The 52,203-nt window shown below is 67.6% G+C and carries 46 protein-coding genes and 2 pseudogenes (1 of these 48 running past the window's edge); 21 read left to right on the top strand and 27 right to left on the bottom strand.

What is annotated here, in order from left to right; genetic code table 11:
- Nucleotides 1–134: pseudogene (locus JNB50_RS25285) on the top strand (IS110 family transposase); the annotation flags it as partial.
- 650 nt (nucleotides 135–784) lie between these two features.
- On the opposite strand, the gene JNB50_RS22460 reads toward JNB50_RS25285, so the two are convergent.
- The 4 genes from JNB50_RS22460 to JNB50_RS22445 form a co-directional block, all read right to left on the bottom strand.
- Nucleotides 785–1,525: a GAF and ANTAR domain-containing protein gene (locus JNB50_RS22460; RefSeq protein WP_208042353.1), complete on the bottom strand. Its 741-nt coding sequence runs from the start codon at nucleotides 1,523–1,525 to the stop codon at nucleotides 785–787.
- Between the two features lie 9 nt (nucleotides 1,526–1,534).
- A complete protein-coding gene (locus tag JNB50_RS25880) occupies nucleotides 1,535–2,245 on the bottom strand; it encodes a GAF and ANTAR domain-containing protein (protein ID WP_208042352.1) in 711 nt (236 codons plus the stop codon).
- A 131-nt stretch (nucleotides 2,246–2,376) separates the two neighbouring features.
- On the bottom strand, nucleotides 2,377–2,544 hold the full coding sequence (locus JNB50_RS22450; RefSeq protein WP_208042351.1) for a hypothetical protein: 168 nt from the start codon (nucleotides 2,542–2,544) through the stop codon (nucleotides 2,377–2,379).
- A gap of 62 nt (nucleotides 2,545–2,606) precedes the next feature.
- Nucleotides 2,607–3,626 carry a diacylglycerol kinase family protein gene (locus JNB50_RS22445; RefSeq protein WP_208042350.1) on the bottom strand — a complete coding sequence of 340 codons (1,020 nt, stop codon included), beginning with the start codon at nucleotides 3,624–3,626 and terminating at the stop codon, nucleotides 2,607–2,609.
- A 125-nt stretch (nucleotides 3,627–3,751) separates the two neighbouring features.
- Here JNB50_RS22445 and JNB50_RS22440 point away from each other — a divergent pair, with 125 nt between their 5' ends.
- On the top strand, nucleotides 3,752–4,849 hold the full coding sequence (locus JNB50_RS22440; protein WP_208042349.1) for an acyl-CoA desaturase: 1,098 nt from the start codon (nucleotides 3,752–3,754) through the stop codon (nucleotides 4,847–4,849).
- A gap of 650 nt (nucleotides 4,850–5,499) precedes the next feature.
- Here the strand turns inward: JNB50_RS22440 and JNB50_RS22435 are convergent.
- From JNB50_RS22435 to JNB50_RS22425, 3 genes are all read right to left on the bottom strand, one after another.
- Nucleotides 5,500–6,057 (bottom strand): hypothetical protein, encoded by a 558-nt coding sequence (locus JNB50_RS22435; protein ID WP_208042348.1) that lies wholly within the window; start codon nucleotides 6,055–6,057, stop codon nucleotides 5,500–5,502.
- A 1,027-nt stretch (nucleotides 6,058–7,084) separates the two neighbouring features.
- A complete protein-coding gene (locus tag JNB50_RS22430; protein WP_208042347.1) occupies nucleotides 7,085–7,360 on the bottom strand; it encodes a hypothetical protein in 276 nt (91 codons plus the stop codon).
- Between the two features lie 791 nt (nucleotides 7,361–8,151).
- Nucleotides 8,152–8,436: a hypothetical protein gene (locus JNB50_RS22425; RefSeq protein ID WP_208042346.1), complete on the bottom strand. Its 285-nt coding sequence runs from the start codon at nucleotides 8,434–8,436 to the stop codon at nucleotides 8,152–8,154.
- 557 nt (nucleotides 8,437–8,993) lie between these two features.
- On the opposite strand from JNB50_RS22425, the gene JNB50_RS22420 reads away from it, so the two are divergent.
- Together JNB50_RS22420 and JNB50_RS22415 are read left to right on the top strand one after the other, a co-directional pair.
- Nucleotides 8,994–9,200 carry a hypothetical protein gene (locus JNB50_RS22420; RefSeq protein WP_208042345.1) on the top strand — a complete coding sequence of 69 codons (207 nt, stop codon included), beginning with the start codon at nucleotides 8,994–8,996 and terminating at the stop codon, nucleotides 9,198–9,200.
- 226 nt (nucleotides 9,201–9,426) lie between these two features.
- Nucleotides 9,427–9,567 carry a hypothetical protein gene (locus JNB50_RS22415; RefSeq protein WP_208042344.1) on the top strand — a complete coding sequence of 47 codons (141 nt, stop codon included), beginning with the start codon at nucleotides 9,427–9,429 and terminating at the stop codon, nucleotides 9,565–9,567.
- 291 nt (nucleotides 9,568–9,858) lie between these two features.
- Here the strand turns inward: JNB50_RS22415 and JNB50_RS25275 are convergent, their stop codons facing one another.
- Nucleotides 9,859–10,026 (bottom strand): hypothetical protein, encoded by a 168-nt coding sequence (locus JNB50_RS25275; RefSeq protein WP_243768868.1) that lies wholly within the window; start codon nucleotides 10,024–10,026, stop codon nucleotides 9,859–9,861.
- Nucleotides 10,027–10,380: 354 nt separating this feature from the next.
- Here JNB50_RS25275 and JNB50_RS22405 point away from each other — a divergent pair, with 354 nt between their 5' ends.
- The gene (locus JNB50_RS22405; RefSeq protein ID WP_208042342.1) at nucleotides 10,381–10,584 is read left to right on the top strand and encodes a hypothetical protein; all 204 of its coding nucleotides are present in this window, start codon (nucleotides 10,381–10,383) and stop codon (nucleotides 10,582–10,584) included.
- Between the two features lie 107 nt (nucleotides 10,585–10,691).
- Nucleotides 10,692–11,018: an ATP-dependent DNA ligase gene (locus tag JNB50_RS22400; protein ID WP_208042341.1), complete on the top strand. Its 327-nt coding sequence runs from the start codon at nucleotides 10,692–10,694 to the stop codon at nucleotides 11,016–11,018.
- A gap of 1,243 nt (nucleotides 11,019–12,261) precedes the next feature.
- On the opposite strand, the gene JNB50_RS22395 is transcribed toward JNB50_RS22400, so the two are convergent.
- The 3 genes and pseudogenes from JNB50_RS22395 to JNB50_RS22385 form a co-directional block, all read right to left on the bottom strand.
- A complete protein-coding gene (locus JNB50_RS22395; protein ID WP_208042340.1) occupies nucleotides 12,262–12,552 on the bottom strand; it encodes a hypothetical protein in 291 nt (96 codons plus the stop codon).
- 818 nt (nucleotides 12,553–13,370) lie between these two features.
- Nucleotides 13,371–13,613 (bottom strand): annotated as a pseudogene (locus JNB50_RS22390) (pyridine nucleotide-disulfide oxidoreductase); the annotation flags it as partial.
- 72 nt (nucleotides 13,614–13,685) lie between these two features.
- Complete coding sequence (locus JNB50_RS22385; protein ID WP_208042339.1) at nucleotides 13,686–16,493, bottom strand: LuxR family transcriptional regulator; 2,808 nt, start codon at nucleotides 16,491–16,493, stop codon at nucleotides 13,686–13,688.
- A gap of 657 nt (nucleotides 16,494–17,150) precedes the next feature.
- Here JNB50_RS22385 and JNB50_RS22380 point away from each other — a divergent pair.
- The 3 genes from JNB50_RS22380 (at nucleotide 17,151) to JNB50_RS22370 (ending at nucleotide 20,893) form a co-directional block, all read left to right on the top strand.
- Complete coding sequence (locus JNB50_RS22380) at nucleotides 17,151–18,653, top strand: Ig-like domain-containing protein (RefSeq protein WP_208042338.1); 1,503 nt, start codon at nucleotides 17,151–17,153, stop codon at nucleotides 18,651–18,653.
- 412 nt (nucleotides 18,654–19,065) lie between these two features.
- Entirely contained in the window at nucleotides 19,066–19,950 is an 885-nt protein-coding gene (locus JNB50_RS22375) for a hypothetical protein (RefSeq protein WP_208042337.1), read from the top strand.
- Between the two features lie 169 nt (nucleotides 19,951–20,119).
- The gene (locus JNB50_RS22370) at nucleotides 20,120–20,893 is read left to right on the top strand and encodes a hypothetical protein (RefSeq protein WP_208042336.1); all 774 of its coding nucleotides are present in this window, start codon (nucleotides 20,120–20,122) and stop codon (nucleotides 20,891–20,893) included.
- A 201-nt stretch (nucleotides 20,894–21,094) separates the two neighbouring features.
- Here JNB50_RS22370 and JNB50_RS22365 read toward each other — a convergent pair whose 3' ends face one another.
- Nucleotides 21,095–21,754: a histidine phosphatase family protein gene (locus JNB50_RS22365; RefSeq protein ID WP_208042335.1), complete on the bottom strand. Its 660-nt coding sequence runs from the start codon at nucleotides 21,752–21,754 to the stop codon at nucleotides 21,095–21,097.
- On the opposite strand from JNB50_RS22365, the gene JNB50_RS25645 reads away from it, so the two are divergent.
- Nucleotides 21,753–21,881 carry a hypothetical protein gene (locus tag JNB50_RS25645; protein WP_279555416.1) on the top strand — a complete coding sequence of 43 codons (129 nt, stop codon included), beginning with the start codon at nucleotides 21,753–21,755 and terminating at the stop codon, nucleotides 21,879–21,881. The two genes, JNB50_RS22365 and JNB50_RS25645, sit on opposite strands and share 2 nt — an antisense overlap.
- Nucleotides 21,882–21,913: 32 nt before the next feature.
- Here JNB50_RS25645 and JNB50_RS22360 read toward each other — a convergent pair whose 3' ends face one another.
- The gene (locus tag JNB50_RS22360; protein ID WP_208042334.1) at nucleotides 21,914–22,447 is read right to left on the bottom strand and encodes an SRPBCC domain-containing protein; all 534 of its coding nucleotides are present in this window, start codon (nucleotides 22,445–22,447) and stop codon (nucleotides 21,914–21,916) included.
- Between the two features lie 123 nt (nucleotides 22,448–22,570).
- Between JNB50_RS22360 and JNB50_RS22355 the strand changes: the two genes are divergently transcribed.
- The gene (locus tag JNB50_RS22355) at nucleotides 22,571–22,966 is read left to right on the top strand and encodes a helix-turn-helix domain-containing protein (RefSeq protein WP_307794841.1); all 396 of its coding nucleotides are present in this window, start codon (nucleotides 22,571–22,573) and stop codon (nucleotides 22,964–22,966) included.
- Between the two features lie 8 nt (nucleotides 22,967–22,974).
- Here the strand turns inward: JNB50_RS22355 and JNB50_RS22350 are convergent, their stop codons facing one another.
- Nucleotides 22,975–23,652: an alpha/beta fold hydrolase gene (locus tag JNB50_RS22350; protein ID WP_208042333.1), complete on the bottom strand. Its 678-nt coding sequence runs from the start codon at nucleotides 23,650–23,652 to the stop codon at nucleotides 22,975–22,977.
- 50 nt (nucleotides 23,653–23,702) lie between these two features.
- On the opposite strand from JNB50_RS22350, the gene JNB50_RS22345 reads away from it, so the two are divergent.
- Nucleotides 23,703–24,398, top strand: a complete 696-nt coding sequence (locus JNB50_RS22345) for a YafY family protein (protein ID WP_208042332.1) — start codon at nucleotides 23,703–23,705, stop codon at nucleotides 24,396–24,398.
- A 117-nt stretch (nucleotides 24,399–24,515) separates the two neighbouring features.
- Here JNB50_RS22345 and JNB50_RS22340 read toward each other — a convergent pair whose 3' ends face one another.
- From JNB50_RS22340 to JNB50_RS22315, 6 genes are all read right to left on the bottom strand, one after another.
- Nucleotides 24,516–27,302 carry a BREX system ATP-binding domain-containing protein gene (locus JNB50_RS22340; protein WP_208042331.1) on the bottom strand — a complete coding sequence of 929 codons (2,787 nt, stop codon included), beginning with the start codon at nucleotides 27,300–27,302 and terminating at the stop codon, nucleotides 24,516–24,518.
- 94 nt (nucleotides 27,303–27,396) lie between these two features.
- The gene (locus JNB50_RS22335; RefSeq protein WP_208042330.1) at nucleotides 27,397–28,113 is read right to left on the bottom strand and encodes an alpha/beta hydrolase; all 717 of its coding nucleotides are present in this window, start codon (nucleotides 28,111–28,113) and stop codon (nucleotides 27,397–27,399) included.
- 41 nt (nucleotides 28,114–28,154) lie between these two features.
- Entirely contained in the window at nucleotides 28,155–29,000 is an 846-nt protein-coding gene (locus tag JNB50_RS22330) for an alpha/beta fold hydrolase (protein ID WP_208042329.1), read from the bottom strand.
- A gap of 263 nt (nucleotides 29,001–29,263) precedes the next feature.
- Nucleotides 29,264–29,719 carry a carboxymuconolactone decarboxylase family protein gene (locus JNB50_RS22325; protein ID WP_208042328.1) on the bottom strand — a complete coding sequence of 152 codons (456 nt, stop codon included), beginning with the start codon at nucleotides 29,717–29,719 and terminating at the stop codon, nucleotides 29,264–29,266.
- A gap of 14 nt (nucleotides 29,720–29,733) precedes the next feature.
- Complete coding sequence (locus JNB50_RS22320; protein WP_208042327.1) at nucleotides 29,734–29,964, bottom strand: hypothetical protein; 231 nt, start codon at nucleotides 29,962–29,964, stop codon at nucleotides 29,734–29,736.
- 17 nt (nucleotides 29,965–29,981) lie between these two features.
- The gene (locus JNB50_RS22315; protein WP_208042326.1) at nucleotides 29,982–30,941 is read right to left on the bottom strand and encodes a zinc-binding alcohol dehydrogenase family protein; all 960 of its coding nucleotides are present in this window, start codon (nucleotides 30,939–30,941) and stop codon (nucleotides 29,982–29,984) included.
- A gap of 82 nt (nucleotides 30,942–31,023) precedes the next feature.
- Here JNB50_RS22315 and JNB50_RS22310 point away from each other — a divergent pair, with 82 nt between their 5' ends.
- Nucleotides 31,024–31,638, top strand: a complete 615-nt coding sequence (locus tag JNB50_RS22310; RefSeq protein WP_208042325.1) for a TetR/AcrR family transcriptional regulator C-terminal domain-containing protein — start codon at nucleotides 31,024–31,026, stop codon at nucleotides 31,636–31,638.
- A 39-nt stretch (nucleotides 31,639–31,677) separates the two neighbouring features.
- Here the strand turns inward: JNB50_RS22310 and JNB50_RS22305 are convergent, their stop codons facing one another.
- On the bottom strand, nucleotides 31,678–32,502 hold the full coding sequence (locus tag JNB50_RS22305; protein WP_208042324.1) for a GDSL-type esterase/lipase family protein: 825 nt from the start codon (nucleotides 32,500–32,502) through the stop codon (nucleotides 31,678–31,680).
- A gap of 120 nt (nucleotides 32,503–32,622) precedes the next feature.
- On the opposite strand from JNB50_RS22305, the gene JNB50_RS22300 reads away from it, so the two are divergent.
- Nucleotides 32,623–35,970, top strand: coding sequence for a fibronectin type III domain-containing protein (locus tag JNB50_RS22300; protein ID WP_208042323.1), 3,348 nt, complete (start codon nucleotides 32,623–32,625; stop codon nucleotides 35,968–35,970).
- Between the two features lie 53 nt (nucleotides 35,971–36,023).
- Here JNB50_RS22300 and JNB50_RS22295 read toward each other — a convergent pair whose 3' ends face one another.
- The 3 genes from JNB50_RS22295 to JNB50_RS22285 are packed head-to-tail and all read right to left on the bottom strand — an operon-like array spanning nucleotide 36,024 to nucleotide 40,011.
- Nucleotides 36,024–36,932, bottom strand: coding sequence for a DUF4432 family protein (locus JNB50_RS22295; RefSeq protein ID WP_208042322.1), 909 nt, complete (start codon nucleotides 36,930–36,932; stop codon nucleotides 36,024–36,026).
- A complete protein-coding gene (locus tag JNB50_RS22290; protein ID WP_208042321.1) occupies nucleotides 36,929–37,930 on the bottom strand; it encodes a LacI family DNA-binding transcriptional regulator in 1,002 nt (333 codons plus the stop codon). Before JNB50_RS22290 ends, JNB50_RS22295 begins: the two co-directional genes overlap by 4 nt.
- Nucleotides 37,931–37,986: 56 nt before the next feature.
- Nucleotides 37,987–40,011, bottom strand: a complete 2,025-nt coding sequence (locus tag JNB50_RS22285) for a PfkB family carbohydrate kinase (protein WP_208042320.1) — start codon at nucleotides 40,009–40,011, stop codon at nucleotides 37,987–37,989.
- 118 nt (nucleotides 40,012–40,129) lie between these two features.
- On the opposite strand from JNB50_RS22285, the gene JNB50_RS22280 reads away from it, so the two are divergent.
- The 3 genes from JNB50_RS22280 to JNB50_RS22270 are packed head-to-tail and all read left to right on the top strand — an operon-like array spanning nucleotide 40,130 to nucleotide 44,939.
- Entirely contained in the window at nucleotides 40,130–40,975 is an 846-nt protein-coding gene (locus JNB50_RS22280; protein WP_208042319.1) for a class I fructose-bisphosphate aldolase, read from the top strand.
- Nucleotides 40,972–42,135, top strand: coding sequence for a Gfo/Idh/MocA family protein (locus JNB50_RS22275; RefSeq protein WP_208042318.1), 1,164 nt, complete (start codon nucleotides 40,972–40,974; stop codon nucleotides 42,133–42,135). Before JNB50_RS22280 ends, JNB50_RS22275 begins: the two co-directional genes overlap by 4 nt.
- Entirely contained in the window at nucleotides 42,132–44,939 is a 2,808-nt protein-coding gene (locus JNB50_RS22270) for an FAD-binding and (Fe-S)-binding domain-containing protein (protein ID WP_307794840.1), read from the top strand. The genes JNB50_RS22275 and JNB50_RS22270 overlap by 4 nt, the downstream gene beginning before the upstream one ends.
- On the opposite strand, the gene JNB50_RS22265 is transcribed toward JNB50_RS22270, so the two are convergent.
- On the bottom strand, nucleotides 44,926–46,998 hold the full coding sequence (locus tag JNB50_RS22265) for a beta-galactosidase (RefSeq protein ID WP_208042317.1): 2,073 nt from the start codon (nucleotides 46,996–46,998) through the stop codon (nucleotides 44,926–44,928). The genes JNB50_RS22270 and JNB50_RS22265 overlap by 14 nt on opposite strands.
- Before the next feature lie 133 nt (nucleotides 46,999–47,131).
- On the opposite strand from JNB50_RS22265, the gene JNB50_RS22260 reads away from it, so the two are divergent.
- The 3 genes from JNB50_RS22260 (at nucleotide 47,132) to JNB50_RS22250 (ending at nucleotide 50,333) form a co-directional block, all read left to right on the top strand.
- Nucleotides 47,132–48,424 carry an extracellular solute-binding protein gene (locus tag JNB50_RS22260; protein WP_208042316.1) on the top strand — a complete coding sequence of 431 codons (1,293 nt, stop codon included), beginning with the start codon at nucleotides 47,132–47,134 and terminating at the stop codon, nucleotides 48,422–48,424.
- Nucleotides 48,425–48,516: 92 nt separating this feature from the next.
- The gene (locus JNB50_RS22255; RefSeq protein ID WP_208042315.1) at nucleotides 48,517–49,431 is read left to right on the top strand and encodes a carbohydrate ABC transporter permease; all 915 of its coding nucleotides are present in this window, start codon (nucleotides 48,517–48,519) and stop codon (nucleotides 49,429–49,431) included.
- Nucleotides 49,428–50,333, top strand: coding sequence for a carbohydrate ABC transporter permease (locus JNB50_RS22250; protein WP_208042314.1), 906 nt, complete (start codon nucleotides 49,428–49,430; stop codon nucleotides 50,331–50,333). Before JNB50_RS22255 ends, JNB50_RS22250 begins: the two co-directional genes overlap by 4 nt.
- Before the next feature lie 61 nt (nucleotides 50,334–50,394).
- Here the strand turns inward: JNB50_RS22250 and JNB50_RS22245 are convergent, their stop codons facing one another.
- A complete protein-coding gene (locus tag JNB50_RS22245) occupies nucleotides 50,395–50,958 on the bottom strand; it encodes a TetR/AcrR family transcriptional regulator (protein WP_243768801.1) in 564 nt (187 codons plus the stop codon).
- A 94-nt stretch (nucleotides 50,959–51,052) separates the two neighbouring features.
- Here JNB50_RS22245 and JNB50_RS22240 point away from each other — a divergent pair, with 94 nt between their 5' ends.
- Nucleotides 51,053–52,012 (top strand): zinc-dependent alcohol dehydrogenase family protein, encoded by a 960-nt coding sequence (locus tag JNB50_RS22240; RefSeq protein WP_208042312.1) that lies wholly within the window; start codon nucleotides 51,053–51,055, stop codon nucleotides 52,010–52,012.
- Nucleotides 52,013–52,094: 82 nt separating this feature from the next.
- Here the strand turns inward: JNB50_RS22240 and JNB50_RS22235 are convergent, their stop codons facing one another.
- On the bottom strand, nucleotides 52,095–52,203 hold the end of the coding sequence (locus JNB50_RS22235) for a TetR/AcrR family transcriptional regulator C-terminal domain-containing protein (protein WP_208042311.1). The gene runs 536 nt beyond the window's last position; only the last 109 of its 645 coding nucleotides appear in the window; its start codon lies beyond the right edge, outside the window; its stop codon occupies nucleotides 52,095–52,097.

Genomic DNA, 52,203 nt, shown 5'->3' with positions numbered 1-52,203 from the left:
CCAAGGCCTACCTCGAGAAACGCCTCGCCGAAGGACGCAGCCGACGCGAGATCCGACGCTGCATCAAGCGCTACCTCGCCCGACACCTCTATCGGACCCTCAACACCCTCTACGCCGCACCCGAGACAAGTTGACAAACATAGAAGCGTCGAAAGCCCGGAACGCAGCCCGCGGTAGCGAACTACGATCAACCGGCCAGGCAGACGGACTACCCAACAATCACGACGCCGCTCGCGGCTCAGTCAGGTCCCTCCTTGCTCGGTCAGCCAGACCGGGCGTGCGCGGGTGATCCGTTGTTTGATCGCGCGGGCCATCCTGGAAAGCGGGTAACGATGGTCTTGACACACCGCCAGGCGGGGTCGGCGTCGACCAGCATCGAGGTGCTGCCGACGGACTACGCTTGCATGGGCCGAGGTCGAGGGGTGCTCGTTCGCGACGCGATGATGGACACTCGACGAACGCTGGGCAGGGTGGGTGAGAGCGTCGTGCGTTTCGGAGGTTGCAACGTTCAGCTGCGAGGACGCGATCCGGTGATCGCCAACGCCCGACCACCGGGATCATGGGGGGTATGCAGTGCGGTCAATCGCACATCTCGCGATGGTGACCGAGGATCGAGCCTACGGAGCCCGTGGGCCGTGACTGACCGGAGACGGATTAGGGAGACGCTTGAAGCGGCCTTGGGAGTTACCCGGTTACGGCCGACGTAGTAATCGTTAGGGGTCACCCCGCTAACGATCGATGGGCGGCAGGAACCTCGGATCAAGGTCGAGCCGGCGCCGCGGTCTCAGTGGTCACCCCGTTGCGGGTTCGCTGCGTCGTCGAATGGGTTGGCGACGATGTGGGCGGCGAGCACGGATAACCGCGTTCCGGTGTTTCGCGCGCGGGTGCGGATCATCTGGAACGCGATGTCCATGTCGACGTTTTGAGTGTGCGCCACGATCCCTTTGGCTTGTTCGATGATGACTCTGCTGTCCAGTGCGTGCTGGAGCTGGCTGCGCGCGATTTGTGATTCGCGTAACGACCGCTCGTGCAAAATCCCGATTGTGGCGATGTCTGCGAACGCTTGTGCCGTGGCAGCGTCGTCCTCCGAGAAACCGCCGGTGCGGTCGCGGAAAAGGTTGAGCGAGCCGATGGTGTCTTTCCGGAGTCGGAGAGGGATTGCGTGCATGGAGGCGTAACCGGACTCAGCGGCGGCGATGGCGAACGACGGCCAACGAGCGTATGTTCCGGCGATGTTATCCACGGTGACCAGCGACCCGGTGCGGTAGGCGTCGACGCAGGGTCCTTCGCCTTCGCCGAGCTGCAGCAAACCGATGAGATGGCTCCGTTCGCTGCTGGACGCGGCGACCTCGAGCTCGCCGGCCGCGTTGGGGAGCAGGATGCCGGAATCGGTGGCATCGAGCATTGAGGCGCAGAGTTCGACCACGGTGTGGAGGAGTTCGACGATGTCGTAGTCATCGACCAGGGTGTCGGCGAGCGTGACGAAGGCTTCGGCGAGCTGCCGCTCCTTGCTTCGGGCCGTCATGTGGCTACTTTAGTCACGTCCGGGGTCGTCATTCGGGGTGAAGACGATTCGTCGGGCGACTACGTCGGTTGCCACGTCGCGGACGGGGCGTCCCAGGGCGAACGCGTGGGCTCGCAGCAGGGTGAGCGCATCGTGGGCATTGAGGCGCGTTTGGGCGATGATCATGCCGGTCGCCTGGTGTACCTCGCGGCGTGAGTAGGTGCTGGGATGGTCATCGTCGTGGCCGTCGAGAGGCAGTTTGCGGACCACTTGACGCACGACGTGGGCTGTTGCGGCCTCCGCCAGTGCAGAAGCACACGCCACCTGCGCGGTGTTCAGTGGGGAGGGCTCGAGCGCGTAAAGGTCCAGGGCTCCCACGTCGAGGGGACCGATGACCAGGGGGAAGGCGTAGACGGCGCGGACCCCGTTTTCCCGGAAGGCGTTCCTGAGCCACGGCCAGCCCACGTCCGATGCCTGCTCGAGGTCTGCGTCCACGACGGTGGTGCGGGTTCTGAGGGCGTCCCAGCACGGCCCGGCGCCGAAGTCGATTTGCAGTTCGTCCAGCCGAGCGGCGTCCGGGTCGGACGCGGACACGGTCTCCGACCCGAATGGTGAGCCGAGGGTCGAGATGGCGGCGTGCGAGACGGGGAACGCGCCGAGGATCGGGAGGCAGAGGTTGGTTCCCGCGGCTCCGGCGGCGGAGAGCGCCGCGATGGCGTTGGCGAACCTCTGATCAGACACAGGCTCTGCCCAAGATGGGTGCGGATTCGATGGTGTCCTCCTGACCGGTGCTGCAGCGATCTGTGCCGGCGGCGAGCGGTCGGGGGCTAGGACGACTGTTCCTGCAGTCTACCTCCGCGGTGATAGCCCGATCAGACGGACTTCCTGCGGCGTGCGCTGCGGCGCACCAGGCCGAAGATAAGGGTTCCGATGAACAAGATGATGCCGATGATGGCCAACCAGAGCAGCCCTTTGATCGCGAATCCGACGACGGCCAGGACCGCCCAGGCGACGAGGAGGATCACGATCACTGTCAACATGCTTGTCACGCTACGCGCTTAATGGGCAGCCGCCTACACTGCCGACGCTATTGCGCCTGTGTTCACGGCGGGACGAGGCGTTGGGGCGTTGCATCGTCGGTCGGGAGACGAAGGGTGAGACCGCGGTGCCGCACGGTGAGCCGGACCGCGGTCACCGCGCCGACGGGGTCGCCGTCGAGCTCGAGTTCCTGAGCGGTGTCGATGCGGGCTTCGAAGCGGCCCGCTTGCACATAGGTCAGCGCCGTCGACTCGCTCCGCGTGCGTATCAGTAGCCGCCCGAGCCTGCTGCGGTTGAGCACGCCGTTTGTCGCCAGCCGGGACCCGATCCCGGCCCACCCGAGCGGCCCACGGGGGCGGAACACGACCACGTCGAGCAGCCCGTCATCGACTACGGCGTCGGGCAGGAGGAGGATATTGGCGGTGATGGTCCCGCAGTTGCCGACGATCACGGTGTGGGCCGACAGGGTGTGCGTGCGGCCGTTGTCCACCCGGTAGTGGATGTGGATCCGGCGGCCGCTCAGCACGGAACGTGCAATCGGGTCCGCGTATGCAGCCCATCCGATGCGCTCCTTCAAGGCGTTGTTGGTGTTCCCGGCCATGTGCGCGTCCAAGCCGATGCCCGCCATGACCACGAACGCCCGGGTTTTCCGGGTGCCGTCGGGCAACCGAAAGGCGGCGAAGGCGATGTCGACGGCGCGATCGGTCCCGGTGAATGCTGAGTCCACGGCGCGGGGGAGATCGTTCAGGGTGAGACGGAGATTCCGTGCGAGCAGGTTGCCGGTCCCGGACGGCAGAAGAGCGAGCGGGATTCCGGTCGGATGGATCACCTCGGCTACGGCGCGGACGGTGCCGTCGCCTCCGGCTGCGAGCACCACGTCCGGTGAGGCGGCCAGTGCGGCCTCGGCGGCCGCGGTGCCGGCATCCGCGGGGCCGGTTTCGAACCAGAGCGAGGGCGCCCAACCGTTCGTGTTCTCGGCCGACCTCACCGCCTCGCGAAGCGGGTCAATCGGCACGTTCGTGGGGTTGAACACCACAGCAGCCAGATTTCTCCGGTCGGCCGGGTGGAAACCGTTGCCGCTCATGCATCGAGATTACGGGGATCCTCGCGCTTGTGGTGCGGATTCACAGGTGGCCGCATGCCCGCCGCGGGTACGCTCGCGGTACGTCGTCCCAGACCTTGACGCCATGAACGTGATCGGATGTCACCATGTCTGAGGTCTCCGTTGGCCGACCGAAAGCTCCGCAGGCCGGTGGCGAGTACACCGCCCTCGCATCCCAAATCAGAGACTCGGGTCTCTTGAGACGCCGCTACGGCTATTACTGGACGAAGCTGATCCTGGTGCCGGTGCTGACCGTCGCACTGGTGGCTGTCTTCGTGTTGGTCGGCGACAGCTGGTGGCAGATGTTCACCGCCGCGATTTTCGCCTTCCTCTTCACCCAGATCGCCTTCCTGGGGCACGACAGCGCGCATCGCCAGATCTTCCGATCCGGTAGATGGAACGACTGGGTGAGTCTCGTGCTCGGAGACCTGTTCGTCGGCATGAGCTACGGCTGGTGGCAGCACAAGCACACCCGCCATCATGCCAACCCCAACCAGGAGGGCACCGACCCCGACATCGACCTGCCGGTGATCGCCTTCACCCCGCGGCAGGTGGCCGATCGGGCCGCGCCGCTGCGCTGGTTTTTCAGCCATCAGGGGTGGTTCTTTTTCCCCATCCTGCTGCTGGAGGGGCTGTCTTTGCACGCGTCCAGCGTGCGCCGCGTGCTGGCGCGCGAGCCGGTCAGGCGGCGGCCGGTCGAGATCGCCTTCCTGACAATTCGTATCGTCGGTTACCTAGCACTGGTGTTGTGGGTTCTTTCGCCAGACAAGGCGGCCGTCTTCCTGGCGGTGCAGCTGGGGCTGTTCGGCTTCTACATGGGGATGTCGTTCGCGCCGAATCACAAGGGGATGCCGTTGGTTCCTCACGATGTGCGGCTGGACTTTCTTCGCCGGCAGGTGCTGATGAGCCGCAATATCCGTGGGGGGCGGATGCTGGACTTTTTGATGGGTGGTCTGAATTATCAAATCGAGCATCACCTGTTCCCGTCGATGCCGCGCCCGCACTTGAGGCGTGCTGCGCCGATCATTCGCGACTTCTGCCGGGAGAACGACGTGGTGTATACGGAGACGAGCTTGTTTCGTTCCTACGCGATTGTGACGGAGCACATCAATCGGGTAGGGCTGGGCGACAAGGATCCTTTCAGCTGCCCGCTGCTGGAGCTGCGTCAGACACCCGCCGTGGCAGTTCCGCGACGTACGCGGTGAGAGAGGATCAAGGGGCATGGTTTGCGGAGCAGTGGTGACACCGCTCAGGGCACGGCCCTGAGTCGGGACGTGGCTTCTGGTCCTTCGCTCTGCGGCTGTAGACGCGGTGCGCTGATCAGCAGGATCCCTGCGGGGGCACCTTTAGGTAGGCGGCGGAACCAGACCCCGCTTTGAGCGGTGTCATCGTTCGCCATGGCCTGAAGCCGGCGCGCTGCCGGCCCGTGATCTTTAGCAGTGCAAGCGGAATCCCGCCCATCTGGCGTCGGTGATTGGATCATCCGGGCGGAGGGAGCTAGCCGTTCAACAGCCGGCTCCTCGCCGGTATCGCTTCGCTTTCGTGGCGCGATGGAGCGCCATTCGGTGCGGTCATCACCGCGGTGATGCCGACCTGGGGCCGGCCGCCTCGTTGTCAGGAGCGATCCTCCGTCTCCGAGCGAGCCTGGGTCTCGCGCGTGTAATCGACGCTGTGCCAATGCTCCGCTTTGGCGTCAGTCCACCGCTTGTCGCGGTCGGTCCTACGCTTACTCTCGGGGTTACCTTCAGTCTCCATACGGGACCCCACGGACGGATCGGCGGCGCGGTCCGAAACCTTTCCCGTCGGGCGTGATTCTTCTTGTGCGCACATCTTGGACCATCGTTCCCGCCGCGGCTTACGACGCCGAACTTGGCAATGAGGGTGTGGCGGGGCGGTCACGATCGGCGCGGGGTCGGCCACCATCGGCTGATCCGCCTTCGTTCTCCCAGCGCGATACAGGTTCTGGTATGGCAGAGTCTGCTCGCACGAACGTAACGGCAGCAGCGGCCAGCGCGACAAGTGCTGTCCGGTCGGCCTCCCGCTGCGTCCTCTCCAGGACTTCGGCTTCGAACCGGTCGTGGGCAGCAGCGGCACCCACGCTGATCTCGTGCAACCGCTCGGCGATCACCGAGGCGAGCCCGCCGGTGAGCTCTTCGAGGTTCGTGTTAGCGATTTCCAATCGGCGGTCGGAAACCCGCAGTTCAACGGTGGGGTAGCCGGCTGTGCTGAGAGTTTCGCGCGTGCGGTTGTCATGGATAGCGTCGATTTCGGTCCTGGCGGGCCGTCGGGTGAAGACGGCGGCCACGGTGTACCGTTCGGGAGATTCCGGGGTGAGCAGGGTGGCGGGCAGTGCGTTGGCGAGAACGGCACCGACTTCGAGTTCTGTGGACGGTGAGCGATTTTGAGTGTTCATAACCGGAAGTTACGCGCCCAACATGTGCGCGCACACAGGCTCGCGCAACCTAACGGGCGACCGACAGGGCAGACTTTCGATCGCGCTTCACGATGGTCACGATCGCTGAGCCCTCCCTGAGGGACACGATGGGTCAAGGTGTCCGTTCGGCATCCTGAAAGCGCACGATATGTGGTTGGTGACGAGATTCGTATCGCTCAAGCATGCAAAATTTGGATGGGGCGTTGCTTCCTGCCCCCTGTGTCTCGCTCGCGACCAGCCTTGGACCGAACGATGCCGCGACTGTCGCACTGCTCGGAAAGGAGGTGGAAGGGGTGCGTAGACAGCGGTGAACAGGAGTGGTTGAGTTGGGTTTGTCGGTCGGGAGTGGGTTGCTGCGCGGAGGGCGACTCTTACGAATGCGTCTCACCCCAAACGCGCTCCCGCCTGCTTCCGAGTGATGCGCCTAACTCAGGATCCTCAGCGTGCGCGTCGCCTGATGCGTTGACAGGGGCCGGCTCATACTTCCGCTCGGAAGCGGCCGAGGCAACACATCGTCAATACGGTTGGCTCTCGGACTTCGCACCTGGCGCGGGGGTGGAGCGGCTCGAGGGGGCTCGGTAATACAAATTCCTTCTGTCGAGAACTTCTACGGACACTTTCGAATCGACGGAGAATGCACGCCGCCTTGGTTGGGGCCGCCGCAGGACGCGAAGTCATCCATCCATGGTGCCGCGGTCAAAGTGGAGACCGTGGAGATCGGCTTCGCCGGAAGATTCGCGCTTGAAGCGGAAGGGGAACCGCAAGCCGGCGACACAATAAATCTTCGTTCAGGTGATGGTTGGGTGACTCTGCTGATACTCGATGACCTGTAACCGGGATTCGTCGCCCCCGGTGGCATTCGCATATCGGCTCGTTATGATTCGCAATTTGGACGTTCTTTGCTGACGTAGCCTCCCCCGCGTCCATCCATGCTTTCGGCGGAAGAGAGCCAGTTCCCCTCGCGCCCGTTCGCGCGGGACGCGCGACGAATTGGCTCTCCGGCCCGTCACCGCTCCTCGCCGGCCTCGTTCTCTGAGTGCGGGTCTTGATGCGCCTCGTGCTCCGCTTGGGGATAGTTTCCGATGCGCTGGTGGGTGCTCCGCACGATGGGTGGCTTCCCGTCGCGCTGCGTGCCGACGTATGCGCCCGAGATCTCGGGGTCGGGTCCAGTGTGTCCTTCGCCCTCGGTGTACTGACCGTGGACGACGCGGCCTTCGGCTACCTCGGGCTCGACCTGCGTGTAGCGGCCCTCGAGCGCGTCGCGCCCCTGCGTTACGGCCATTTCGATCGCCTCCTTAATTGCGATATCGCAAGTATCCTCCGGCTCGCGGTCGCATGGAAGGAGGCGAACCGCCCGTCTCCAACGGTGCGGGATACGCCCCGTCCGCTGACTCTGGACGAGCGACCGACGTGACGGCACGCCCACGGTTGATGGGACCCGTGGGGCTGGCGGGTGCCAGCGACTCTGTCGGTGGGCCCGGCTAGCTTGCGTGCGGGGGAGCGCGGGGGCGCTCCAGCCATCTCGCGCGGACGGCGACGATTTCACTGCGCGATCGAAGATGGCCGAGACGTCGGGCTGCCTTCGGGCGCACCCCGATCAGTTGCCTGTTGGCGTAGGGATGACGGGTCAGTTGTGATCCTCAAATTTGGTCACATTTTGGACCCACTTCGCGAATATCAACGTAATCCAGCCACTGTCCGGCGATCCGGAAAGCGCGGAATTCTGCAGTTACTGTTCTTTCCTAGGTGTCCGAAAAAGCCCTATGCGAGCACACGGCTCACATGTCGCCGCGAACTTAGCCCGCGAAGAGAAGTTCACGGCTTCCTCCACTACTGAATTGTCCGCAACGGAGCGGCGCCCTGTGTCGGTGTGTCCCTGGAGCATCGAATCGGATCCTAGGGCTTTGTTCAGAAGGGACCGTTCGTGCGCTTTCGGACGGCAACCGATTATCGTGCGAGTCTTTGCCCACTCACAGGAGGCTGGTCGACGGTCAGTGTCGGCGGTGCGGCACTACTGGCCGTCAATGCGGATCGCTGCGAGGACGATTGCGAGCGCGTTCCCGCCTCCGTCGATCACAGAAGGTAGTGGTCGAAGTCCACGAAGCCGGACATTCCGCGGGGGCCAGCCAGACTGTCGAGGTGGTCATCGACGTCCTCCACGTCGTCCGTCCACGGGTGCTCGAGGCGTGCCTCTGTCGTGGGCGTCACGAGGACGTCGGTGATCCGGCCGCCGACGGTGTGGATCGTGACCCAGTTCGGGCCGGTGGCCGCTGCAGCAAGGATTCTCTCTTTGAGCTCTTCGACGTTCGCGTCGATCCGGAAGCGCCGGTCGCCGATGACCATGGTCGAGACGGCCATCAATGACGGCTCTCGGCAAGGCGTGTCGGCGTCTGCTTAACCGACCTGGAGTCAGCGGATTTGTGGTTGCGTGTAAGAGGCATATCGCCCGCCTTCGGCGCTCGGTTATGCGGAATCTCCCAATGCCCGGTGCACGAGAAGGTTTGGTCGTAGTGTCCGCGTGCCGGGCTAGATTTACAAGGGGGGTGTGGCTGAATCTCGACTGCTGAATTTGCGCCTGCTCGGTACAAATGACGCGGCGGGGAGTAGCGTGTTGTCTACTCGTCAGAGTGCGTGTGGGTAGCCCACCGGCGACCATGCTCGATGCCGATGAATGGCTGGGTAGTGCAGCTGTCATAGCCGAGGCCTCGCGGGTGGCCGGTGCCGTCAGGGAGCCGGCTGCACCGCTCAGACCATCCGAACAGACGTTCTCGACCGCTTCGCTCCGACCGGGAGTGGTGCGGTGCCTTCCACCGGCATCGACCTCGCCTTGAAGAGGCCTCCGGGCCTCCGTACATCACCGGTCCACCGCGGAAGCTCCTGGTTTGCTTATCGCCGGGATGTCGCAAGGAGGCATCATGGAGGATACCGACCCGTTCGTTTGCTACATACCGAAACGCGGCACTACCTTCCATCTGATCAGATGGGTGCACGTGGGCGGCGAATGGCGGTCCGAGACGCTTGTCGGCGACTACCTCGGATCGGACCACGAGCACTGGATAATCCGTGTCGGCGACCGTGAGGTCGACCTTGATCGCGACCTGTGGAGCCCCTACGAGCCTTGAGGTTCCCTGGGCTGGTGCGGTCCCCGATTCGGCCTCTGTCGAATTCGGCCCCACGTTGGCTATCGTCTGCGATATGGAGTTCCGTGTGGTGGCTGAACCTCTGCGAGGGGACGCTCATCGGTTGCTGGTGATTGATGTGCTTGTTTCGGCGAGGGGCGTGCGCGTTAGTGGCGCGGTGGAGCCGTGGTGGATGGGCCCTCCTACCGATGTGCGGGTCAGGATCGGCATGGATTATGTCACGGTGGTCGCGGTGGAGTGCGACGAGTCCGGTTTCTTCGCCGTCCAGGCGGAGGGCGTCGTTTTGCCGGGCGACCTCGTCAGCGTCGGCATCGGAGACGCTTGGACGGTCATCGAGTTGGACAGCTAGTGAGGTCGTTGCCGTTCTTATGGCCCTTCCTCGTGATTGCTTCGATTTAGTGTGCGTGGTGTCCGCTTAAGCAAATCGGACTCTCGACTGCTGTTGCCTGATGCGCACGACGGGCCCGTCCGCTATGCGGCGACCAGTTGGTCCATCGCGTGTTGCGGCATGGGTCGACCTAAGAGAAACCCTTGTGCGCGGTCAAATCCCAGACGCGTGATGCGTTCTAGCTGATCGTCGGTCTCGATACCTTCGGCGACTGTCCGTACCCCATGGGTCCACCCTGTCCGCGGACAGGTCTCACCTGCCGACTTCATTCCCGCGGCCGAGGAGTTCGGGCTGATCGTCACCGGCATAGCGCTTCCGCCGCGACCATTCGACCATCGCGAACGTCGAACTGGGGTTGGAACCATGCAACGATTTCCCACGACGAACCGCACCCACCAGGTCATTCGCGATCGTCGACACGACCCGATAGTAGGCCGGTTCCTTTACCAGACGACCGATTTAGACATTCATACGCAATCCGCAGAATGAAGCCTCTCAAAGCGGGTTTCGAGTCTTGCCGCCCGAATCGGTGCCGCCCGGGTGGTCTGGTCATACGAAATCACCCAGTTCTCCGCAACTCACATCTTCTTTCCTGGCAGCAAGGTACGGGAACCCACGGGCCGTGGTTCACGACTGTCACTGAGGAGACTCGTGCTCTTGTCTCACGCTGAAACTGCATCCTCCTCCCCGCTGGAGTTCAGGCTGCGTGGCGCGAATGGGCGGATTAGCGAATACTGCAATGGCTGCCGTTGTGCACGGTGCTAGGTTTCCGCCATGGATGACCCGGACTTCTTCCTCCCGGCTGCTGCGGCCTCTCGAGCTGGGGTTCCCGAACTGGAGATACATGCTGCAATCGACCGCGGGGAGCTGCGAACTGTTGTATACCGCGGTGAGATCAGAATTCCTGCCGAGTCACTGAGGGCATTTCGACGCGCCGACGATGTGTCTGTGGCGACCTCGCCGGGGGCTGGCAAGTGAGCGGCGCTCCGGCTCAGTGGCGAGACGAGTTTTGCTTGGCGCTGGACCGGTGTCTGCGGCGTGCCGTGCGTGGCTGAACTCGAGAAGAATGTTGGTAGGAGGCCGGGATGGGGCAACTGTTCTACGACAGCAACTCAAGCGTGACATTTGAAGACCGTTTGTTGGCCCACCTCGAGGTTGTGATCATCAGCAAACTGCGTCGACGGGAGTCGTTTGCCATGAGTTGGCGTGAGGCTGACGGTGACGGTGAAGGTAGCAACACGATTTGGTTGGATCCGTCGTTGCCGGTGCGCTTTCGGTTCAATGGGTCACGGGCGCCAAAGCTCGATTCGGCGTGGGTTGAACGGTTGGCGTTATCGGCCAGCGCGAACGGTCTGCTGGTCGTGGACGAGGACGGTGCGCCGGCTCAGGGGGTGACGCGCGAACGGAGATGATCTTGCGTCGTCGACGAGGGCAATGCCATGCCTTTGGTCCCGGCTAGACATTCGCGGCGGGGAGCAACGGCTTGAGAAAGCCGATGGCTGGCCGCTGGCGCCAATCAGGTGAGGCGGTGGCCGGGACGCGGCCCGACCACCGCCATCCAATCGGGAGCTTTCGCGTTCGGTCCCGAAACGAACCCAGGCGTCCCGATGTCTTGTCAGCTTAGGAGGCGTGCCAAAGCTGTCAAGCAGGCGGTCCACCGCTGGTTCGCAATGTCAGGAAGGGCGTGGTTTGTTCGCGTGAGGTGCTGCCTGGTTGTGTCTAGTGGTAGAGGACGCTTGCGAGTATTGTCTGCGATACGGGCAGCTCCCGCGCCTCCCCCTGCTGGGTGATCCAGCAGCCTGGGTTGTGACGGCGACGGCCGATCGTTCTGGTCGGGTGGGTCGTGTAGCAGACAGCATCTGCGGGGAGCGTGTGCCATGGCAGATGAATTGTTTCCGGGGGATACTCCGGAACAAGCGGAGGCACGCATCGACCGTGTCTGGGAGACGTTGCGGGCGACCCCGCGGGATGATCCGGACAGAATTCAGAAGGCGCGTGACGCGTACCTGATGGACCCGAACCTTGGTGGCGGGTGACGTTCTTCTGATCGGCCGGACGGCAGACCGTATCCGCGACTGACGCGGGCCGGTGGACTGCGAATCCCGGCCGGGGTGAGGGTGCGTTCGAGCCGGGGGCTGGATCGTCACCCTCACTCGCACGAGCGAACAGACGATGGCGCGGGCGGAACTTGGTTATCGCCCGAGCGGGGATCAGGTTTCCTGCTCGGAAGTCGTTCCGGTCACCGCGTTGCCGTCTTCGTCGGAAACGATCAAGCCCGTTGAGGACGACGCGAGAATCGCTAGCCGCTCGACCCAGGCTCGATCAATGGACGGGTGCCGTGACCCTTCGAAACGAAACCGGAGAGGGATGGCGGCGTCTAACCAGATGGTGCTTCGGCCGTCCCCTGCTTCGTCTGGTTCTCTCCAGGTAAGCGGGAAGGGTTCCCGCCGTCTCAGTTTGCTGATGATGACTACTTCGAGGTGGGCAAGGACGCGGTCGTCGAACGAAATCCGGGTTCGGCTGTCGTAAACCAGGTATCCCATCGCGCGTGCCCTTTCACGTCCAAGCTCAGGAGGTCTCCACCCTATCTGTTCCCGGTCCCCGACCGGCCGTTACGTCGCCGAAGCCGAGGTGGGGCGCCGTTAGTCAGAGACCTCAACGCGCTGTGGGCGCAGCACCGATTCCGCTGAGGTGAAGACGCCCCATCATCAGGTACTCCGAGGTCAGCAGCCCGGCGTCGTCCTCGTAGGAGGGAAGCTCGTGCTCAACTTCGATAATGAGGGGAGAGCTGGTGTTGATTCTTATTTCGACGTCCCCATCCGAGAAGGTCAGAGTCACGTCGATGTATGAGCGCATCCGGAGAAGCGCGGTGAGGACCTCGGGAAGGCAGCTCAGGGCGCGGCTATCCACGTCGTACGTTGCATGGTTTATTGCGAGTGTTCCCATAACGGCCTGCCTACGCGACGAACGGTTACCCGTACCGCGTGGTTGCGCGACAAGGCGGACGGTACACGCGAGAGAGAGCGGAAGTAACCCGTGCGCAGGACGGCTACGGCAATCGGATCCTCGTCCGTTTGCGGTGGCGACTCGACCGGATACTCCGGTTTAGGTAGGGATCTCTAGGCTGAGGTGCGGCGGATGAAGATGCCTATGGCTGTCGAAATAACAGATAACGCTGCAGATGTTATCTTCAAATTTGGACACAATTTGGACACACTTGAAGAAAGACGGGGTTATTCGGCGAGTTCGGCATCATTGGAAAACCGCGGAATTCCGCGGTCTTCACGCACCTGCTGACGTACCAAAAGTGCCCCATGCGAGCACACGGCTCATAATCGTGGTGTCGCGGGTTCGAGTCCCGCCCTCGCTACATAGCTTGAAACACGGGGAACGGCGGCTGATGATCAGCCGCCGTTCCCGTTGACGGCGCGATCTGCTCAGATTTTTCCCACACTTGAAAACCTCATTGTTGTGAGGCTGTCTTACTTATCGGGTCGTGGGCGCCGGCCGGTGGAAACCGGCGCATGTGGGGTAGAGCTGGGCCGGTGGAACGCCGCCATCAAGGAGCTGATGGCCATGACCGTTCCGACGCTGAGATTGTTGGCTCGCGCGGAGCACGGTCTCGACGGCCGAGGTGAACAACGTGGCGAGACCTCGCCGGCTGGGGGTGCGAAACCGCGCCTCCCAGCCGGCCTGTATTAGGGGCTGCCGGGTGCCGTCGTGACGAACTCGTGGACGGCCCAGTTGGTCGAGATGATCGTCTTCGCGGCGCGCGCTCTATCGGCGGTGCGGCCGACGGCTGCGACTTCGGGTGAGGTGAACACGACCTGCGGGACGGCAGTGTGGTCGGCTGTGGCGACGTGGGCGCCCCACGGACCGTCGTCGAGTGCCGTTCCGGTCGCGCGGGCGACGATCGCATCGCCGGCAGCGCGGGCCTGGTACTTGCCCTGGTGGGTGAGCAGTGCTCGCCCGTTGACGTCGCCGACGGCATACAGCCAATTCGTTCCGCGCACTAGGAGGAGCGGTTCCACCAGCCACGCCGAGCGGTGATTCACGTCCAACCGTTCAAGGGTGCTGCGTTACGTCGAAGGTGTCCAGGATTCAGGTTGGAGCAGTGACCTCAGTTCCCGTCTAGAGCTGAGACCCAGTTTGGCGAGCACATTGCGCATGTGAAAACTGACCGTCGGAATTGAGAGATAGAGGAGTTTCGCGATCTCGGCGTTCGTGAGTCCGTTCGCGGCGTTCGCGGCAACTTCGCGTTCACGAGACGTCAACCCATCCAATGGTCCCGCTTGCGAAGAGGAGTCGACGCTTCCATCGAGAAGCGTGAGAGTGCGAACGATCGCGGGGATCGCAGCAAGTCTGCGGAATGCTGCCAGGGCAGATCGAAGCGCTCGGCGACCGTTTGCCTCGTGCCTGGTTTCGATCAGGTAGCGACCGAGGTCGTACAGGGCCTGTGCGTGAGGGGCTGGGAGGCTCGGTGTGCGTGAAGCACTGCGATAAGCCTTGAGGGCGTCCTCGGTGAGTTCGTAGGCTTCCGCGACCCGCCCTTCAAGCCATTCCAAGGATCCATAGATGGGTGTCCACCGTTGCCCCGCGAGGGCCCGGAGGCGGGAGAGTTCTCTGTCGGCTTCTTCTGCGCGACCCAGGGATGCGAGCGCATCCACCTTGTAAGTAAAGATGCTCGACCCGGCGAGCCATCGGCCGGAGATTCGTTCGTCGCTGAGCGCATCGAGCACCTCCTGTGGGCTGCCGATGGCGCGGGCCCGCTGCACTGCAGCGAGGAGTTCAAGCTCGACGCCGAAGGTGTCGTAGTCGGTGACGGTGACGTCTTTTGCCGTGCGGAGGGCGTGTGTATGGGCGTCGAGATCACCCGAGTCGGCGGCGATGATCGCGCGCATCAGGTAGAGCAGAGGACGGGAGGACACGTCGATGTTGTCCAACGCGACGAGCGAGGCAGTGTCGAGAAGGGATGTCGCGTCCGTGGGGCGTCCGAGGACCCAGTAACAGTATGCGAGGAGCGCCCGCGCATGTCCGAGGCTCCAGCCGGCGACACCATGCGAAGCGATCGTGAGTGCCGATTCCAGGTCGATGGTGGCCTCTGTGACGGCGCCAACTCCTGCGAGTACGCCGGCTCGGCAGGTGAGCGCGTCGATGAGCGCGGGAGATTCTTGGGCGGTCGAGATTGCGGCGGATAAGTCGTGAAGCGCCGTCGTGACTCGTTGGTGATCACCGAGGCGGGCAGCGGCAACGATTGTGAGGCCAATGCACCGTAGGAGAACTTCCTCCGCTGTGAAGAGCGGGAGGAGGCGCCGATCCGATACATCACCGGGACCCGATTGGAGTTCGGTGGCGAGCGTTCGGGTTCGCTCGAGCATGCCGATGATCGGGGTGTAGTCATCGGTGGTGAGCTGGATCATCACCGACATCATCGACACATGCATTTGCAGAAGAAGATGGTCGGGATGCCGGTCGACACCCGGTCGGTCCGCATCCATGAGATGCGCGGCGAAGGATCGTGCCCACTGGATGTCGCCAGTAATTTGGCGTGTTTGAAGCAGCGCGAGGTCGCGCACGGGCGATGTTCGCATCCGTTCGAGATCTGGTATGAGATCGATGACGGTTGGGCTGATCAGGTTTGCTGCGGCTAGCAGACATGCCTCAACGATGAGGTCGTCTCGCTGTGCCGAATCGGCGCGGGTCGATGCTGTTCGCAAGTAGCCGATCGCCCGTTCGGCATCGCCGTCCTTCACCGCGAGTTCGACCATTTCGTGTAGTTCGGTGAGCAGTGAGCCTGACAGGGTGGTCGCAGCATCGAGTCGGAGGAGGAACGCGCGGTGCGGGTTTTCAAGGACAGCGGCTGCAGCGTGCTGGATCCGTCGTCGGCGGTCCTCGTGCAATCCGGCGACGACATGGCTGCTGTAGAGGTCGTGGAACGGTGCGACGGCCCCTTCGCCTGCCTGAACCAACACCCCAGCCGCGAGAGCTCCGTCGACGTCGATCGTCTCGCCGAGACGTTCCGCAACTGTGGCCAGTTCGATGCGGGACACCGCGTCGTGTAGGACGGAGACGATCTCCACCGTAGCGGCAAGAGAGGGTGATTCACCCTTTCCGACCTGCTGGAACGGGTTACCAGCGGATGAGTGGAGGACGATGCCCTCATCCCAATGCGTGTTCCCCATGCCTGACTGCTGCAGCGAAGGAATGAGTGCATCAATCAGGACGGGGATCCCACCTGATTGATCGCGGATCCGCTGCGCAAGGCGGAGCGATATCTCGCGATCGTGGACATTCGACACGTAGCCACGTACGTGGGAAGCCTCCAACGGTTCGATCTGGATTCTCCGTGTGACGTCCCATGCAGTTTCGTCAGCGTCGAATATATGTGCACTGACCTCTTGGGTGCGGGGAGCCAGCCCGCTGAAGACAGCGCAAACCCCACCGTGCGCGAGCCGTGAAAGAACGAACCGAAGCACGGCCAGTGACGCATCGTCGATCCAGTGAGCATTGTCGACCAACACGACGAGTCGTCGCCGAGCCGACGTGCCGTGAGCGAGCGCCGGCAGCAGCCTCTGGGCGACCGTTAGGGGATCCGGGGTCCCAGTTTCGCCCAATATGCCAAGCGGTTCGCCTGCCGCGTGCGCGAGCTTGTCGACAAGTCCGAAGGCGAAGTCTTTCTCGAAGGCGTCTGCTGTCACGGCGACCACTTTGTGTCGTCCAGCTGCGGCGACGAACTGCCGTGCCCAGGTACTCTTCCCGACGCCCGGGAGGCCCGTCACCGTGACCAGCATTCCACCGGATGATTGAATGTTCGCGGCCAGAGCCGTTGGTTGGTCGGGGGCGTCCAACGAGGGGTGCGGGTAGTGCCGCTCTGCTGTCGCCGTCACATGGGGCCTCCCTCCGACGCACACAGCCGCTGGTGCGGTTTCGCTGTCCTGTGGAGATCGTATGGGGTCGGGCGCGGGTACCTATTCATTGTGGATAGGTCTTGGGGCCGGTTCGCCGCATGGTCTGTGTGGTCGTCTTATCGTGGCCGTCGTCCCACGTATGGAGGTCGCACACATCTCATGTTCGGATTCTTTGGTCGTCGACGGTTTGTCTTCGGAGTAGCGGCCGGCGCGGTCTCGCTTTCGCTCACGTGCCTCAGCGTGGTCGAAGCCGCACCTGCGTCGGCTTCGACATCAGTGGCTTCCGAGGCTGTTGGCAGTATCGGTGGCTCTGTTTGGATGGTTCCTGCTGGTGTGCACAGCATTACCGTCGATATCGCCGGGTCGGCCGGCGGTGGTGGCGGCCCCGTAAACTTTCCCGGCACCGATTGGGCACTCACGACCGATGGGAACGGTGGAGCCGGAGGTCGTGTCACTGAAACGATTCCCGTGACTCCCGGCCAAACACTCGTCTTCTTCACGAGCACGATGGGCGGGCCGACCAACTCTGACAAAGCGAGCCCGGGCGCAGGAGGGAGCGGATACCTTGCGGGTGGGAACGGTAACACAGGGTCGCTCCTCGGGCACGCCGGGGGAGGCGGCGGTGGTGCAAGCGCTGTGCTCCTTCGAACAAGCACCGGTGACAACGCGTTGGTCGTCGCCGGCGGCGGTGGCGGAGGCGGTGGTGCCGGAGGAGCCTTCGTCGGCTATGAAGGTGGGACGGGAGGCGCCTCCGGTCAAGGCGGCGCAGACGGCTCCGGCGCCGGCCACGGCAGCGCCAACGGGCTCGCCGGCAACGGCGGGAACGGGACGCAAGGTGGAAATGCAGGCAGCAGCAGCAGCGCCGGCGGTGGTGGCGGCGGCGGCGGCGGAATCAACGCAGGCTTCGGCGGTGGTGGCGGCGGCGCCGGTGGCGGGGGAGGTGCCGGCGGGTCAGGCGGTCAAACCTGGATCAGCCCCAGTGCAGGTATCACTGGCTCCCAGCTTTCCTACTGGGCAGGTAACGGCTTCATTCACCTGAGCTATCTAGTTGCACAGGCAACCTCGATCACCGCCAAGAGCTCCCAAAACTCCTCAACGTACGGCACACCGGCAGATCTGGTCGCGACCGTCACCAACGATGAGGGTGCAACCGTTCCGGCCGGAACCGTCACCGTAAGCGACGGAGGGACCGCTCTCGCAACCGCCCCGGTAGCAGCTGACGGGACAGCGACTTTTGCTCGCCTTGTCGACACTGTCGGTGAGCACCCTCTGACCTTCGCCTATGAGCCAGGTACAGAACCATTCGCTGCATCCGCCACGACACTTACTCAATCCGTTGTTGCTGCACCGACATACATCACAAACCTGACCGAATCGACTGACAAGACTGTCGGAAAACCGGTCATCATCACTGGCCAAGTTCTCGTCGGGCAACCACCCGCACCGAGCACCTCGGGTCCATCGGCTTCTCCGTCAAGTGCGGTGCCGTCGGCTCACGTTTCCGGAGCGTCCGCGCCGGCGACGGCTGCTCCTACCGGGTCGGTTGTCATTTCCAAGGCTGGAGGGATGCTTGCGACAGTGCCGCTGAACGCAGACGGTACATTTACCTTCAGCCCGGCATGGGCCGTCGGAACGCTGGCGCTCACCTTCGCGTACGGCGGCGACAGCAACTATCAAGCGGCGGCACCGGAGAGCTTGACGGTGGTCACCTCGCCCGGCTCGACTCGCACGACATTGTCCCTCAACGTTCACAGCGTGACGGTGGGCCAATCTGCCACAGCCACTATGCAAGTCGCGTCGACAGCTGTTGGTGTGATCAGTCCAACCGGCTCGCTTCAGCTGCTCGTGGATGGCGTTCCCTACGGAAACCCGAGCCCCGTATCCGCTGAGCCAGCAGTACTCACACTCGTCGGGCTCTCGGCAGGGAACCACACCGTTCGCGCCCAATACCTCGGTGACTCCGCGTATTCGGCGTCGCAAAGCGAACCTGCCTCAATCGCGATCACTCCAATCGCGGCGCAGCTGGCAAGCACCGGCTCCACGACTCCGATGGCCGCAGTTCTTTTCGCGTTCCTCCTCATTGTGATCGGCGCTGCGCTCTGGCTGATGTCCCTGCGCCGACAGTTGACACGTCGATGAGAGAGGCTGCTCGCATCACCGATGCTCAGAAAAGTGCTCACCGAACGTTTCATCGCTCGTGTCGCAGACGGCATCCGTCCACCCGGACACGCCGATCCCAGTCGGGTTGACGAGTTCCGCCGCACACTCACGAAGGACCCTCAATCGTTGCGGTTGGGGAAGACTATGAGCGTGATAGCCGCGGACGCCGGACTCCTGACGTGATCGTGCAGCTGCCGCTCGTGGAGAACGACCGGCTCGGATGAGCGCGGACACCGTTCGCCCGGGAGCGGTTACATTCGTAGATGTCGTGAAGGAGGGTCACGTTGGGCAAGGACATCGACTTCCCACTCGAGCAGCTCGCATCCCGGAGGAGTCGCACTGTGTCGCTCGCGGTGGAGGCGGATGAGCACCGTTCCGCCGAGAGCGCGTCATGAAGCCGGTCGTCCGCCTTCTCGGTGATGACGCCGACGTCCGCGCCGTCGGACGGGAGGCTGTGCAGGCGCTGAAAGGCGCGGACTCGGCGCCCGCTCTCTTCGGCGCGGTGGCGGAGCTGCACGGCCGACGCCGGCAGCAGGTCGTCGCGCGGGCAGCGTCCGCCCGTTCGGCTCAGGTGCTCGCCGCTCCCGGGCGCGCCGCCGCGCCGGCTCGCGCGTGGCGCGTGATCTGGGCCGCGCTGGTGACGACCGGGCTGCTCGCCGCGCTCCTGCTCGTGATCGAGTTCGGCCCCACCGATCGGAAGAACGCGTTCAGCGATCCGCAGCTGAGCGCGACAATCGCCCTGGTCGCGGGCGCCGTGGCCGGCATGGTCCTGCTGATCGTGGCGCTCGTGCCGATCCCGGACGCGCGCAGTGGGGTCGTCGGGGGCCTGAGCGCCGCGTTGATCGCACTGATCGCGGCGGGCATCCTGATCTACCGTCTCATCGTCGGAACGGGCGATCGTCGGGGCTTCTCCGCGGAGGATCTGCGCTGGTGGATCCCGCTCGTCGCGGCGATCCTCGTGTTGCTCGTCGTCGTCGCGGTGCGCGGCGGGCTCGCACGACGGCGCGGCCCGGCGGTTCCCGATGCCCGCCCCGCTCCGTCCGGCGGTCGGGACGATGGGCTGCGCGAGCTGCGCCGCACCGCCGAGCGCCTCGCTGCGACGGCATCGCCGGCGGCCGTGCAGCAGGACTGGCGGACACGGCTCGACCGGCTCGCGGCGAGCGGCGCGTCCGCGGAGACGATCGCCCAGGCCGAGACGCTGACGCCCGCGGCCTGGCTGGCCTGGATGGGCTACGACGGCGAGATCGAGATCCGTTCCGTACTGCCCAGGAGCTGACGCTCGCCTCGATGGGAGCTCTCCCCCTCGACCTCCGTGGCGATATCTCGCTAGGTTGAAGGTGTCCCGGCCGGATGGGCTCGGGTTCTCGAGATTTCTCGGAGTGCCTGATGGATCCAGGAGTTGGATCGCCCCGTCTCCGACCCACGGCGTCGAGAGGTTCGAAGACATGAAGGAACGCGAGGGTACTGCATCGGCCGCAGGAGCCCGTCCCGACCTGGCGGCGCTCGAGCGGGAGATCCTCGCGAATCACCCGGAGGTCATCGCCGCGATCGATGCGGACGACGTCTCGGGCGTCGCGCGTCCGTCGGCTCTGCGCAACATCGGCTCCGTCGTCGCGGTGGCGGTCATCGTCCTTGCTCCCCTCCTCGGGGTGGCGATCTACGGCGAGCATCCCTACCTGAGCTCGGTGCCGAAGACACCGGCGTCCACCTCGGTGCCGGTCGCGGGCGTGTGCTTCGCCGTGGTCGTCCTGGCGCAGCTGGTGATCGCGGCGACGTGGATCCGCGGAGGTGCGCTCTGGTCGGTCCCTGTGCTTCTGTACGGGCTGTGGTCCGGCGCGCTGGCGCTGTTGTCCGCGATCGGCACCGCGAACGTCGCGAGGGACGCCGGATACGACCCGGCGGGGTGGCGGACGCCGATCATCGCGGCCGCGGTGTGCGGCGGCGCGTTGGTACTCGCCGTGCTCGCCCGGATCGGCGCACGTGCCAGGATCCCGGCGCGCGTCACCGGATGGCAGCGGGTCCGGCGGACCGTGGGTGCATTGCCGAAGCACGAGCGCGACGCGCTCCGCGCCCGGCGCAACACCGCACTCCGCGAACTCGCGGACCGCGGCGCGATCACCGAGGCCCGCCGGGTGTCCGCATCCGGTGCCGCGCTAGGGGAGCTCCGGCGGATGGAGCAGGTCTGGCGTCGGCTCGACGGGCTCGACGCGGACGGATAGCAAATGGGGACCTCTCCCCATCAACACGCTGGGTGCCGGAGCGAGCGGCTTCTATGCTCAAGCTCGGCGCGCGCGACAGGGCCCAACTGGTCGTGTTCGCGTACGACGCCGGGCTCGTCGCACCCGCTGGGCCGTGATGGGCGACATCCGGTTTCAGACCGGCGCATGAACGCTCAGGTGCGCGTGAGCGGCTCGGGCCGGCTAGAGCTTGCCGACGGGGTCGGCTGCGGTCGGGTCCGCGAGCTGCGCGCCGGCGACCGGCTCCCCTTGCCAGCTGAGCAGGTCCCAGCCTGATGCCGGGGTTCCTTCGAGGACAACCATGCCCGTGTTCTGGAGGAAGCGGTCCATGGTGAAGGACGCGTCGATGTTCCTGGCGCGGCGGCTGACCCAGGTGCGAATCGCGGCGCCGTGGCTGACGATCGCGAGAGGGCCGTCACTGCTGGGGGTCGTGTCGATCGCTGCTGCCACGGCGGTGTCGTAGCGGTCGAAGAAGGTGTGGCCGTCCTCTGCGCCGGGCATCCGGGTGTCGAGGTCGCCGGCTGCCCACGCGGCGAAGGTGCGAAGGTAGGCCGTGACGGACGCGGGGTCGTGTCGCCCTTCGTAGACGCCGGCCTCGATTTCCCGGAGACCGTCGAACTCGACAGGGTCGATCCGGCGGTGGCGCGCGAGTGGCGCCGCTGTCAGGTGCGTCCGAATGAGGGAGCTGACCGCGATCGCGGCGATCGGCTCGGTCACAGCCGCCGCGAGATCAGCGGCCTGCTGCCGGCCCAGCGCGGTCAGGACCGGTCCTGGGATTGTCGTGCCGAGGGCGCCGGCGACATTGTCCGGGGTCTGGCCGTGGCGGATGAGGAGGAGGCGCATGTCCGTTCGACCCTACCTCGGCTGGGGGCGGTCCTCGTGCGGGATCTTCACCATCCACGACGGACGGATCCACGCGGTGCGCGAGAACTTCGACACGGACCACGTCCGCACCGTGCTCTACGGGTAGCCGCGCGCCGCGAGTCAGTCGGCGCGCTCGGGTCACTGCTGAGCGTGGAGCGCTGCACTCAGGCCGTTGAGGCGCAGCGCCGTGCCGCCGCGGAGGTGGGGGAAGTCGTCGCTGCCGTCTCCGGTGCGGGTGAGGAATGTGACCTGCTCCGTCCAGGTGAGCAGGCAGCCGGTGTCGTCGTCGGAGAGCAGGACGGTCACCAGCGACACCCATCGCGTGACGTCGTCCACGGCCGAGGTGTACGCGAAGACGATCCGCCGGTCCGCGACGATGTCGAGATAGTGGCTGTGGTACGCCAATCGCTCCGGTTCAGCGTCGGGGAGCGTGAAGGTGCTGTGGGCGTCCTCGCCGCCGCCGACGCGGAACTCGTGCTGGTACGTTGCCCCCGAGCCCGGGAGCCGAAACCACCGACGTCGAGTCGGCTCGTGCGCGAACGCGGCGAACACGTCCGCGGGCGATGAATCGAAGCGTCGCTCGATGGTGAACGTGTCGTGCCGGACGTCCAGTGCATCGTGTTCAGGCTGGTGCGCGGTGGTACTACCGGCGCTCTCCGGCTGTGCGGACATGTGGTCTCCGGTCCCTCCGATGTCAATGGTTACTTTCCGTAGGATATGGCGCATCGACGGTGAAATCATCGGTGCGGGCACACGCACTTTCACGTCAGCAACGCAGAAGAAGGGAAGTATTGCGTGGACGCTGGACTCCCGAGCGAACTGGCCGGGCGCGGGATCGAACCGGACTGCATCGAGACGATCCTGGTGGTGCGGGACGTCCTCGCCCGAGTGGGCGACAAGTGGACGATGCTGATCGTCACCGTCCTCAGGGACGGCCCGATGCGCTTCACCGCGCTCCACCACGCCGTGCCGGGAATCTCGCAACGCATGCTGGCCCATACCCTCAGTGCGCTCACACGTGACGGCCTCGCGACCCGGACCGCGTACCCGGAGGTCCCGCCGCGTGTCGACTACACCCTCACCGAACTCGGGCGGTCCCTCGCGTCCGCCGTCGACCGGCTTGTCGGATGGGTGCGAGACCATCAGGACGAGATCGTGGACAACCGCCGGCAGTTCGACTCACCCGACTGATCACGTCGTCAGCTCGCCAGGAACTCGCGGATGGCGTCGGCGGTTGCGCGGGAATCCTGGAGCATCGGCAGGTGCCCTGTCGCCAGCTGTGTCGTCCAGGTCGCGCCGAGACGTTCGGTGAATCGGTGCTGGAGTCCGGGTGGAAGCTCGTCATCCTCGGTGGTCACCACATAGCCGCGGCGGCCGGACCAGACGTGCTCACCCGTCCTGTCCGTGTAGAGGTGCCGGGACTCGGGGACGAACTCCGCGACGATGCGTTCCGCCTGATCGTCGCCGACGCCGCGCAGCCCGCGCCGCAAGGCCGTGGCGGGCGGTCGCGTGCCCGCAAGTCGCATCACGATCGGAAGCATCCACCGATTCGGAACCGGCATGGCGGAGACGAAGGATTCGCGGCCGGCGGGGATCACGGCGGAGACCGCCAGGAACGAACTCACCCGACCACCCAGAAGTCGCGCCACTTCTGCACCGACGACACCGCCCGAAGAATGCGCGACGATGGCGAACGCGCCTGACGGTGCGGCGTCGACGGCAGCTTCGACATACGCGCTCAACGGGGAATCCGAGTGCGCGGGAGGGCGGGGGGCGACCGACGATGCCGCGCCGAGGCGTTCGCGCACCTCGTCCCAGATCCAGGCGGGGAGCCCGGCACCGCTGAGGACCAAGACAGGGGAGTGGGTGTCAGTCATGATCCCGATCTTCCGCCGCGTGAGTGACACCTATCTGTCACCATTATCGAGTGAACCGAACCGACAGGCTGTATGCCGTGCGCGAGGAGCTGCGACGGGCCGGGCGCTCCGGGCGAACAGCCGAGCGCCTCGCCGCGACGTTCGAAGTCAGCATCCGCACCATCAAGCGGGACATCAGTGCCCTCCAGCAGTCGGGGTTCCCGATCTGGGCGCAACCGGGACCCGGGGGCGGCTACGTCGTGGATCCCAGCGCTTCGCTGCCGCCCGTCAACTTCACCGAGTCCGAGGTCGTCGGCCTCGCCGCGGCCGCGGCGGCGAGCCGAGGGCAGCCCTTCGACCGGGAGCTCCGCGTGGTGCTGACCAAGGTGCTGAACGCGATGGACGGCGCCGCACGCAAGCGGGCAGCGCTCCTGACCGACCGCGTCTGGATCGACGCCGCCGATGACGGTCGGGACACGCGCAACCTCCGCCAGATCGAGCGCAGTCTGTCCGAGCAGCGCGTCATCGCCCTGCGCTACCGCGACGGGCACGGAGTCGAGTCGAGCCGACGAGTGGACCCCGTGCTTCTGGCGAACACGGGCGGTCACTGGTACTTCGTGGCCCACTGCCGAACGGTCGACGCGATCCGATGGTTCCGTCTCGACCGCATCGAGGCCGCGCACCTCACCAACGTGAGCGCTTCCCCGATCCCCGTCGACTCGGTCGGGCAGCCGCCCTCGAGCGCCAGGCCGGTCGGCGACTTCTGATCCGGTCCGGCGGCAGCGTCTGGCGCGACCTCCCTCACGTGGGCAGCAGGTTCGGGTCGGCGAGGTTGTTCTCGAAGGCGACGACGACGAGGTGGGCGCGGGTGTGGACGTCGAGTTTCACTCCACGGGACGAGCGGCCCGTCCCGCCGGGGCGCGGCGGGCGTCCGCGAGCTGGGCGCGCGAGCTGATGTTCAGCTTCGCGAAGACCTTGCCCAGGTGGTATTCGACCGTGCGTGCGCTGATGAACAGCCGGACGCCGATCTCGGGATTGCTGAGGCCGTCGGTCGCGAGTTGGGCGATCTGCTCCTCTTGCGCGGTCAGGGCGGGCCCGGTGGTCGGGGCCTCCGATCGCACGACCTCGCCCGTGGCCCAGAGCTCCCGCCGTGCCCGCTCGGCGAAGGCGGCCATCCCCACGGCCTCGAATCGCTGGTGGGCCAGACGCAGCTGGGTCCTGGCGCCGCTGCGGCGGCGTTGGCGTCGCAGCCACTCGCCGTAGAGGAGGTGGGCCCTCGCCTCTTCGGCGTCGAGGCCGCTGTGGCCGAGGAGCCGGATGGCCTCCCGGTAGTGCGTCTCCGCCTCGGCGTCGTCGGCCAGCAGGGCGGCGCACCGCTCCTGGATTCCCCGCGCCCAGCCGCCGTCCGACTGCCGGGTCGTCCGGGTGAGGCGGGCGAAGGCGCGCTCGGCGGCATCCCGCTCGCCGGTACGGCTGGCGGCTTCGATCAGCTCGACCAGCGTCCAGTTGTCGAGGCCGAGCTCGTCGACCGGCGGTTCGAGCGCGCCGCGCGCGTGGTCGAGGGCCTCCGCGTAGTGGCCGAGCCCGTTGTAGAGCACGCAGACCGCCCATCTGGCGCCGGTGAGCACGAGGCCTTCGCCGCGTGCGTGTGCGTCCCGGATGGCCGCATCGGCCACCTCGAGGACATCGCGCTCCCTGCCGACGAACGCCGCCACCGCGAGCGCGCTGTACGACGCCATCCGACCGCCCATTGTGCCCAGCGCGGCCGTCAGCTCGTCGATCGCCTCCTCCGCCTCGCGCGCCCGGCCGGCGAGGAGCAGGACGTAGATGCGCTGCGTCAGCGCCAGCCGGAGCTCGCTCAAGGCCCCCTGCTCGCGGCACTCGAGCACGAACCTGCCCGTGAGGGCGTCCCAGAAGGGGAAGTCCCACGCGCCGCTCGCGGCGAAGGCGAGCAACGACAGCCACCGCGGGTCGGAGGCGTGATCGTCGTTCGGACAGCCGATGTTCCGCAGCGCGCTGACGAAAGCGGGGACAGGGTCGCCGTTCGTTTCATAGCGACCGACGATGCGGTCCAGGGGCTCGGTCGCCCGCGACGGCCCCGGCGACGGCGCGGAGGCGGCGACTCGGGCGACCGTTGCGAGGTCGGACCCCTCCTCGGCGAATCGGCCGGCGTAGACGGAGCTGCGGAGAGCGTCCAGCAGCGAGGAGCGGGCGAGCTCGGGATCCCAGGGACGGATGGCCTCCGCTGCAGCGAGGAGCAGGGCGGGGACCCGGCCGTTGCGGTCTCCGGCGAACTCCACCTCGGCGCGGAGCTGCTGGGCGCGGGCGAGGTCGGCCGGCCCGGCCGAACCGGTCTCCGCCAGGTCGAGGAGGGCGCGCGCGTCGTCGAAGGCGCCCACCTGCACCGTCGCGCGGGCTGCGGCCAGTGCGCGCCGGGTGCGGTCGGCGCCGGCGGGGCTCAGCAGGGTCGCGCGCTGCAGGAAGGCCGCCGCGGCCGCGAGCCCGCCGCGCGCGCGTGCGCGTTCGGCCGATGACTCGAGTTCGCGAGCGGTGTCGTCGTCGAGTCCGGTGGCGGCCTCCGCCCGGTGCCAGGCGCGGCGGTCGGGGTCGGCGACGGGATCCGTCGCCGCGGCGAGGGCGGCGTGGACGTCTGCGAGCTCTTGGCTCGTCGCCGTCCGGTATGCCGCAGAGCGCAGGAGCGGATGCTGCAGGCGGACGCGGAGGCCGAACTCCAGACATCCCTGATCGACCAGCTGGCGTGCCGCATCGGTGGGGATGCCCAGCAGGGCGGCCGCGTCCCAGAGCAGCCTGATATTGCCGGTCGCGTCGGCCGCGGCCAGCACGAGCAGCCTCCTGCTCTCCGGTGACAGGGCCTCGATGCGGCGGCGGAAGACCGCATCGAGGCTCGCCGGAAGCGGGAGGGCGTCCGCCAGACCGTACCCGCCGCCGAGCCGTGCCATGCGGAGTTCGCGGGACAACTCCACGAGCGCGAGCGGGTTCCCGTGCGCGTCGGCGACGAGCTGGTCCCGCACGCGGCGGTCCACCGCGAACGGCAGAGTCGAGGACAGCAGGCGGTCGGCGTCGGCGTCGTCGAGCGGCCGCACAGATTCGACAGGGAGGCCGTCGAGCCGGTCCCCGGGCGATCGCGTCGCGAACACCAAGGCGACCGACTCCTCGCCGAGGCGGCGTGCGGCGAAGGTCAGCGCCTCTGCCGATGCCGCGTCGATCCACTGCTCGTCGTCCACGACGCACAGCAGGGGGCGGTCGACCGCGGCCTCGGCGAACAGCCCGAGCAGCGCGAGGCTCACCAGGAGCCGGTCCGGGGCAGGGCCGTCCTCCACGCAGAACGTGACACGCAGGGCGGAGGCCTGCCGAGCCGGAAGCGCGCCGAGATGGGCGAGAAGGGGTGTGCAGAGCTGTTGGAGAGCGGCGAACGGCAGTTCGCGCTCGGCCTGGACGCCGACTGTCGAGACCACCTGGAAGTCGTCGGCCGCCCGCACGAGCCGATCGAGCAGGGCTGTCTTGCCCGACCCCGCCTCGCCGCTCAGGATGAGGATCCGGCTTGCCCCGCCGCGCACCTCGTCGAGCAGGCGGTCGAGCCGGACGGACTCGCGTTCGCGGCCGACCAGGGTCGCGATCGAACGGTCAGCCTGAACCGGCCACGTGGGCATGAGTCGAAGCATATTCGGCCGTCGGCGACGGCGGGAGCCCTGTGGGGCCCCCGCCGTCACTCTGTTGTTCGCGATCCGCGGTCGGTCCGTCAGCTCACGCGGCGGCCAGGGCGGCGGCGATGAAGGCTGCGGCCTGCACCGGCCGGGCGATGAACGCGGTGTGCGAGCCGTCGACCTCCTCCACGGTGGCGTTCATCCGCTCGGCCATGAACCGCTCGGCAGCGGGGGAGATCGCGTTGTCGCCGCTGGCGACCTGGTACCAGGTGCGGTGCTCGCGCCAGCCCGCCGCCGTCGCGTTCTCGGTGTACGCCGCCGCTGCGAGAGGACGTTGGGACGCGCACATGACGTCGGACAGGTCGACGGGGACGTCGGCGCAGAACGTCTCGCGGAAGCCGTCGGGGCTGATCAGCAGGTCGGGGCCTCCTGCGGCTCCCGGGGCGTCGTACGACGTCGGCCGCACCGTGCTGGCGAGCAGCGGTGCCGGGAACGGCTCGGTGACGCTGGCGCAGCTCTCGCCGACGTCCGGCGCGAACGCGGCGAGGTAGACCAAGCCGACGACGCCGGGCAGACCCGCAGAGGCCTGGGTGATCACTCCGCCGCCGTAGGAGTGGCCGACGAGCAGGACGGGACCGCCGACGCCGCCGACGACCCGCCGCACCGCCTCGGCGTCGGATGCGAGGCCGCGCAACGGGTTGGGCGGCGCGATGACCGCATGGCCGGCAGAACTCAGCTCGCGGATGACTCCCGCGAAGCCGGACGCGTCGGCGAACGCGCCGTGGACGAGGACAACCGTGGGCTTCGGGTCTGACATGGTTCTTCTCCTTCTTCTCGTGGACTGCGTCGGCTTGCTGGTCAGTGGGCGGTCGCCCGGGCGGCGGTCTCGATGAGACCGGTGACCGCCTTCGGGTCGGTCAGCATGACCAGGTGCGGAGCGCCGGGCACGACAGTCGTGCGGGCGTGGGCGCGCGCGGCCATGAAGCGCTCCAGGTTCGGCGAGATCGCCCGGTCGCCCGCAGCGACCAGGTACCACGACGGGATGCTCTTCCAGGCGGGGACGCCGGACGCCTGCGTCGCAGAGGTGACGCTGAGCGGTCGCTGCTCGACGGCGAGGGCCGAGCACTGCGAGCGGGAGACCTGGTCGTCGAGGAAGACGTTGCAGTACTGCGCGGGGTCGATGGTCAGCTCGGTGCCGGAGCTGCCGTCGGGCAGGGGGTAGCTGCTGGGCGTGACCGGGACGGGAGGGATCTGGGTGCCGAGCGCGCTTCCGTTCAGCGACGCGAGGGAGTCGCCCGCATCGGGCGCGAACGCGGCGATGTAGACCAAGGCCTTCACGTTCGGGTCGCCGGTGGCGGCGTTCGAGATGACCGCGCCTCCGTACGAGTGGCCGACGAGCACGACCGGCCCGCTGATCCGGTCGAGGACGCTCCGGATGTACGCGGCGTCCGAGAGCAGTCCGCGCAGCGGGTTCGGGGGAGCGATGACCGGGTAGCCGTCGGCCTGCAGCCGTTGCACGACCGGCGTCCAGCCCGCGGCGTCGGCCCAGGCGCCGTGGACGAGGACGACGGTCGGTTTGGGCGTGTGCGAGTCGGCGTCGGTGCGGGACGGGTGGGCGCTCGATGCGCCGGAGGCGGGGAGGGCCGCCCCGAGGACGAGTACGGAGGCGGCCAGCGCGGCGGCCGCCCAGGTGATGCGCTTCATGGTGTCTCTCCGATCTGCTATCCGATGAGTGGGTGCGTGATGCAGGAGCTGTGACGGCACCATCCTGTTGAGGTCGGGCATCGCCCCGAATCCGGGACTCCCCAGTGCACGTGGCGTCTGTGCGATCTCTCAGGACGCAGCAGTCATCGAGTCGACACCGGGCGCACGATCGCGCCGGCCGACTTCGATGACGATCGGCCTTCAGCGCACGGCGGCAGCCCGGAGGTTCACACACACGTCCCGTCCGGATGGACGGGACAGCGTCAGTTCTTCCGCGGCCGGACCGGGTGCTCGCTGAGGATCGAGATCCGGTTGAACGCGTTGATCGTCACCGCGACCCATTCGGCCGCGGCGAACTCGATATCGCCCAGAAGGTTGCGAGCACCGGCCAGGTCGGCCCGCGCGTCCTCGGTCAACGGAAGTGCGGTCGCAGCCTCGGCGATGGCCAGCATCGCACGCTCCCGTTCCTCGAAGATGTCCGAGTCGCGCCAGGCGGGCAGCATGTCGAGCTTCTGCTGGGGCACGCCGACGCGACGCGCCTCCCTGGCATGGAGGTCGAGGCAGAAAGCGCAGGCGTTGAGCTGGGACGAGCGCACCTTGATGAGCTCGACCTCCTGCTCGGTGACTCCCGCGCGAACCACCTCCTGCACCACCGTCGCGGAGAACGCTTGTGCGGCTCGCCACGCATCGGGCATGACCTTGTCCAAGAAGGGGCGCATGCTCTCATTCAACCTCACGGACGAGCGCGCCGCGCTCCGAAGAGTCTCGCGATGCCGTTCTGCCACGCGATGAGGATGCGCGGCTCTCCGTGCTGGTGGCGGACGCGGCCCTGCAGCCTGGGGTGCGCGCCCTCGGCGTGCGGGTGCTTCCCCTGCCTGGCCTGGCCGTGCGGGCGGGCCGAGTGCTCGGGTACGCCGGGGAGGCGGTGCGTCGTCTCGTGGAGAGCGTGGGTGAGTCGGTTCATGATGTGCTCCTATCGATTCAGTCGGGGATGATGACGAGTCGTCGGCCACGGAGGTCGGTGCGGGTCCACGCCTCGGCGATGCGGCTGAGCGGCATCGTCTCGACGGCGATCGTCAGTCGCCCGTCGCGGACCCAGTCGACGACCTGCTGATACGCGGCGCCCATCGTCGCCGCCGCGTTGCGGCCGGCGCCGTAGATCTCGAGGCCGGACGTGCGCAGGGCGTCGGCGGTGAGGTGGAGGCTGCGCCCCGCTGCCTCGCCGATCTGGACGAGGCGCGTCGGCCTGCCCAGCGTGAAGCTCGCTGGGACGAGCGCGCGGGTGAGCAACGCGGTGGGACGTCCCCACAGGTAGTCGAGGACGACGTCGTATCCTGCGCCGGCCTGTTCCGCGAAGGCGTGGACGAGGTCTGCGTCCGCGACGGCGGTGTCGATCGTGGCATCGACGCCGAGGTCTTCGAGCTCGCGGAGGGCGCCGGCATCCCGCCCCGTCGCGACGATGCGGCCGGCGCCGAGCAGCCGCGCGATCTGGATCGCGAGCCTGCCCGCGACGCCGGTGCCGCCCTGGAGCAGGACGGTTTCCCCCGCTTGCAGCCCGCCCGCGGTCTGCATGCTCATCGCGCTGACCGCCGACGAGAGCGAGGCCGCGATCTCCGGTGCGATCCCGTCGGGGATCGGCATCGCGTAGCCGGCCGGCACGACCACGCGCTCGGCGAGTGCACCGGCAGGTGGCTTCAGCCCGCCGAATCCGACGAGCGTGCCGTCGGCGAGGCGTCCGACGCCGTCGAAGCACGGGATCGCGGGCAGTGCGGCGACGAAGTCGGCGGCGGCGTAGTGCGTGCCTGCGACGAACGCGCGGTCGACGTTCTCCACGGCGACGGCTTCGACCGTGACGACGACCTCGCCCTCGCCCGCCCACGGCTCGGGATGGTCGCGGTACTCCGGGACCGCTCCGACCCGGTCGATGAGTGCGGCCTTCATGATCCACCCTCTCTCTTACAGTGTTAGAGAACTATGCTTTGTCTAACACTGTTCGAGTGAGATGGCAAGGTGTGATGTGGCGGTGAATCGCGAACGCATCCTCGAGGAGGCGCTCCAGCTGGTCGACGACGAGGGTCTCGACGGTCTGAGCCTGCGCAACCTCGCCCGGCGGCTGGATGTCCAGGCGCCGACGCTGTACTGGCACGTGAAGAACAAGACGGAGCTGCTCGACGGTCTCGCCGACGCGATCATGGACGATGCCATCTCGGCCATGCCGGAACCCGGCGCCGAGGATGTCCGAGAGTGGTTCCTCGGCGCCTTGTGCGGGCTCCGCGCCGCCCTGCTGCGACATCGCGACGGTGCTCGCATCGTCTCGGGCGCCACCCGGTCGCTGCGGCGCGGCGACTTCTCCGAACGCGCGATGGCGATGCTCGTCCAGCACGGGTTCGAGCTGCAGCAGGCGCGGCTGCTCGTGCTGACCTCCGAGCGCTACACGGTCGGCTGGGTTCTGGAGGAGCAGGCCCCGGCGCCCGAGGGTCCCCCGCCGACGGAGGCGGAGGTGCGCGCGCGCTGGCCCATCGCCACGCAGGCGATCAGCGACTACTTCTCGGGCGGCGGTCGCAGCAGGGACGACCTGTTCGCCGACGGCGCCCGGCTCATCGTCCAGTCTGCGGCGTCGCGCGGCGAGCCACGATGACCCTCGTGGCGACGAGGCCGACCGGCTGCCGAGGGACGCTCACTCGCGTGCCCGGTCCGCCCGGCTGAACCCGTCGAGCACGGCCGTCAGGATCGCGCGCTGGCCGGAGCGGGTGGGATGAATTCCGTCCGGACCCCAGAAGTCGGGCCCGGTCCTCACCGTGGCGTGGACGTCGATCGTGGCCGTGTCATCGGCGCGTGCCGCCTCGACGGCGGCGTCGATGTCGGCGAGCTCCCACCACACTCCTGTCGAGCGGTTCGCTGTCACGGTGTCCGGATTGATCGGGGGCGGCGTCAGCGTGATCAGCTGCGCCGCAGTCTCGGTGCGGAGGCGTTCCCGCAGTGCTCCTCTGGCGTGGGCGATGGCGCTGGCAGAGGCCATGCGCACGCCTGACCCGACGCCGTGGCGACGGACGTCGTTCGTGCCGATCATGGTGATGACCCAGTCCGGGCGGTGGGCCACCACGGGAGCAAGCGCGGCTACCGTCTCCGCCGTGGTCCGACCGGCCAGCGACCAGTTCAGGACGGTTGCCCCGGGGCGCAGGCGGTACAGCACCTCGGCGAAGAGGTCGGCCCAGCTGCCCGCTTCGGCCGAGAGCGAATCGCCGAGTACGACGACCCGTTGGCCGCCTCGAATAGGGAGTGTGTGCGCTGCGGCGGCGAGGTGGGGGTCGCTCAGCACCTCGTCCACGGTGTCGCGGATCTCGGCGCGGACGGCTTCGCGCGCTGCGCCCAGCTCCACTTCGTCGATGCCTGCCCAGAGGGCGACCGTGGTGTCGAGTGCATCAGGCGGGGCGGGTAGCGGTGCGAAGAATGCCCGGGGATCGAGGCCGACGAAGCGGACGATGGAGTGCGGCGACGTCATGGGCCTCCCTGTGTCTGGAGTCGCGGAAAGATGAGTTCCTTCTCTTGCCTTAAAGACAACGTTATCTTACGCTCGTGTTTCGACCACACCGGTCCATGTTCGACGATGAACGGAGACGCAGTGCGTAATCCCCTCAAGACAGCCATCGGTCTCTGCCTTGCGGCAGCGGCGGTGGCATCGGCCGTTGTGCCCGCGCACGCCGCCGACAGCACGACACCGCCGGTGAACCTGCTGGCCGCCGACTTCGACACGTCCTTCACGAATCCCGCCACGCGGTTCGACCTGACATCGACGACCACGGGCGGCACCCAGACGCCGGTGACGGTCGGCGGCAATCCGGCGCTGGAACTGCGGGACTCGTCGCTCAATGCCGCGCTCTCGTCCTACTTCTACAAGCGTTTCAGCTCGGGAGCGCTCAAGGACCGGATCAACGCCGTCTACAAGCAGCCGGCCGGAAGCGCACCGGTGGACTTCGAACTGAGCTTCCGGCTGGCGCGCACGGCGGCGAGCACCAAGACGGTCGCGAAGGACGTCTACGCACAGATCCAGTTCGGAAACTTCGACAATGTCATGGTGCCGCGCTTTCCGGTTCCGTCGACATCCCTGACGACGACGGCCGCGTACACCGCGACGGACGGAGCTCTTCGGCCGGTGACGTCGCAAGACATCGGCACCTACCGCTTCAGCATCGTGCCGAACGGCGGAGCCAGGATCATCTCGACGGTCGAGCTCGGATTCTCCGTCCGCGTGGATACCGGTGGCACCGACGAGGCGATCGCGGTGGACGACCTGGCCGTCACCGAAGTGCCGAAGTCGACGGACACCACGCCGCCGACAGCGCCCGGCGCTCTGACGGGGTCGGTCAGCGGCACGACGGCGTCCCTGTCGTGGTCCCCGGCCACTGACGACCAGGGCATCTCGAGCTACAACGTCTACCGCGACGGAGTCCTCGCGGCGAGCACGGGCGGAGCGGTGACGACAGCGCAGGTCGCCGGGCTCATGGCTTCGACGCACTACACGTTCACCGTCCGCGCCCGCGACGGAGCGGGTAACGAGGGCCCGGACAGTCCTGCCACCACGCTGACGACCGCGGCAGCGATTCCGACCGCACCCGCACCCTTCCCCGGAACGCCGACCACCCGGCTGGCGTGGCTCTGGCAGAAGGCGAAGGACATGAAGGAGGAGAGCGGTCCGCTCAACGTCGTCCAGTACACGGCCCAGCTGCTCGACGGCCAGAACGTCGCGCAGAACATCTCCAAGCTCGACACGATGTTCGGGCAGTACGACGCCGAGCAGTACAAGACGGAGGCGAAGATGTACGCCTACCTGATGGTGGGGGACAAGCTCCCCGCTGCGACGGTGGCCAAGGTCAAGAGCTATTTCGCGGGTTACGCCTATGGCAAGCTCAATCAGACCGAGAACCTCCGAATGGCGAACTACGTCTCCGGATATCTGGTCGGAACGTATCTGCCCGACGTGACGGACCTGAACGGCAATTCGGGAGCGACCCTCGCCGCTATGAACAAGCAGAACATCGAGGACATGATCAGCGCAGGCGTCCACCGCGGCTGGGCTGAGTACGAAAGCCCGGAATACACGTTCATGACCTATTTCGGCTTGAACGCCATCCAGCAGTGGTCTCCGGACGCCGGACTCCGTCAGAAGGCCAAGATGGCCATGGACGTCATGTGGTTCGAATGGGCGAACGACTGGATCGACGGCTACATGATCTCGTCGCTCAGCCGCTCCAAGGGCGACCTGTCATCGGTCGGCGACCCGACCTGGCGACCGGCCGATCACACCTCCCTCGCCTGGGCCTACTTCGGTGCAGACCGGGCGCAGCAGGCGGTGGGCGAGTCGGACAACCCGGCCCCTTCCGCGTATCGGCCGAATCTCGAGTACCTGGGCTTCGCCGCGTGGCCGGGGATGACCTACACGCCGCCCGCGCTGGCCGTGCAGCTCGGACAGAAGACCGACAAGAGCTACACCTCGCACAAGTCGAACCTGCAGAACTCGAGCGGCCACGCGATGGATGTCGACCGCACCACGTTCGTCCGACCGGATTGGGGTGTCGGCACCGAGGTGCAGTACCGCCGGGTCGACAACTGGATCGAGGACCAGCCGCTCGTCGTCCGCTGGCGGTCCGACGCACCCGACCCGCTGTTCCGGATCTCGGTGGATCAGGGAACCGCCGCAATCGGCAGCTACGATCAACCCGCCGATCACCGGGTGATGCAGAGCGACTCGTCGGCGATCGGGGTCTTCCGGAATTCGGGTGACGCCACGAGCAACACGCTCACGGCGATGTTCCCCGCGAACGGTTCCATCGTCGAGAAGAAGCAGGTCGGAGGTTGGACGGTGGTCAACACCGGGCCGATGTACTTCGCGTATCAGCTCGTGAAGCCGTCGACGTGGTCGTACCAGACGCCGAACGATCCGTCGAACAAGGTGAAGACCACTACGCAGATCCACCCGACGACGACCACCGCCTACAGCTACGACATCCTGCGCAGCCAGGCGAACCGCAACGGGTGGATCTTCGACTCGGCCGATGCGAGCGCGTACCCCAGCCTGGACGCGTTCGCTGCGGCGATCATGACCGGAGACCGGGTCGACGCCAGCGGCATCGACGACACCGCACCGCACCTCGTCTACCGCAACCTGGCAGGCAAGACGCTCGACCTCACCTTCGATGCGGCCAACGCTGCGCCCAGCGGCAACGCGAAGATCGACGGGACCTCGATCCCGTACGACAGCTATGGCGTCTTCGACACGCCTTACCTCCACCAGGACCGGTTGAGCGACACGTTCACCGCCACGCTCGGCAACACGACGGCGACGTACGACTTCTCGGCGTGGACGGTGAACACCGTCGTCGACGATGGTGCGACCCGGCCGCCGGCTGTCGCGTCGCTGAGCTCGGACAACGGCTGGGACACCGGGCTGAAGGACGGGGACTACGACCTCACCATGAACCTGTGGTGGGGTCAGAACGCCACGGACCTCGCCGTCTACGAGAACGGGACGCTGATCGCCGATCGGCCCCTCACGATGGCGACCCCCGGAGCGCAACAGGCGGCAGTGCACGTCAGCGGGCGCACGAACGGCACCTACGTCTACACGGCGAAGATCTCCAACTCCAAGGGGGTGCGCGACCTGGAACCGCTGACGGTCACGGTCACGGACGCGTCCCCCGGAGTGCCGACGCTGTCCGACGACGACTACGACCACTCCGGAAGCTACACCGTCACCGCGAACCTGTGGTGGGGGACCAACGCCACCTCGTACCGTCTCCTGGAGAACGGGACGGAGGTCGCATCCGGAGCGCTCACCGCGGCGACGCCGGGCGCGCAGACGGTCGCCGTCCCGCTCACCGGCCGCTCGACAGGCGGCCACGACTACGTGATGGAGTTCGTCAACGCGCAGGGGACGACGACCAGCCGTCCCCTGCACGTCGACGTGAAGTAGGAGGGGCGGGGGCGGGGCTGCACACTCCGGCGGCCCCGCCCGCGCCGCGCCCGCTACGGCAGCGCGTGAACCTCCGCGCGAATCCACGTGTCCAGCGCGCCGCGAGGCGGGAGCCGAAGCGCTCCACGTCGGTCGGCGACCCGGGTCGGGCGGCTGACCGGTTCGAAAGCGGCGACCCGTGCTCGGCCGAACCAGGGGAACGACTCATCCCAGCCCAGCTCCTGCCACACCCACAGCGACGGCATGGTCGCAGCGTCCCACTCCACGCTCACCTCGATCCCGGCGCTCTCGGCTCGAAGGCGGATCAGCGGCTCCGGCACCTCGAGCCAGCCGTACACGCCGCGCCGGTCCGACGGCTCGATCCGCGCCAGGGAGAACGCGGATCCGTCCTTCGCGAGGCCCTCGGGCCAGGAGCGCCTCTCCGTCGTGTCGTGGTCCGGTGTGAAGACGGCCCCGGGTGCATCGATCTCGAGTCCGCCGGCGAGCATCTCGGAACCGAACGCCGGATGATGCCCGTAGTCGAAGGCGACCTCGACGTCGGACTGGTTGACGATCCGGTCTCGGATGCTCAGCCCGCGGTCATCGAGGGTGATATCCCGCTCGATGGTCAGCGGGACGGTGAACAGGGACACGGTCAAATGGGCGCCGGCCGCGTCTGCCGTGCCGACCGTCCACTGCAGCGTCGATGCCTCGCCGTGATACACGGCGGGGCCGACATACTCGACCGGGTCGCCGGCTGTCGGCACGAGGGTCTGCCAGCCGCCGCGATACCGTTCGAGCCAGTCGCCCGCCGGCCCGATCGAGTCACCGGCCTCGCCGTCGAGCACGCGCTGAGCGTGGTGCCGCCACGGAGTGCGGAACAGGAGCTCGGCACCGCGGTAGGTGAGGGAGAGGATCTCCGACCCGCGCGCCGGGTCGACGAGTGCCGCGAGTTCGCCTCGCCGAAATTCGAGTGCGGTCACGTCGGCAGCTGCTCGGAGCCGCGCAGCACCAGCGTGGTGGGAAGGGATTCGGTGGCGTAGTCGCCGTCGGCCTCGCCCCGCAGGCGCGCCAGCAGGAGTCGCGCGGCATCCCGGCCCATCCGCTCGATGTCCTGGCTCACCACCGAGACACCGGGATCTCCCAGATCGGCGGCCTCGAAGTCATCGAAGCCGACGAGGGGGATGCGTCTGCCGGCTGACCGGAACGCGAGCAGCGCACCGATCGACGCACGGTTGTTGGCCGCGAAGATGGCGTCCGCCGCGCCATCGGCGAGCAGCGCGCCGACGGCGGCACGCGCTTGCTCGCTCGAGTGAGCGTCGGTGGACAGCGGCATGTCGTCCGGCGCGAGACCGAGACTCCTCAGAGCATCGCAGTAGCCGCGATACCGCTCCTTCATGGTGTAGATGTCCAGCGAATCACCGACGAACGCGATGCGTCGCGCACCGAGTCTGTACAGGGTCCGCGTCGCTTCGGCCGCGCCGCCGGCGTTGTCCGCCAGCACGGTGTCGGCGGCGAGGTGACCTCCCGGGCGGTCGAGGAAGACGATGGGAGGGACCGGGGGCGGCACCTTCGACCACTCGCGCCCTTCGTTGCGCGGGGGCACGATGATGAGTCCGTCGACCCGCTGCTCCATGAGACGGTCGACGATGCGGTCGTGTCGGCGTCCGTCCTCCTCCGAGCTCGCGACGATCAGCATGTACCCTTCGCTGCCCGCCACTTCCTCGATGGCTCGTGCGAGCGTCGAGTAATACGGGTTGGCGAGGTCGCTGATGATCAGCCCGAGGATCTTGCTCGTCCAACCCGGGCGGATGCTCGCGGCGGCGAGGTTGCGCCGATACCCGAGGTCGGCGATCGCGTCGGCGATCCGATCGGCGAGCACGGGGTCGATGTTGCTCTCGCCGTTGACGAACCGGGAGACCGTCTTGAGGCTGACGTTCGCCGCCCGGGCTACGTCGTTCATCGTCGGGCTGTTGGCCATCCTGCTCCCTGTCTCGGATGCCCCATCGTATCCGCCGCGGATCGCCTCCACGGGCATCAGGGAGCGGGTGGCCGTGCGACCAGGATGCTCCCGTTGCCCACCAGCTCGAGGGGTCCCGCGGCCGCCGGCACGAGGACGGTGGTGCCGCGAGCCCAGGTCCCGTGACCGGTGACGAGTTCGCCCTCGATCACGATGACCACCGCGAAGCCGGACGCGATCACCGAGCCGCCGTCGACGTCGAGCCGTTCGAGTCGGAAGTACGGATCGGCGGCCGCCGGCAGAGCGGCCGACGGGTCGCCCGCGCGTCGCACCAGGGCGGCCAGCGACTCCGGCGCAAGCGGGGCGCGGTCGACGGCGTCCAACGCGACCTGGAAGCCGAGGCCGAGGTGACCGTCGCGCTCGCCGTCCAGGGGATAGCCACGCCATTCGAGCAGGATGGAGAGGTCTTCGGGTTCCTGGACTTCGGCCAGGAACACTCCGGCGCCGATGGCGTGCAGGGTGCCGGGGGGAACGAAGACGCGATCACCCGGACGCACGGAGACCCGGTGCAGCAGGCCGAGGAGGGTCTCGCCGTCCTGCCGCTGGACGAGGTCGTCGAGTTGCTCGCGCGACACGCCTTCGCGCAGCCCCAGGTGCACGACGCCCGCCTCCAGGATGTACCAGGCTTCGGCCTTCCCGTGTGCTGTGCCGACGTGGACGCGCGCGAATGCCGTGTCGGGGTGGGCGTGCACGGGGAGGCGTTCCTGGGCGTCGAGAAGCTTGACGAGAAGCTTGGTGTCGGCTCCCCACCGGGCGACGTGCGATTCTCCGAGCCACGCCACGGGGTCACGTCGCACGGCGTCGGCCAGCGCCTCACCGTCACTGAGGCGGGTGAGGCCGAGCGGCTCCTGGCCGCGCACCGTCGTGACGGAGCCCACCCAGTCCTCCGGCGTGTGCTCTACCGCCTGCCCCGTGCCGCGGAAACCGGCGATCCGGTCGCCGCCGGCGTAGAAGCGGTCGACGGGCTGGTTCGCGTCGAGCACGATCGGTGCGCGCGGGCCGGACTCCGCGGAGGAGAACACGCTCGCCAGCGCAGGATCGATGGCGACGACGGTTCTCGGGATGGCGGGTCGACCGGTCAAGACGGCGGTCGCGCACGCCGCCGCGAGCATCGCCGCGCTCTCCAGCGGTGCGCACACGGAGGCCCCGTAGAGGAACCCGGCGGTGGACGCGTCCCCTGCGCCGTTGGTGGTGACCGGCTCCTGGGTCAGACGGGTGGCCTGATGCAGTGCGCGCCCCGCCCACTCCTCTGCGACGCAGGCGAGCGCTCGGCCTCCCGCGCGCAGCCGCTCGACCGACCCGGTTCGGACGAACAAGCCGGACGAGCCGGCGGAGACCGCGGCCACGGCCGCACCTCGCTCGATGAGACTCTCGACGAGTGCATCGATGCCGTCCGGCGTGGTCAGCGGCGGTCGCCCGAGGGCCGAGGTGAGATCGTCGGCGCTCGGGGTGAGCACGTCGACCAGCGGCAGTATCCGGTCGAACACAGCGTCCCAGTCCAGGGCGCCCGCGGGTGAGGCGGGATCGACGACAGCGAGGTCGACCGAGGTGGTGATGCCGCGTTCTTTCGCGCGCCGCAGGAGCGCGACAAGTGCTTTCCCGTCGTCGGCGAGCAGTGCGGGCAGCAGCGACGGGTACCCCAGATGCAGGATGTCGACTCCGTCGAGCTCCACCTCCGCGCCGTCGAAGGCGGCGTTGGCGCCGACATGGTGCCAGAAGGTGCGGTCCTGACCGGGGCTTTCGAGCACGACGCTGTAGGAGGTCGCAGCGTGTCCGACGGTCTGCGGCCGGCCGCTGAGTCCGGGGAGCGTCGTGAGCAACCGGCCCGCGGTCCTGCCCAGTTCGTCGTCGCCGACGGCCGCGTGGATGCGTGCCCGGCCGCCCAGGTCGCCGAGGGCGCGTCCGGTGTTCGCAACGCAGCCGCCCAGGGTGATCCGCAGGGGACCCACTTCGTGGAGCCGTCCGGGATCGATGTCAGCAGCGCGGCCGAAGGCGGGTGCGAGGTCGACGCAGAGATGACCGGCTAGAGCGATCCCGTGCACGTGAGTGGTCCTTTCCGGCGTGACATGAAGCGCTTGTCCTCGACTAGACAACGTTGTTTCACCGGGTTTAGTGTTGCACACCTGAACACGTTTCACGAATCCCACAGAAAGCGCAGCAATGACGCCGTACCGCCTCAATCGCCTCTTCCATCCTCGCTCCGGCCGCGCTCTCGACGTGGCCGTCGACCACGGCTTCTTCGGTGAGCGCTCCTTCATCACCGGCATCGAGGACATGCGCGCCGTCGTGCGGACCCTGGTGGACGCCGGACCGGACGCCGTGCAGCTCACCGTCGGGCAGGCGCGCCACCTCCAGGCGATCCCCGGGAAGGACAAGCCGGCGCTCGTCCTGAGGACCGACGTCGCGAACGTCTACAACTCGCCGCTGGACAGCCGGCTGTTCAGCCACCACGTCACGAACGCGATCGAGGAGGCCGTGCGCCTGGACGCCGTCGCGGTGTGCGCCAACCTCATGCAGCTGCCGGGGCACCCGGAGGTCCGCGAAGCGAACATCCGGTCGATCATGGAGCTGCGGGCGGAAGCCGGCCGATACGGGATGCCCCTGATGATCGAGCCCCTGGTGATGCAGGACAACGACACCGCAGGCGGCGGCTATCTGGTCGACGGGGACATCGAGAAGATCGTCACGCTGGTGCGTCAGGCGGTCGAACTCGGCGCCGACCTGATCAAAGCCGACCCGAGCGACGATCTCCGGGACTATCACCGCGTCGTCGAGGTCGCCGGCGACGTTCCGGTCCTGGTGCGCGGTGGCGGCAGGGTGGACGATCGCACCCTCCTCGAGCGCACCGTGGCCGTGCTCGACGCGGGCGCGCGGGGCATCGTGTACGGCAGGAACGTCATCCAGCATCCGGACCCGGCGGGGATCACCAGAGCCCTGCTGGCCGTTCTGCACGACGGCGCCGGCGTGGACGAGGCGCTCGACAGCATCGCGGAGGTGGCGGCATGAGTGCTGAGCGGGTGAACGTGGCCATCATCGGCGGCGGCTTGATGGGGCGGGAGATCGCGGCCGCGATCCAGCGCTGGCCCGCTCTCGTGGACCATCCGGTGCGGCCGCGACTGACCGCGGTGTGCGACATCGTCCCGGCTGCGCTCGACTGGTTCGACCAGATCGACACGGTCACGCTCAAGACGACCGACTACGCCGACATCCTGGCGGACGACAGCGTCGACGTCGTCTATGTGGCGGTGCGCCACGATCTGCACGAGCGCATCTACACCGACGTGATCCGCAGCGGCAAGAGCCTGCTGGCCGAGAAGCCCTTCGGAATCGACGCTGCAGCGGCCGCTGCCATTCTCGAGGCCATCGGCGAGCATCCGGAGAGCTTCGTGCGGTGCTCGAGTGAGCTCCCGTTCTTCCCCGGAGCTCAACTCGCCGTCGACTACGTGCGCTCCGGCGCGCTCGGAACGATCGTCTCGGCTCGCAACAGCTTCCTCCACTCGAGCGACGTGGACGTCCACAAGCCGGTCAACTGGAAGCGCCAGGCGAGATACTGCGGGCGTGCGGGCGTGCTCAACGACCTGGGCATGCATACCTGGCACGTGCCGCTGCGCCTGGGATGGATCCCGGACAGCGTCTACGGCGTGCTCCAGGACATCGTGCCGGAGCGCCCCGGCCCCGACGGCGAGCTCGTACCGAGCGACACCTGGGACAACGCCACCCTGCACTCATGGGTGCAGACCGAGACGGGCCGCTTTCCCCTCACGACCGAGACGATGCGGATCGCACCTGGGCAGAAGAACACCTGGGAGTTCGAGGCGATCGGGCTCGACGGCGGCGTCCGCTTCAGCACGAAGCGGCCGAAGACCGTCGAGATCTTCACCGTCACGGAGATCCCGGGTGGCGGACGCGAACAGGTCTGGCAGAGCGTCGATGTCGGCAGCCAGTCGGTCTGGCCGACCGTCACCGGCCCGATCTTCGAGTCGGGCTTCTCCGACTCGATCCTGCAGATGTGGGCGGTCTTCCTGGCCGAGCGCGCGGGCGTGCTCGGTGACCGCTTCGGGGCGGCGCGACCGGAGGAGGCGGCGCTCACGCACGAGATCTACCGCGCGGCGCTGCTGTCCCACGACGAACAGCGCGCTGTCGCCGTGGAGCGCGGGGACCGGTGAGTGCGCGCGGGCCGGTGAGCGGTTGGCCGACCGGGCTGGAGGTGCGTGAGCGGGCGATCGACCTCCGCGCGTTCGCACACGACGCCTCCCACTATTTGCTCGTGCCGGAAGCGCTCGCCGTTCCGCGCTCCGTCGACGACGTCAAAGTGCTCTTCGCCGCGGCCCGCGCCGCCGGACGTACACTGACCTTCCGCTCCGGAGGAACCAGCCTCTCCGGCCAGGGCGTGACGGACGGCGTCCTCGTCGACACGCGCCGAGGGTTCCGGCGCATCGACATCTCCGCCGACGGTCGCTCTGTCCGCGTCGGCCCTGGCGCCACCGTCCGTCAGGTCAACGCCAGGCTGGCCCGCCACGGTCGCCGGCTCGGACCCGATCCGGCGAGTGAGATCGCCTGCACGGTCGGGGGAGTGGTCGCGAACAACTCGTCCGGCATGGCGTGCGGGACCACGGAGAACAGCTACCGGACGATCGAGTCTCTCCTTCTCGTGCTCGCCGACGGAACTGTCATCGACACCGGAGCGGATGACGCGGACGAGCGGCTGGCCGTCGCCGAACCGGGGATCCACGCGGGCTTGCTGGAACTGCGCCGAAGGCTGCTCGCGTCTCCTGGCGCCGTGGCGGAGGTCCGTCGGCAGTTCTCGATGAAGAACACGATGGGTTACGGGATCAACGCCCTGCTCGACTTCGAACGCCCCGTCGACATCCTGGCGCACCTGGTGATCGGCAGCGAGGGCACCTTGGCCTTCGTGGCGGAGGCGCGGTTCGCCACTGTGCCGATCCAGCCGGCGGTGACCACCGGCCTCCTCCTCTTCCCCGACCTCGCCGAGGCGACTGCGGCCCTTCCCTCGCTGGTGGCGGCGGGGCTCGCCACCGTGGAGCTGATGGATGCTGCGGCGCTGCGGGTGGCGCAGGCAGGGCAGGAGGTTCCCGAGGCGATCGCCGGTCTCCGCGTGAAGGACCACACTGCGCTGCTGGTCGAACTGCATGCGGCGGATCCGGACACCCTCGCGTCCGCCGTCGCCGCCACCGAGCCCCTGCTCCGCAGCCTTCCGCTGGCGGCCCCGTTCGCCTTCTCGACCGATGCAGCCGAACGCGCGGCCCTCTGGCGCGTGCGCAAGGGCCTGTACGCCGCCGTCGCCGGCGCCCGGCCGCCCGGAACCACGGCCTTGCTCGAGGACGTCGCCGTTCCCGTCGAACGGCTGCTTCCGACGTGCACGCGCCTCATCGAGCTGTTCGCGCGGCACGGCTACGAGGACGCCGTGGTCTTCGGGCACGCCAAGGACGGCAACCTGCATTTCATGCTCGTGGAGGACTTCGGCGACGATCGCTCGCTGGCCCGCTATCGAGCGTTCACCGAGGAGTTGGTGGAGCTGGTGCTCGCAGAAGGCGGCACCCTGAAGGCGGAGCACGGGACCGGTCGGGCGATGGCGCCCTTCGTCCGCCGCCAGTACGGCGACGAGCTGTACGGCCTGATGCGGGACGTCAAACGCCTCATGGACCCCGAAGGGATGCTGAACCCCGGCGTCCTCCTGAGCGACGACTCCGAGCTGTATCTCCGCGATCTGAAGGTCGCCCCTCGGGTGGAGCACGAGGTGGACAGGTGCGTCGAGTGCGGGTACTGCGAACCGGGCTGTCCCAGCAAGGACCTCACGCTGACTCCGCGGCAGCGGATCGCGCTGCGTCGGGAGATCGCTGCCGCCGCGGACGCCGGCGATGAGCGCTTGCGGCGCGAGCTCGAACGCGACTACGGCTACGACGGAGTCGACACGTGCGCCGTCGACGGGCTGTGTGCGATGGCGTGCCCCGTCGGCATCAACACCGGCGACCTCGTGCGGCGTCTGCGGGCGGAGCGACGGACGCCCGTCAGGGATGCCGCGTGGTCGGCCGGCGCAGCGAACTGGGCGCCCGCGACGCGAATCGCGGCGAACGCCCTCAGCCTCGCCCGCCGCGCACCCGCGGCGCTCGTGGAGGGTGCCACCGATGTCGGCCGGGCGATCCTCGGAGCGGAGATTCTGCCTCGCTACGGGCGAGGCCTTCCGGCCGGCGGCGCTCCGAGGCGCATCGCTCTCGAATCGAAGACGCACTCGACGCCGCCGTCAGCGGTGCTCTTCGCGGCGTGCGTCGGCTCGATGTTCGGTTCCGACGGAGGCGTCGGCGCGACCGAGGCCCTTCGTCGGCTGGCCGCGCGGGCGGGTGTCGCACTCGTCGCGCCGGAAGGGATCGAAGGCTTGTGCTGCGGCACGCCGTGGAAGTCCAAGGGTCACCTGGACGGCTACCGGCGCATGTCGGATCGGGTGATTCCAGCCCTCCTGGCGGCGAGCGACGGCGGCCGCCTTCCGATCGTGTGCGATGCGGCATCGTGCACCGAGGGCCTGGAGACCCTGCTGGCGACGAGCGCGAACGAAGCGCCCGCTCTGCGGTTCGTCGATGCGACGGAGTTCGCACGCGATGTGCTGCTCCCGGCCCTCCCTGCGCCCACGCGTGTCGGCTCCGTCATGGTGCACCGCACCTGCTCGACCGCCGCTCTCGGCGCGGACGGAGCGCTCGACGAGCTCGCCGCTTTCGCCGCCCGCAGCGTGCACCACCCGGACGACTGGAGCTGCTGCGCGTTCGCCGGAGACCGCGGGATGCTCCATCCCGAGCTGACCGCATCGGCGACCTCGGCGGAAGCCGCCGAGGTCGCCGCCGGCCAATTCGACGCTTACGTGTCGGCCAACCGCACGTGCGAGATCGGGATGACCCGCGCGACCGGCCGGACCTACCGGCACGTGCTGGAGCTGGTGGAGGACGTCACCCGGCCGTGACCGCGGCGAGCGGCTCACGCGACAGCGAGCCCCGGAGCACCCGCACAGCGCCCGCTGGCACCGTGACCGTGCCGGCATGCGACGACCCGTCGAGCAGATCGGTGCCATCCGCGACGACGGTCTCGTCGACTCCGGAGTGATTGATGAGGACGTGGAAACGGTCGCCGTCCGTCGAGACGCGCGTGACGACACGCAACGCGGGAGACGACACCAGCGGAAGCGCCAGGCCCTGGTCGGCGAGGATGCGACGGAAGAGCGCACCGAGCGAGTCTCCGTCCAGTTCGGCGCCGACGTACCACGCCGAGCCCGTCTCCCCGTGTCGCATACGGGTGACGGCCGGGCCACCTGCCAGGTCGCCGTCGAGAAGGGTCGCCTCCACCCTCGCGCCCTCTGTCGCGATCACCTCCGCCCACCGGCGAGCGCGGCCGTCGGTGCCGAGGCCGTCCAGGACGACGGTCTCGTCGTCGAGCAGCGGCCAGAACTGCTCCACCCGCAGGCCCAGCAGGTCGCGGAACGCTCCGGGGTACCCGCCGAGACGCACGTGATCGAACTCGTCGACGATGCCGGAGAAGGAGCCGATGACGACCGTGCCTCCGTCGCGGGCCACGGCGGCGATGCGCTCGGCGTCGGCGTCGTCCACCAAGTAGAGCTGGGGAACGACGACCAGAGGATACCGGCCGAGGTCTGCGGTCGGAGGCACGACATCGACCGTGGCGCCCAGGTCGGTCAGCGCGCGGTGCCAGGCGAGCAGCGTCTCGGTCGCGCTGAGCCCGTTGTGGGGGTGGTCGGCCCGTTCGAGGGCCCACCACGATTCTTCGGACAGCACCAGCGCGCAGTCCGCCTCGACCACCGAGCCGGCCAGCTCGGCGCAGCGGGCCAGGTCGCGACCCAGGGCGACCACGTCCCGGAAAGCATCGGTATCGGGGCCGCCGTGCGGCAGCATCGCGGAGTGGAAGCGTTCGGCGCCGGCGCGGGCGGCCCTCCACTGGAAGAAGCACACCGTGTCGGATCCGCGGGCGATGTACGAGAACACGTCCCGACGGAGCTGCCCGGAGCGCTTGGCCGGATTCACCCGGCGCCAGCTCGTCTGTCCTGGCGCGGTCTCCATCAGCATCCACGGACGGCCGTCGGCGAGGCCCCGCGCCCGGTCGGCGGAGAACTCGGCTTCCGGATGGGCATCCCGCACCGGTTGCAGGTAGTGGTCGCTGGAGACGATGTCGAGGTCGTCCGTCCAGGTGCTGTACGCCATCCGCTTGCCGGCGTCGAACAGGATCAGGTTCGTCGTGATCGGGATGTCGGGGGTCGCCCGACGAAGGACGGCCGCCTCCGCCCGCAACTGGGCACGCAGCTGATCGGAGCTGAAGCGCTCGAAGTCGAGGAGCTGTGACGGGTTCGGGTCGGTGAAGGTCGCCCGTGGTGGCTGGATCTCCTCCCAGTCGGCGTACCGCTGACTCCACACCAGCGTCTGCCAGGCGTCGTTGAGCCTCTGGATGGAGTCCCCGTATCTTTCGCGCAGCCAGGTCCGGAAAGCCCGCGCCGCCTCCTCGCCGTAGCAGTGGGCGTTGTGCCCGCCCAGTTCGTTGGACACGTGCCAGAGGGCCAGGGCCGGATGGCTCCCGTAACGCTCTGCCATCCGGTGGACCAGCTCCAGAGAGAGCCGCCGGTAGACGCGGGACGACGGAGACCAGGCCTGCCTGCCGCCCTGTGCCATCGTGTGCCCGAACCGGTCGACGGCGAGCACATCGGGATGGAGGGTGGTCACCCAGCTCGGCGTGGAGGCGGTGGCGGTGGCCAGATCGACGGCGATCCCATGGTCGGCCATCAGGTCCATGACGCGATCGAGCCAGCCGAACTCCCAACGGTCGGGAGCGGGTTGCAGCGCCGACCACGCGAAGACGCCGACGGTGACCAGATTGACGCCGGCTTCGACCATCAGGCGCGCGTCCTCCCGCCACACGCTCTCGTCCCACTGCTCCGGGTTGTAGTCGCCACCGAACCCCACGAGCCGATCGCGGCCTGCCGTCGTCTGCTGCGGCCATCGAATCCAACGGTCGTCCACGTGTCCTCCATTCGTCGCCGAGGCGATGTCGAGACCCAGACTAGCGTTTTGAGACAACGTTGTTTAGACTGCCTCTGCGGCCGCACGGCACCGGCGCGCCGATCCTGTTCAATGAGGAACCCGAAAGGTCATCATGAAGAAGAAGTTCCTGCTGGCGAGTGTGGCGGTCGCCACAGCCGCCGCATTCGCCCTCTCCGGATGCAGTGGCGGTTCGTCGCCCGAGGCATCCGGCGGCAAGACGCAGATCACGTTCTGGGGATGGGCTGCGGGCTACGACAAGTCGGTCGACCTGTGGAACAAGAGCCACCCCGACATCCAGGTCAAGTACGAGCAGATCGCCAACGGCGGCGCCGGCGGTTACGACAAGATCCTCACAGCGGCCAAGGCGGGAACCGCTCCGTGCCTCGCGCAGGTCGGATACGAGACACTCCCCAGCTTCCTCGCGGCGGACGCACTGCAGAACGTCAACGAGTACGTCAAGGACTCCCGTGACCAGTTCGCGGACTGGGTGTGGGGCAACGTCGGCGTCAACGGCGATGCCTATGGCGTGCCGGTGGACACCGCTCCGATGGGGCTCTTCTACCGGAAGGACCTCTTCGAGAAGGCGGGCATCGCCCTCCCCAAGACCTGGGACCAGTTCGCGTCGGCTGCCGCTGCGGTCAAGGCTGCGGACCCGAATGCCCGCATCATGAACCTGCCGAGCGACCCCTACCTCTATGCCGGATTCGCGTGGCAGAACAAGGCCCCGTGGTTCGCCACCAAGGGAGACGCCTGGGGTGTCTCGCTGGACAGCAAAGCGAACTCCGAGGTCGCGTCGTACTGGCAGGGCCTTCAGGCGCAGGGCCTGCTCAGCAGCTATCCCGCCTTCGACGCTGCTCTGTACTCCGCGTGGAGCAATGGGACGGTCTGGGCCGAGGTTGGTCCGGTCTGGTCCGCGACGCTGATTCGCGACAACGCCGCCGCGTCCTCGGGATCGTGGGCCGTCGCCCCGATGCCGCGATGGGGCAGCACCGACTCCGTCGGGAACTCGGGAGGCTCTGCCACCGCCGTCACGAAGGACTGCAAGAGCCCGAAGGAGGCGACCGAGTTCGCCCTCTGGATGTCCACGAACGCGGACTCGGTCTCGAACCTCATCGATGCGGCTGCGATCCTGCCGGCGTCCAAGGCAGGTCTGAAGAACAAGGCCCTCGACGCACCCGTCGCCTATTTCGGCGGGCAGCCCATTTACCAGCTGTTCCGCGATGAGTCGGCCAAGGTGGCGACGAGCTGGCAGTGGGGTCCCGTCATGTCGGTGACCGCCTCCACACTCGGCGACGGCCTCGGCAAGGTCGCGAACGGCAGCGGCACCTACCAGCAGGCGCTCGACGCCGCGCAGAAGGCGACGACGGACGCCCTGAAGACTCAGGGCTTCACCGTCGCGAAGTAGCCGGCCGCGATCGTTCTCTCGGCCGGGGCGGGCTCGAACAGGCCCGCCCCGGCCTCGGCTCCACCTCGAATCCCACGAACGGAAATGCCCGCGTGACCTCCTCAGCCACCCTTCACCGTCGGCGCAGCGCTTCGCGTCGCTGGCGCCGCGCACTGCCTTTCGTGGCGCCCTTCCTCGTGCTCTTCGTGGTCGTCTACCTCATCCCGACGGTCTATGCGATCGCCCAGAGCCTCTTCGCCACCAAGCGCAGCGGACTCGGACTCGGCGCCGCGGACGTCCAGTTCGTCGGGATCGGGAACTACCTGCGTGCCTTCCAGGACCCCGGCTTCCTGGCGTCCCTCTGGCGCGTTCTCTTCATCGGGGTCATCCAGGTCCCGGTCATGCTGGCCCTCGCCCTGCTGTTCGCGCTTCTTCTCGATGCCGCGGTGTCGACGGGCAAGCGCTTCTTCCGGCTGGCGTACTTCGTGCCGTACGGTCTCCCCGGCGTCATCGCGGCGCTCGTCTGGTCGTTCCTCTACGCCCCGACGCTGAGCCCTGTCGTCCAGGCCTTCCACGCGATCGGCATCGACATCTCATTCGTCACGGACGCCGCACTGCCGTTCTCGATCGCCAACATCCTGACGTGGGCATGGACCGGCTACAACATGATCCTGCTCTATGCGGCCCTGCAGGCCATCCCGCCCGAGGTGATGGAGGCCGCGGCGCTCGACGGCTGCTCCGGCTGGCGCGCCGCGCTCCGCATCAAAGTTCCGCTCATCCGCCCCGCCATGCTGCTCTCGCTGGTCTTCTCCATCATCGGCACCTCGCAGCTCTACAACGAACCCGTCACGATGAAGACCATTGCCCCGAACCTGCCCTCCGACTACACGCCGATCATGGCGGCTATGAAGTGGCTGTCCTCGAACGACTTCAACTACGCTGCGACGCTCTCGGTCATCGTGGGCGCGATCGTCTGCGTCCTCTCCGTGTTCGTCTTCCGCGCATCGGCGAAGCGGGTGGACGCATGACGACGCAGACGGCTCCGGTGATCGAACGTCCGATCCGCACCCGCATCGCGTCGGCGCGCAGCCCGTTCGAGCGGGTGAGCCCCGCCTCGCGCGCGCTGGTCCTCGTCGTGATGGTGATCTTCGCTATCTACTGCCTCCTGCCGGTCTGGTGGCTCGTCGTCAGCGCGACCAAGCCGTCCGGCGAGTTGTTCACGGGAAACGGCTTCTGGTTCGGCGACATCGACCTGATCGGAAACCTGCGGGCGCTCTTCACCGCACAGAACGGCATCTACACGCACTGGCTCGTCAACTCGCTGCTCTACGCGGGCGTCGGCGGTGCGGTGTCGACCCTCCTGTCGGTGATGTGCGGTTACGCTCTCGCGAAGTTCGACTTCCCCGGACGTGAGGCGATCTTCGGCACGGTGCTCGGTGCGGTGCTGCTGCCGGCTCCGATTCTCGCGGTTCCGCTCTATCTCGTCTTCAGCGCGATGGGGACGGTCAACACCTTCTGGGCGGTCTTCATCCCCAGCATCGTGAGCCCCTTCGGCGTCTACCTCAGCCGCATCTACGCAGCCAGCTCGGTCCCCGACACGCTGTTGGAGGCCGGGCGGATCGATGGTGCGTCCGAGTTCCGGATCTTCCTCATGTCGGTGCGGATCATGGCGCCCGCGATGGTCACGATCTTCCTGTTCCAGTTCGTCGCGATCTGGACGAACTACCTGCTCCCGTCGCTGATGCTGGCCGACACGTCCCTTCAGCCGGTCACCGTCGGGCTGGTCGGCTGGCGAGCGATGCAGGGATTCCCCGTCAGCTACTCCACCGTCATCACCGGCGCACTGTTGTCGGTCATCCCGGTCATCGCCATGTTCCTCTCCCTGCAGGGGTTCTGGAGCAAAGGACTGGCGGCGGGAGCGGAGAAGTAAGGCACGAAGCGTGTGTCGCGCTGCGCTGACCCTCACCCTCGAGGCGCCCCCGGCGACCTGGTCAGGAAGCGATGACCGGCGCGCGGAAGGCGTCGACGGCGAGCCCGGCGAAGCGGCGCGCCGCTGCGTCCCGGCGTGCGGGGGGCACCGACCCCAGCCCGCGGCCTGCCAGCAGGATGAGCACCAGGTCGTCGATCACGAAGTCCGGGCGGAGTCGGCCCTGCGCCTTCGCCCGCGACGCGAGCTCCGCCAGCATCGCGAGCAGCTCACGACGATGCCGCTCGAACGCAGCGCCGCCCGGGGTGGCCGACAGGAAGGCATCGACGAAGCCCCGGTTGCGCGTGTTCAGCGCGGTCAGGCGCTCGATGGCCGAAGTGAAGCCGTGCCACGGGTCAGGATCGGCGCAACTCTCCTCGACGACCGCCCGGCACGAGCTCAGCTCGACGTCGAACGCCTGGTCGATCAGCGCCTGCTTCGTCGGAAACCGGCGGTACAGGGTCGCGGGGCCGACCTCGGCGTGACGCGCGACCTCCCGCATCCCGATGTCGAGGCCGCGCTCGGCGAACAGCGCTCGAGCGGCCGCGATGATGCGGTCCTTGTTGTCTTGCGCATCCGCGCGGAGCATCTGAGTCAAACACCCTCCCGACGATCTCACTTCGGCCAAGTGGACGGGGGCGTCCACTACCGTGCAGAGAGTACCGCAGCCAGAAGGAGGACACGTGCGTGCGATCGCGATCCAGGAGTACGGCGACCCGGCCGGGATGACCGTGGTCGATCTCCCGTCACCGGAGCCCGCCACCGGCCAGGTGCTGATCGAGACGCAGGCGATCGGGGTCGGCGGAGTGGACGCCGTGATCCGACGCGGCACCCTCGGCTCGGGCTACCCGCAGGGGATGATCCCCGGCAGCGAAGTCGCGGGCGTCGTCGTCGGGATCGGCGCGGAGGTCGACCCCTCCTGGATCGGCCGTAGGGTCTGGGCGTTCACCGGCACGTCGGGCGGCTACGGTGAGTATGCCGTTGCCCGGGTCGAGGATGTGACCGCGTTGCCCGAGCACCTCTCTGCCGTCGATGCGGTGACACTCGGAAGCGCGGCGACGGTCGCCCGCTTCGCGCTCGCTCGAGCGCCGTTCGCGCCGGGCGACTCCGTGCTGATCCGCGGGGCCGCGGGCAGCATCGGCATCGCCGCGGTGGAGCTGGCGGCGCGGGGAGGCGCCTCCGCCGTCGCCGTGACCACCTCGTCCGCCGAACGCGGCCGCCGGCTCACCGCCCTGGGAGCGACGGAGACGCTCGACCGGGCCGGAAGCGCGCTCGACGGTGCAGGGCGGCAGTTCGACGTGATCGTGGACATCGTCGGAGGCCCGGGCATGCCCGCGTTCGTCGACCGGCTCGCACCCAACGGCCGCCTCGTCCTCGTCGGGGCGGTGGCAGGGTTCCCGCCCGCGGATTTCGGGGCGCGGCTCCTCCGAGGGTTCCAGGAGTCGCGATCCGTCGCGACGTTCAGCCTCGCCTCCATCCCGCCGGGGCGACGCGACGCCGCACGCGCCGAGCTGTTCGAGGCGGCAACGCGCGGCGAACTGCACCCGATCGTCCACGAGATCATTCCGCTGGACCGCGCGGCGGATGCCCATCGCCTGATGGACGATGGCGCCGTCTTCGGCCGTATCGTCCTCGTTCCCTGACGCGTGCCGATGTCACGCAGCACGGACCCCATAGTTCAGGAGTGCGGCGGTCGGAGCGGCGCGCGGATGGCCGGCGCGTCGATCACGCTCGCTCCGTCTCGTCGGCCGCGAGCATGCGTTCCGTCCCCGCGATGATCAGCGCCACCCCGTGGTCGAACATCGCCTCGCCGAGCGGGTCGATGGCCAGCTGC

The organism is Leifsonia sp. TF02-11 (assembly GCF_017565305.1).
Classification (GTDB): domain Bacteria; phylum Actinomycetota; class Actinomycetes; order Actinomycetales; family Microbacteriaceae; genus Leifsonia.
The sequence above is the reverse complement of the archived record's forward strand: the minus strand, read 5'-3'. Positions and strand labels throughout refer to the sequence as shown.

Bases quoted from the DNA above. Each gene is read 5' to 3' on its own strand.
- JNB50_RS22460 (WP_208042353.1), bottom strand. From the start codon at position 1,525: ATGACGGCCCGAAGCAAGGAGCGGCAGCTCGCCGAAGCCTTCGTCACG.
- JNB50_RS22450 (WP_208042351.1), bottom strand. From the start codon at position 2,544: ATGTTGACAGTGATCGTGATCCTCCTCGTCGCCTGGGCGGTCCTGGCC.
- JNB50_RS22445 (WP_208042350.1), bottom strand. From the start codon at position 3,626: ATGAGCGGCAACGGTTTCCACCCGGCCGACCGGAGAAATCTGGCTGCT.
- JNB50_RS22440 (WP_208042349.1), top strand. From the start codon at position 3,752: ATGTCTGAGGTCTCCGTTGGCCGACCGAAAGCTCCGCAGGCCGGTGGC.
- JNB50_RS22435 (WP_208042348.1), bottom strand. From the start codon at position 6,057: ATGAACACTCAAAATCGCTCACCGTCCACAGAACTCGAAGTCGGTGCC.
- JNB50_RS22430 (WP_208042347.1), bottom strand. From the start codon at position 7,360: ATGGCCGTAACGCAGGGGCGCGACGCGCTCGAGGGCCGCTACACGCAG.
- JNB50_RS22425 (WP_208042346.1), bottom strand. From the start codon at position 8,436: ATGGCCGTCTCGACCATGGTCATCGGCGACCGGCGCTTCCGGATCGAC.
- JNB50_RS22420 (WP_208042345.1), top strand. From the start codon at position 8,994: ATGGAGGATACCGACCCGTTCGTTTGCTACATACCGAAACGCGGCACT.
- JNB50_RS22415 (WP_208042344.1), top strand. From the start codon at position 9,427: ATGGATTATGTCACGGTGGTCGCGGTGGAGTGCGACGAGTCCGGTTTC.
- JNB50_RS22405 (WP_208042342.1), top strand. From the start codon at position 10,381: ATGGATGACCCGGACTTCTTCCTCCCGGCTGCTGCGGCCTCTCGAGCT.
- JNB50_RS22400 (WP_208042341.1), top strand. From the start codon at position 10,692: ATGGGGCAACTGTTCTACGACAGCAACTCAAGCGTGACATTTGAAGAC.
- JNB50_RS22395 (WP_208042340.1), bottom strand. From the start codon at position 12,552: ATGGGAACACTCGCAATAAACCATGCAACGTACGACGTGGATAGCCGC.
- JNB50_RS22375 (WP_208042337.1), top strand. From the start codon at position 19,066: ATGAAGCCGGTCGTCCGCCTTCTCGGTGATGACGCCGACGTCCGCGCC.
- JNB50_RS22370 (WP_208042336.1), top strand. From the start codon at position 20,120: ATGAAGGAACGCGAGGGTACTGCATCGGCCGCAGGAGCCCGTCCCGAC.
- JNB50_RS25645 (WP_279555416.1), top strand. From the start codon at position 21,753: ATGTCCGTTCGACCCTACCTCGGCTGGGGGCGGTCCTCGTGCGGGATC.
- JNB50_RS22365 (WP_208042335.1), bottom strand. From the start codon at position 21,754: ATGCGCCTCCTCCTCATCCGCCACGGCCAGACCCCGGACAATGTCGCC.
- JNB50_RS22360 (WP_208042334.1), bottom strand. From the start codon at position 22,447: ATGTCCGCACAGCCGGAGAGCGCCGGTAGTACCACCGCGCACCAGCCT.
- JNB50_RS22350 (WP_208042333.1), bottom strand. From the start codon at position 23,652: ATGACTGACACCCACTCCCCTGTCTTGGTCCTCAGCGGTGCCGGGCTC.
- JNB50_RS22340 (WP_208042331.1), bottom strand. From the start codon at position 27,302: ATGCCCACGTGGCCGGTTCAGGCTGACCGTTCGATCGCGACCCTGGTC.
- JNB50_RS22335 (WP_208042330.1), bottom strand. From the start codon at position 28,113: ATGTCAGACCCGAAGCCCACGGTTGTCCTCGTCCACGGCGCGTTCGCC.
- JNB50_RS22330 (WP_208042329.1), bottom strand. From the start codon at position 29,000: ATGAAGCGCATCACCTGGGCGGCCGCCGCGCTGGCCGCCTCCGTACTC.
- JNB50_RS22325 (WP_208042328.1), bottom strand. From the start codon at position 29,719: ATGCGCCCCTTCTTGGACAAGGTCATGCCCGATGCGTGGCGAGCCGCA.
- JNB50_RS22320 (WP_208042327.1), bottom strand. From the start codon at position 29,964: ATGAACCGACTCACCCACGCTCTCCACGAGACGACGCACCGCCTCCCC.
- JNB50_RS22315 (WP_208042326.1), bottom strand. From the start codon at position 30,941: ATGAAGGCCGCACTCATCGACCGGGTCGGAGCGGTCCCGGAGTACCGC.
- JNB50_RS22305 (WP_208042324.1), bottom strand. From the start codon at position 32,502: ATGACGTCGCCGCACTCCATCGTCCGCTTCGTCGGCCTCGATCCCCGG.
- JNB50_RS22290 (WP_208042321.1), bottom strand. From the start codon at position 37,930: ATGGCCAACAGCCCGACGATGAACGACGTAGCCCGGGCGGCGAACGTC.
- JNB50_RS22280 (WP_208042319.1), top strand. From the start codon at position 40,130: ATGACGCCGTACCGCCTCAATCGCCTCTTCCATCCTCGCTCCGGCCGC.
- JNB50_RS22275 (WP_208042318.1), top strand. From the start codon at position 40,972: ATGAGTGCTGAGCGGGTGAACGTGGCCATCATCGGCGGCGGCTTGATG.
- JNB50_RS22260 (WP_208042316.1), top strand. From the start codon at position 47,132: ATGAAGAAGAAGTTCCTGCTGGCGAGTGTGGCGGTCGCCACAGCCGCC.
- JNB50_RS22250 (WP_208042314.1), top strand. From the start codon at position 49,428: ATGACGACGCAGACGGCTCCGGTGATCGAACGTCCGATCCGCACCCGC.
- JNB50_RS22245 (WP_243768801.1), bottom strand. From the start codon at position 50,958: ATGCTCCGCGCGGATGCGCAAGACAACAAGGACCGCATCATCGCGGCC.